This window comes from Methylobacterium sp. WL8 (assembly GCF_008040045.1).
Taxonomy (GTDB): Bacteria; Pseudomonadota; Alphaproteobacteria; order Rhizobiales; family Beijerinckiaceae; genus Methylobacterium; species Methylobacterium cerastii.
This window is the reverse complement of sequence record NZ_VRVF01000019.1, coordinates 1-56,445: the sequence shown is the minus strand read 5'-3', so window position 1 is coordinate 56,445 and position 56,445 is coordinate 1. Positions and strand designations below refer to the sequence as shown.

Sequence of the window (56,445 nt, the reverse complement as noted above, 5' to 3'; positions counted from 1 at the left end):
CCGCAGAGCCTCGCCGAGCAGGTCGTTTCGAACGCCGCGCGCTCGATGGCCCGCAGCGTCGGCACACAAGTCGGCAACGCCATCCTGCGCAACGTGCTCGGCGGGTTGATGAAGCGGTAGCGCCGGGGCCGGCCCCGCGCTGGCCGCGTCAAGTCAGAGGCAGGGATCGTCCGCCGCCTCGAGCCGGCCCGACGCGATGGCGGCGAGGAAGGCCTCGTAGTCGGCCGCGTTCTGGTCGCCGTAGGCGTGCGCCCAGTCGGCCAGGGCCTCGCGCAGGTCCGCGTGGCGGTCCTTGCCGCAATAGCCGGCGATGGCGGCCGCGTCGCCGGTGCGGGCATGCGCGCGGGCGAGCAGCGCGCCGTAGGCCCAGGAGAAGTACAGCAGCGGCTGCCCGGTCATGCACGAGACCGGGATCTCGCCCTTCATGTTCTTCATCTGCCGCACGTAGAACGGGCGGTCTTCGATCGTGGTCCAGCCGAGCAGCGGGTCTCCGACGCCCTGTAGCAGGCGCTGGCCGTAGATCACCCGCTCGCCCTCGTGGCTGGCATAGGGCTCGGGCATGCCGGGCAGGTAGGGGGCGTGGGCCGGGCGCACGGCCTCCTTCACCTGCAGGAAGAGCACGTCCTGGTCGGAGTTGCCGCAGAGCAGCGCCACGTAGGCGCGGGTCCCGACGCTGCCGACCCCGACGACGCGGTGGGCGACGTCGACGACGTGGTAGCGGCTCAGCATGAACCGGCGCTCGCGCGGCAGCGTCTCGGCGTAGTGCTCCAGCCCCGTGATCACCGCCTCGCGGGTCTCGTCGTCGACCCCGGTGAGGATCGGCGCGTCCTCGCGGAAGCGCCAGCCGCCGTCGACGCGGCGCTCGCCGACGCGGGCGAGCAGGCTCTGGTTGTTCTTCTTGCGCGCCTTCTCCACCGCCTTGCGCACCACCGCCTGCGACGCCTCGTCGATCCGGACGCCCGAGACGTCGAGCCGGTCGGCGCGGGTCGCCTGCTGCCAGACGTCCAGCGAGCCCTGGGGCGCGAGGTCCAGCATCGTGTGCTGGTAGCCGCCGACCGCCGCCATCACCGCCTGCCGCCGCGCCTCGGCCGGAACCGCATCCTCGCGGGCGGCGACCTCGATGCTGGCGACGAGCCGTTTCAGGTCCCACTCCCACGGGCCGATCGTCACCTCGTCGAAGTCGTTGAGGTCGAGCACGACGTCGCCCTGCGGCGTCCCGAACAGGCCGAAGTTCGAGATGTGCGCGTCGCCGTTCATCACCACGTTGATGTCGCTGCGCGGGCCGTGCGCGAGGTCCCAGGCCATGACGTGGGCGGCGCCGCGCAGGAACGCGAAGGGCGAGCTCGCCATGCGCGCCACCCGCAACGGGACGAGCCTCGGCTGGCGGCCTTCGTGCGCCCCCACGATCAGGTCGACGGGGTCCGGCCGGTCGGAGGGAAGGTCGAGGGCCGCGTGGGCTTCGTGCGGCACGGCCTCGCGCAGGCGCTTGCCGGCGGCGCGGCGCTTGTCCCAGGGCTCGCCGCCGGTCCGCAGATCGATGTGCGGATAGTCGGCCAGCGGCTCCAGCACGACCTCTTCGGCCGCCTCGTGCGCGTCGCGTCCGTCCTTGTCCTGACTTTGATCCTGCGCTGGTCCGGGCACGGTCTCGGCCTCGCCGAAGGCGTCGTCGCCGCTCATCTGATTCGGTCGTTCCATGCTCGGTCGTCCCAGGGCTGCCGGCGTCTCCCGGTGGCGCTGAACAACCTGAGCCGGATAACTTTGTTGCGGAGCCGGGGATTATGTCGCCGCGAAAGGCGTGGACAACGCCGGCGCGCCTACCCCGCCGCCAGCTCCACCGTCACGGGGACGTGGTCCGACGGCTTCTCCAGGCCGCGCAGGTGCTTCTGCACCGAGGCCGAGACCAGCCGGTCTGCGGCCTGCGGCGAGAGCAGGAGGTGGTCGATGCGAATGCCGAAGTTCCGCGACCAGGCGGCGGCCTGGTAGTCCCAGAAGCTGTAGAGGCAGGGGCGCGGGTCGCAGGCGCGAACCGCGTCGGTCAACCCTTCGGCCAGCAGCGCGCGGAACGCCGCCCGCGTGGTCGGCAGGTAGAGCGCGTCGTCTGCCCAGGCCGTGGGCTCGGCCGCATCCTCCGGCTCGGGGATGACGTTGTAGTCGCCCGCGAGCACCAGCGCGGTCTCCTCGCGCATCCGCGCGATCGCGTGAAGACGCAGCCGCTCCAGGAAGGCGAGCTTGTAGGGGTATTTCGGGCTCGCCACCGGGTTGCCGTTCGGCAGGTAGATCGAGGCCACCCGCACCGGCGCGACCCCGTCCCCGCTGACCAGCGCCTCGACGTAGCGGGCCTGCTCGTCCTCGGCGTCGCCCGGGAGCGCGCGCAGCACGGTGGCCGGATCGTAGGTCAGCGGCGCGCGGACCAGCAGCGCGACGCCGTTATAGGCCTTCTGCCCCACCGCCTCGACGGCATAGCCGGCCGCCTCGATCTCGGCGCGCGGGAACGCCTCCTCCTGGCACTTCAGCTCCTGCAGGCAGACCACGTCCGGCTTGGCCTCGTCGAGGAAGGCGAGCAGGTGCCCGACCCGCTGCTTGATCGAATTGACGTTCCACGTGGTGATGCGCATCGCTGGCGTCCTGGAGGGCGGAGCCCGTCGTCTGGCGTCCTGAAGGGCGAAGCCCGTCGTCTGGCGGCTTGTGAGGGCGGAGCCCGTCATCGGGCCTTCGCACCGGCCTGACAAGCGGAAGGCCGGGCGCGTCGCCGCCCGCTCACGCAACGAGGCCGCCGGTGGACTGGTTCGAACCGATCGGCGCCTATTGCGAGCGGGGCGGCGCGGCGTTCTGGGCGGAGCCGGTCAACGCCCTGTCCAACGCCGCCTTCCTCGTCGCCGCCGTCGCGGCCCATCGGCGCGCCCGCGCGGCGGACGACCGGGCCGGCGTCGCGCTGGCGCTCCTGACGGCGGTCGTCGGCATCGGGTCGTTCCTGTTCCACACGCTCGCCGTGCGTTGGGCCATGCTCGCCGACGTCGTGCCGATCGCCGTGTTCATCCACGCCTACTTCTACCTGGCGATGGTGCGGTTCCTGCGATTCGGGCAGTTCGCCGCATGGGCGGCGACGCTGGCCTTCGCGGGCTTCGGCTTCGGGCTCGTCCCGGCCCTCGACGCCGTCGCCGGCCGCTCGGTCGAGGTGCTCACCAACGGCTCGATCGACTACCTGCCGGCGGTGCTGGCGTTGGTGGGCGTCGCCCTCGGGCTCCGCGGCGTGGACGACCCGGCCGCGACCGGCCGGCGGCTCGTGGCGCTGGCGGCGCTGTTTTCCGTCTCGCTCGCCTTGCGCACCGCCGACCGGGGCGTCTGCGCGCTCGTGCCCGTCGGCACCCACTTCCTCTGGCACGTCCTCAACGCCGCGGTGCTCTACGGCTTGGTCGTCGCGGCCGTCCGGCATCGCGAGGCGGTTTCGCGGCGGTGACGGAGGAACCTCGGGATGCGCCCCGGCGCCCGGCCGATTTCTTGCGCCTCCCGGCAAATCGAGGCAGAAGGGCGGCGCCGCAGCCGATGGGGCGCGCGGCGTTCCCCGCGCTCGTCCACGCCGGCCGACAGGCCGCCGACGGCGCAGGGCAGAAGGCTTGCGAAAACCACCATGTCCCAGAGCCTCCGCCTCGGTGTCGCCGGTCTCGGCACGGTCGGCGCCGCCGTCGTCCGGATGGTCGCGCGCCGGGCCGCCGCGCTCGCCGCCGCGACCGGCCGCGACATCCGCGTCGTCGCCGTCTCCTCCCGCGACCGCACCCGCGACCGCGGGTTCGACGTCGCCGGGCTGCACTGGTTCGACGATCCGGTGGAGATGGCGCGCTCGGCCGAGGTCGACTGCGTGGTCGAGCTGATCGGCGGCTCGGAAGGGCCGGCCAAAGCCGTGGTCGAGGCCGCGCTCGCCGCCGGCAAGCCGGTCGTCACCGCGAACAAGGCGCTGCTGGCGCTCCACGGCGCGGCGCTGGCGAAGTCGGCCGAGACCGCGGGCGTCGCGCTCGCCTACGAGGCGGCGGTCGCGGGCGGCATCCCGGTGATCAAGGCGATCCGAGAGGGTCTGGCCGGCAACGCCGTGAGCCGCGTCTACGGAATCATGAACGGCACCTGCAACTACATCCTCACCCGGATGGAGCGCGAGGGCCTGACCTTCGAGGCCTGCCTCAAGGACGCGCAGGCCCTGGGCTATGCCGAGGCCGACCCGACCTTCGACGTCGAGGGTTTCGACACCGCCCACAAGCTCGCGATCCTCACGAGCCTCGCCTTCGGCACCTCGATCGACGCCGAGGGCGTCTCGGTGGAGGGCATCTCCGGGGTGAAGCCCCTCGACCTACGGATGGCCGAGGAGCTCGGCTACCGGATCAAGCTGCTCGGCGTCGCGCAGGCGACCGAGGCGGGGATCGAGCAGCGCGTGCACCCGACCATGGTGCCGAAATCCTCGAGCATCGCCCAGGTGATGGGCGTGACCAACGCGGTGACGATCGATGCCGACGCCGTCGGCGAGCTGACCCTGATCGGCCCGGGCGCCGGCGGCGAGGCGACCGCCTCCGCGGTGGTCGCCGACATCGCCGACCTCGCCGCCGGCCTGAGCCGCCCGACCTTCGGCTGCCCGACCGCGTCCCTGCGCCCGGCCGAGCGGGTCGAGATGCAGCGGCACGAGGGCGGCTATTACATCCGCCTCACGGTCCACAACCGGCCCGGCGTCGCGGCGGGCGTGGCCACCCGCATGGCCGAGCGCGAGATTTCGCTGGAGAGCATCCTGCAGCGCCGCACCAGCGAGATGGCGGAAAGCGATCCGAAGGGCCGCTCCGGCCAGCCGGTGCCGCTGGTGCTGATCACCTACGCGGCGACGGAGGGGAACATCCGCGCGGCCCTCGACGCCATCGCCGGCGACGGGCTGCTGGCCGAGGCGCCGCAGCTCATCCGGATCGAGCGCGAATAAGCCTGTTCGGCGCCCAACAGAACGGCACTATCGTTCCGATCCCGCCCAAAATCGAAAACCCAAGTTATTTTCGTGCATCCTAGCCGCGGTAGGCTGTAGGAGCAGGGGCACCGAAAACGTTCGGGCCGCGGGAAGGGCTTGGGAAACGATGGACGAGGCGCTCATGCAGGGCTCGCGGAGCGTCGTCGCGCGCACGCTCACCCTCGAACTCGCACGCGTGACCGAGCGCGCGGCCATCGCGGCGGCGGCCCTGCGCGGGCAGGGCAACGAGAAGGCCGCCGACCAGGCCGCCGTCGACGCGATGCGGGCCGAGCTCAACGCGCTGCCGATCGACGGGACCGTGGTGATCGGCGAGGGCGAGCGCGACCGGGCGCCGATGCTGTTCATCGGCGAGCGCCTCGGCAGCGGCGGCGGCCCCCGCGTCGACCTCGCGGTCGACCCGCTGGAGGGCACGACGCTCTGCGCCAAGGACATGCCCGGCGCGATCGCGATCATGGCGATGGCCGAGCGCGGCTCGCTGCTCGCCGCCCCCGACGTCTACATGCAGAAGATCGCGATCGGCCCCGGCTATCCGCCCGGCCTCGTCGACCTCGACGCCAGCCCCGCCGACAACATCGCCGCGCTCGCCCGCGCCAAGGGCGTGCCGACCTCGCAGATCGTCGCGATCGTCCTCGACCGGCCGCGGCACGGCGACCTCGTCGCCGCGATCCGCGCCACGGGGGCGGGCGTCCGCCTGATCTCCGACGGCGACATCGCCGGGATCATCTTCACCAACTCGCCCGACGAGACCGGCGTCGACATCTATCTCGGGATCGGCGCGGCGCCCGAGGGCGTGATCGCGGCCGGCGCGCTGCGCTGCATCGGCGGCCAGATGCAGGGCCGGCTAATCCTCGACACCCTGGAGAAGCGCCGGCGGGCGCAGGACATGGGCATCGGCGACCCGAACCGGAAATACGAGCTGACGGATCTGGCCCGCGGCGACGTCACCGTCGCGGCGACCGGCGTCACCGACGGGGCGCTTCTGCGCGGCGTGCGCTTCAAGCCCGGCGTCATCGAGACGGAGACCGTGGTCTACCGCTCGGCCACCGGCACGGTGCGGCGCATCCTCGGCGAGCACCGCCGCGCCGAGCGCAACGCGGACTGATCGAACGCGAACGCCGTCCGCCGGGGCTTCCCCCCGCGGACGGCGCGGTCGATTCCTGCTCAGTTCAGGACGACGACCTTGGTGCCGACGTTGACGCGGCTGAACAGGTCGATCGCATCCTGGTTGATCATGCGGATGCAGCCCGACGAGACGCTCTTGCCGATCGAGTTCGGATCCAGCGTGCCGTGGATGCGGAACAGCGTGTCCTTGTTGCCCTGCCACAGGTACATGGCGCGGGCGCCCAGCGGGTTGCGGTTGCCGCCGGGGACGCCGACGCCGCTCGGCAGCGTGTCGACCTCGCGCGCCAGGTGCGGCGTGCGGGCGATCATCTCCTTCGGCGGGTACCAATCCGGCCAGGCCTGCTTCAGGTTCACCGTCGCGGCGCCCGACCACGAGAAGCCCTGCTTGCCGACGCCGACGCCGTAGCGCCGCGCCCGGCCGTCCGCCTGGACCAGGGTGAGCTGGTGCGCCCGCGGGTCGACCACGATCGTGCCGGGCTCGTAGGGGCCGGTATAGGCGATCTCCTGGCGCAAGAACGCCGGGTTGGCCTTCTTCCAGTTGAAGGCCGCCACCGGGAACGCGTCGTCGGCGATCGCGCCGTAGGCCTTGTCGTAGTTGATCGGGCCGTTGTCGACCGGCCGGTTGATCGCCGCGGCCATCGCCGGGGAGAGCTGGTTGGCGCCGGGCTTCGGGCCGACGGTGAGCGGCGCGGCGGGCGCGTCGGCCGGGCTCTCCTGCAAGGTCTCGGGCGGGCGCCCGGCGAGCTGCTGGCGCTCGGGGATGGGGCGGCGCTCCGAGGCCGTGGCGCGGTCGGGCACGGCGCGGCCGAACTCGACGCGGCCGGCATAGGGCTCGTAGCGGCCGCCGCGGAGGCGGTAGAGCGCGCCGGACTGGTCCTGGAACAGGCGGTCGTCGTCGCCGACGCCGTCGATGGCGCTCGACGCGAGGGCGCCCCGTCCCTGGGCGTGCACGGGTGCGGTCGCGGACAGGCTCGCGAGGCCGGTCATCGCGCCGGCGAGCAGGAGGCTTCGCAAAGTATTCGGCATGGCGGTTCGAAACGTCCTTGATCCGAGGTCCCCGGGCCGGCGACGGGCCGGCACGGAACCTTGAGTCACGCGGTCGAGCGGCAGGCGGCCGCGATCCGGTGGTGACGGGCAAGGCTTAGCAAGTCACGGCCCGTCGCGTCATCCTTCGCCGCGTTGCGGAATCCGTTTCCTGGGGCGGCGTCGATTCCTTGCAACGGTGGCTGCCCTGTCGACCGAGGTCTTCAACGGGGCGCGGCCCGGCCGCGACACCTCAAGTGTCGCGCAACCGCCGGGCCGAAATCTGACCCGTGAAATCCGCCGGCGTCGCGGCGGCAAGCCTTTACCATGTGCCGTCCTCGTCGGCAGAGCGGGGACAAGTTGCGACGGGGCGATTGATTTGTCGCCCGACCTGACGGCAACAGTATCGCAGCCCTCTCGATCTTCGGACATCTCCCCGTGACATCCGCTTCGAACTTGCGCGCGCGCCTCGCGGCGTCGCTCCTGGCGCTCGCCTGCGTCGTCGCGACGCCCGCAGCCGCACGGGAGGCGGCGCGGCGTCCGGAGCGTCCGCGCCCGGTCCAGACCGTCGAGCCGCCGCCGCCGTCCGAGCCGACGGGCGCGTGGACCTCCGGGACCGCGCCGGCCGATTGCACCCGCGCCCGGCGCAAGCTGTGGCAGCCGGAGCAGGGCTGGATCGTGAAGACCATCACCACCTGCCACTGACGCAGCCGTCATCGACTCCTCTGTAATCGTTCGCTCGTCGAGCCTCGCGGGTTGCCTCCGGTTTGGGCGTCCGCGCCCGACCGCATGCCGCCTAGGCATCGTTGCCGCGAATCCCGGCATCCAGTGCCCGCGGCTTGGCCGTTTCCCTCAGTCTTCGTCGGCTGCGCCGCAGGCCTTCAACGGGGGGCTGCGCCTGGCCAGGCCGCCCCGCCACGTCTGGCACGTTTGCTGCTTTTCCGGAGATCGCCGCGCGGCGCGCGGCACGCTGGGCAACGAAGCCTCGCAAAGCGGACGGTGTGAGTCCGGTTCCTCCGGCATGAGCGGCGGCGCGAAGGCGCCCGCTCGATCAAGACGAGCACCCACGATGGCCTCCTTCAAGACCGTAATGAAGTCGGGACACCCCCCGACGCTGTTCGCCGCCTTCCTCTACTTCGACTTCTGCTTCGCGATCTGGGTCCTGAACGGCGCCATGGGGCCGTTCATCACCGAGACCTACAAGCTGTCCCCGGCCCAGACCGGGTTCATGATCTCGCTGCCGATCCTCGCGGGCGCGATCATGCGCTTCCCGCTCGGCGTCCTCGCCCAGTATATCGGCCGGAAGAACGCCGCCATCACCGAGATGGGCGTCATCATGCTCGCGATGGCCTACGGCTTCTTCTTCATCTCGACCTACAACGACGTGCTCGCCATGGGCGTGCTGCTCGGCATCGCGGGCGCCTCGTTCGGCGTCGCCCTGTCGCTCGGCTCGGGCTGGTTCCCGCCGGAGCACAAGGGCCTCGCCATGGGCATCGCCGGCGCCGGCAATTCCGGCACCGTGCTCGCGGTGCTGTTCGCGCCGCCGCTGGCCCAGGCCTACGGCTGGCAGGCGGTCTACGGCTTCGCCGGCTGCGTCATGGCCATCCCGCTGATCGTGATGATCGTGCTCGCCAAGGAACCGCCGGACCTCGAGCACCAGTCGTTCAAGGACCACATCTCCTGCCTGTTCACCAAGGACGGCTGGGCCTTCTCGCTGATCTACGTCATCACCTTCGGCGGCTTCATCGGCCTGTCGAACTTCCTGCCGACGTTCTTCTACGAGCAGTTCGCGGTCACGAAGGTCGAGGCCGGGCGCCTGACCATGCTTGCGGCCTTCATGGGCTCGGGCATCCGCATCCTCGGCGGCTACTTCGCCGACCGGATCGGCGGCATCGCCGTGCTGTCGGTGGTCCTGCTCGCCTCGATCGCCTCGTTCCTGGCGCTCACCGCCACCCCGTCGCTGGCCGCCACCACGATCCTGTTCATGCTGTGCTTCGCGGCGCTCGGCGCCGGCAACGGCGCCCTGTTCCAGCTCGTCCCGCTGCGCTACCCCACCAACACCGCGGTGTCGGGCTCGATGATCGGCGAGATCGGGGCGCTCGGCGGCGCGATTCTGCCGAACGTGATGGGCTTCTCGAAGCAGTACACCGGCGCCTTCGCCACCGGCTTCGTCGTCTACGCGGTCTTCGCCGCCGTGGTGCTCGGCTGCCTGTTCCTGTGGCAGCGCAAGTGGGTCGGCGCCTGGGTCGGCCCGCGCGGCAAGGTGCTCGATCCCTCAGCGACGCCCGCCCAGGCCAGCGGAATGCGTCCCGTCACGGCCTGACCGGCCTCTCATGATCGAACGGGAAACGGGGGCTTCGGCCCCCGTTTTCGTTCGTCCGGCGACCTGATGGGCCGGATGCGAACGAGGCTTGCCCGGCGTAGCCCGGCTTCCGACCCGCCACCCGTGCAGGCGGATCGTGCGGGCGGAAAACGCCTGATTCCTAACACCCGTGGTTGCACTCCGGCATAGGCCGAGCGTACTGAATACGTAATGCGAAACGCCGCACCCGGTCGCCGAGGCCAGGGTGACGGCGCGGACCGCCACAAGGCGGCTGCCAAGAACGCTGCGCAAGAACGCCGTGCCGGAGGATCGACGCCATGATCAAGCGCCTGAGCGCCACGAACAGCGTGCTGTTCCTGCTCTGCCTGATGTACTTCATCACCTATCTCGACCGGGTGAACATCGCCACCGCGGGCGCCGTGATCATCAAGGATCTCGGCATGTCGAACACGCAGTTCGGCCTGATCCTCTCGGCCTTCGCCTACCCCTACGCGATCTTCCAGGTGATCGGCGGCTCGGTCGGCGACAAGTTCGGCGCGCGGCGCACGCTCCTGGTCTGCGGATTGATCTGGGCCACGGCGACGATCCTCACCGGCTTCGTCGGCGGCCTCGTCAGCCTGTTCCTCGCCCGCGTGCTGCTGGGCTTCGGCGAGGGCGCGACCTTCCCGACCGCGACCCGCGCCATGCAGAACTGGACGGCGCCGGGCCGTCGCGGCTTCGCGCAGGGCATCACCCACGCCTTCGCGCGGCTCGGCAACGCCGTGGCGCCGCCGATCGTCGCCTTCCTGATCTACCATTTCGGCTGGCGTTCGAGCTTCGTCATCCTCGGCGCGATCAGCTTCGTCTGGGTCGTGATCTGGTACCTCTATTTCCGTGATGACCCGTCCGACCACAAGGCGATCACCCAAGCCGAGCTCGACCAGCTGCCGCCGCCGCGCAAGGTCGGCGCGAAGCAGTCGGTGCCGTGGGGCGCGCTGACCAAGCGCATCCTGCCCGTCACCATCACCTACTTCTGCTACGGCTGGACCCTGTGGCTGTTCCTCGGCTGGCTGCCGAGCTTCTTCAAGCAGAGCTACGGCCTCGACCTGAAGAACTCGGCGCTGTTCGCCTCGGGCGTGTTCTTCGCCGGCGTCGTCGGCGACACGCTCGGCGGCGTGCTCTCGGACCGCATCTTCGAGAAGACCGGCAACCTCAAGCTCGCGCGGCTGTCGATCATCGTCGTCGGCTTCCTCGGCGCCGCGGCGAGCCTGACGGGCGTGTTCTTCACCCGCGACCTCACCTATGTCGCCCTGCTGCTCTCCTCGGGCTTCTTCTTCGCCGAGCTGGTCATCGGCCCGATCTGGTCGGTGCCGATGGACATCGCGCCGAAATTCGCCGGCACCGCGAGCGGGCTGATGAACACCGGCTCGGCGATCGCCGCCATCGTCTCGCCGATCGTGTTCGGCCTGATCGTCGACATGACCGGCGATTGGACGCTGCCGTTCGCCGGCTCGATCGGCCTGTGCCTGCTGGGTGCCGCCACCGCCTTCACCATGCACCCCGAGCGCCCCTTCGTGGAGCCGGCCGAGGCCGGCGGTATCCCGCCCGTCGCGGTCGCGCCGGTGCGCTGAGGCGGATGGCGATGGTGGACGCACGACGCGAAGGCCCGCTTGCGGGCGTAAGAGTGATCGAGCTCGCCCACATCATGGCGGGCCCGGTCTGCGGCCTGATGCTCGGCGACATGGGTGCCGAGGTGATCAAGGTCGAGAAGATCCCCGGCGGCGACGACACCCGGCGCTCGGTGCCGCCGTCGCTTCACGGCGAGAGCGCCGCCTACATGATGATGAACCGCGGCAAGAGCGGGCTGGCCCTCGACCTCAAGAGCGAGGCCGGCAAGGCGGTGCTCCACCGGCTGCTGGCCGACGCCGACGTGCTGATCGAGAACTACCGCGCCGGCACGATGGAGAAGCTCGGCCTCGGCTACGAAGCCCTGCGCGCGCGCCATCCGGCGCTCGTCTACTGCTCGCTCTCGGGCTTCGGCCGCTCCGGCCCCTACGCGGAGCGGGCCGGGTTCGACCTCGTCGCGCAGGGCATGAGCGGGCTGATGAGCGTCACCGGCGCCGGGCCCGGCGAGCCGCCGATGAAGTGCGGGCCGCCGGTCACCGACATCACCGCCGGCATCCTCGCGGCGATGGGGGTGCTCGCCGCCTACACCCACCGCCTCAAGACCGGGCAGGGCCAGGTGGTCGACACCTCCCTGTTCGAGGCCGGCATCACCCTGACCTACTGGCAGTCGGCGATCGCCATGGCGACCGGCGTGGCGCCGGGGCCGATGGGCTCGGCCCACCCGCTGAACGCCCCCTACGAGGCCTTCGAGACGCAGGACGGTTGGATCACCATCGGCGCGGCCAACCAGACCAACTGGCTGCGCCTCCTCGACGTGCTCGGCGCCGACACGCTCGCCGCCGACCCGCGCTTTTCGCTCAACGCCGGACGCATGGAGCACCGCCTCGCGCTGGCCGAGGCGCTCGCGCCGTACTTCCGGGGCGACACCTCCGAGGCGTGGCTCGCGCGTCTGGAGGCCGGCGGCGTGCCGGCCGGCCCGGTGCTCGACGTGAACCAGATGCACCGCGATCCCCACACGCTGGCCCGCGAGATGGTGGTCTCGGTCGAGCACCCCCGGGCAGGGTCGATGACGACGCTCGGCCTGCCGGTGAAGTTCTCGGCGACGCCGGGCAAGGTCCACGGCCCGGCGCCGCTGTTCGGCGAGCACTCGCGCGCGATCCTGCGCGGGGCCGGCTACGACGACGCGGCGATCGACGGCTTGATCGCGGCGGGCGTCGTGGGCGAGACGACGGCGTGACGATTGGATGAGGACTTCGAGCATGAGCGACGCCGCCCCGACCGATGAACTGCTGGTCTCCCAGGACGGCGCCATCGCCCGCATCGTCCTCAACCGGCCGCACGCCCGCAACGCCCTGACCTTCGCGATGTACGAAGGCCTGGTGACCCAGTGCCTGCGGATCCAGGAGGACGTGTCGGTCAAGGCGCTGGTCATCACCGGGGCCGGCGAGAAGGCGTTCGCCGCCGGCACCGACATCGCCCAGTTCCGCAGCTTCGAGACCGCGGAGGATGCGCTGGGCTACGAGCGCTTCATGGACCGGGTGCTCGGCACGCTGGAGCGGATGCGGGTGCCGACCATCGCCGCCATCGCGGGCGCCTGCACGGGGGGAGGGGCGGCGATCGCCGCCGCCTGCGACCTGCGCGTCGCCACGCGCGACGCACGCTTCGGCTTCCCGATCGCCCGCACGCTCGGAAACTGCCTGTCTCAGGGCAACCTCAAGCGGCTGTCCGACCTGATCGGCCCGGCGCGGGTGAAGGACATCATCTTCACCGCCCGCCTCGTCGGCGCCGAGGAGGCGCTGACCATCGGCCTCGTCGGCGAGGTGGTGGCGGACGCCGCAGCGCTCGCCGCGCGCGCGACCGAGCTGGCGACGCTGGTCGCCGGCCACGCGCCCCTGACGATGCAGGCCACCAAGGAAGGCCTGCGCCGGCTCGCCGAAGAGGCCACCGCCCCCGAGGGCGAGCCGCAGCCCGGCGACGACCTGATCCTCAGCTGCTACATGAGCCGCGATTTTCGCGAGGGCATGGAAGCGTTCTTGGGCAAGCGCGCGCCGGATTGGCAGGGGCGGTAGCGGCGCGAAGGGGCGCCCTTTCCCTGCGCCACGCCTGACACCTTCCACCTCGCACGACCGCCCTCACCACCGCTTCGGCTACGCCGCCGCTCCCCCGGTTGCACGACGGGGTGCAGCCGGGCCTCTCCCCGCCCGCGGGGAGAGGGGAGGAGGGGCGCGCTACCGCGTGGACGGCAGCAGCAGGTCGGGCAGCCACAGGGCGATGCCCGGCACGAGGCACAGGATCAGGATCGCCACCGCCATCAGCACCACGAAGGGGAGCGTCCCCCAGATGATGTCCGAGAGCGGGATGTCGGGGGCGATGTTCTTGATGACGAAGATGTTGAGCCCGACCGGCGGGTGGATCAGGCCCATCTCCATGGTGATGGTCATCACCACGCCGAACCAGACCAGGTCGAAGCCCGCGGCCTTCAGCGGCGGCAGGATGATCGGCGCGGTCATCAGGATGATCGAGACCGGCGGCAGGAAGAAGCCGAGCCCGATCACCAGCCCGAGGATCGTCACCAGCAGCACCCAGGGGGAAAGCTGCATCGCCACGATCGCGGCGGCCGCCGACTGCGAGATGTGCAGGTAGCTCATCACGTAGGCGTAGAGCAGCGACATGCCGATGATCAGCATCAGCATGGTCGACTCGCGCAACGTCGCGGTGAGGATCGGGCTGACGTCCTTCGGGCGCCAGACGCCGTAGATCACCGCGATCAGGCCGAGCGCCAGCAGGCCGCCGAGGCCGGCCGTCTCGGAGGGCGTGGCGTAGCCGCCGTAGAGCGCGACCATCACGCCGGTGAGCAGCACCACGAAGGGCAGCACCCGCGGCAGCGTCTCGAAGCGCTGGCGCATGCTGTAGGTGTCGTCCGCCAGGATCGGCGACTGGACGCCGCCGCGCTCGTAGGCGGCCTTCGCGGTGGCGTACTCGGCGCGGAAGCGGAACACCGCCCAGGCCGCGAACAGCCCGACCAGCAGCAGCCCCGGCCCGATGCCGGCCAGGAACAGGCGCCCGAGCGACTGCTCGGCGGCCACCGCGTAGAGGATCATGGTGATCGAGGGCGGCAGCAGGATGCCGAGCGTCCCGCCGGCCGCGATGATGCCGGCGGCGAAGCCCGGCGAGTAGCCGCGCTTGCGCATCTCCGGGATGCCGGCCGAGCCGATGGCCGAGCAGGTGGCGGGCGAGGACCCCGCCATCGCGGCGAACAGCGCGCAGGCGAAGACGTTGGCGATGCCCAGCCCCCCCGGGATGCGGTGCATCCAGGCGTGCATGGCCGAGTAGAGGTCCTGGCCCGCCTTCGAGCGCCCGATCGCCGCGCCCTTCAGGATGAAGAGCGGGATCGAGAGCAGGGTGATCGAGGCCATCTCCTCGTAGACGTTCTGCGCCACGGTATCGAGCGAAGCCGCCGGCATGAAGACGAACATGAACGCCAGCGCGACGAAGCCGAGCGCGAAGGCGATGGGGATGCCGGCCAGCATCGCCGAGAGGGTCGCCCCGGCATAGAGGAAGCCGATCGCGGCGGTGCTCATCGGGTGATCCTCGCGGTGTCGACGGTGTCGCCCATCGGGTCCGTGCCCCGCGGGGTCACGTCCGGCCGTCCGTGCATGTCTGTGTTCAGGTCGGCGCCGAGGCCGACCTTCGGGGCGACCCAGCCGGCGGAGTTCGGACCGTAGGTGAGGGCCTGGACGATCTGCACGGCGAACTGGATGCCGAGCAGGCTCATGCCGACCGCCATCAGGGCGTAGGGGATCGCCAGCGGCGGGCCCCAGCTCGATTGCGAGACCTGGCCGTCGACGTAAGCCTCGTGGAACAGCGTCCAGCTCTTCCAGGCGAAGAACACCACGAAGACGAAGCTGATCACGTCCGCCATCAACAGGCGGGCGCGGTTGACCTTCGGCGACAGGAACCCGGTCAGCGCCTCGATCGCCACGTGGCCGCGCTTGGCCTGGACGGCGGCGGCCGAGAAGAAGGTCGCGCCGACGATCAGGAACACGGCCATCTCGTCCTGCCAGTCGGTCGGCTCGTGCAGGACGTAGCGGATCACCACGCTGTAGCTCAGCACGAGGCAGGCGCCGACGAGCGCGAGCCCGCCGAACACCATGATCACCCCGTTCAGGCGCTTCATCGCCCGGTCCATGACGCCGAGCGCGCCGGGGATCCGGGGCTCGGCGACCGCCTTCTCGGAGGCGGCCGAGGCCGCGTCGAAGGCGTGGCTCACGCGACCTGCTCCGCCAGCTTGAGGAGCTCGGCGCACTGCGCGTTCTTGGCCGCGTAGTCCTTCCACGCCGTGTCGCGGGCGATGTCGCGCCACTGCCCCATGGTCTTCTCGTCGAGGTTCTGCACCTTGGCGCCGGCCTTCGAGAAGACCTGCTCGACATGGGTGTCGTCGGCCTTGGCGCCGTCCTGTCCGAAGGATTCGAGCTCGGCGCCGACCGCCATGATCAGGTCCTGCTGGTCCTTCGGCAGCCCGCTGAAGATCGCCTTCGACATCATGATCGGCTCGAGCATGAACCAGTAGGAGCGCTCGCGCCCCGAGGTCAGCGCCTTCGACAGCTCCTCCAGGCGGAACGAGATCAGGCTGGTGGAGGAGGTGATGACCGCGTCGCACGCGCCGGTCTGCATCGCCGCGTAGGATTCGCTCGACGGGATCGAGAGGGTGGCCGCGCCCGCCTGCTTCATCATCAGGTCCATCTCACGCGAGCCGCCGCGGACCTTGAGGCCCTTGGCGTCGGCCGGCGCGTAGAGCGGGCGCTCGCGGCTGGCGACGCCGCCCGCCTGCCAGACCCAGGAGACCAGGACGATGCCCTTGGCGTCGAGGATCTCGGTGAGCTTGCGGCCGACCGGAGCCGCCTTCCAGGCGACGCCCTGCGCGTAGGAGGTCACGAGCCCCGGCATCAGGCCGATGTTCAACTCGGGGATCTCGCCGCCGGCGTAGGGCGAGGGGTAGAGCGACATGTCGAGCGCGCCTTTGCGCATCGCGCCGAACTGGGCGTTGGTCTTCATCAGCGACGAGCCGGGATAGACCTGCACCTCGAGCGCGCCCTTCGAGCGCTCGCCGACCGCCTTGGCGAGCTTGCGGCACATGCGATCGCGGAAGTCGCCTTCGTCGATGGTGCCGCCGGGGAACTGGTGGGAGAGCTTCAGCACCGTCGCGGCCTGGGCGGCGCCGAGGCCGAAGCGCAGGAGGGCGGGTGCGGCGAGGCCGCCGGCGAGGAGGGCGCGTCGGGTCGGCGTCATGCTGTTTCTCCCGCGTCGCACAATCGCGACTGTCTTGTTTTTGCGCTGCACAATATAGTGAATGCAACGCTTGGTATATATTGAACGGGCTCTTGTATATTTTGTCAACGCCCCTGCATAATGAGTTCTCGGGAATCGTCACGCTCGGGAATCGTCACGCTCGGGAGGCGTCCAGCGATGAGCCAGGCACAGCGCCTGCGGCAGACCATCGAGGATGAGATCGTTGCCGGCCATCTTGCCGTCGGCGCGCGCCTCGACGAGGTGATGCTCGCCGAGCGGTTCGGGGTGTCGCGCACGCCGATCCGCGAGGCGCTGCTGCAGCTGGCCGTCACCGGGCTCGTCGAGACCAAGCCGCGCAAGGGCACGATCGTCAGCGCGCCGGAGCCGCAGCACCTGCTGGCGATGTTCGAGACCATGGCGGAACTGGAGGCGGCCTGCGGGCGCTTCGCCGCGCGGCGCCTGACCCCCGACCACGAGGCGGCGCTGAAGGCGGCGCTCGCGGCCTGCGAGGCGTCGGCGGCGGCCGGCGACACCGAGGGCTACTACGCCGAGAACCAAGTGTTTCACGCCGTGGTCTACGGCGCCTGCCGCAACGCCTTCCTCGCCGAGCAGGCCCGCCTGCTGAGCCGGCGGCTGGCCCCCTATCGCCGCCTTCAGCTGCGGACGCGCCACCGCCTCGGCCAGTCGCTGGCGGAACATGCCGGCATCGTCGCAGCGATCCTCGCCGGCGACGACGCGGCCGCGGCCGAACGCCTGCGCACGCACGTGGTGGTGCAGGGCGACCGCTTCTCGGACCTCGTCGCCGGCCTGCGCTCGCTCGGCGACGCCCCCTGAGGCGGGAATCCCGTTCACCGCGTTTGCAATCGGTGCAGAGCGCTACGCAGAACAACTCAACCCAAGATTGTATTTGCTGCTACGATCCGCCTCGTCGGGATGGGCCGGTCGGAGGCGTCGATGCTCAAGCAGTTGGTTCAAAGCGCGGGTCGGAAGGCCGGCCTCGACATCTTCCGCGCGAGCACCGATCCGTTCCGGTGGAGCCACACCGTCCACGACTACTATCCGGTCATGCCGCAAGCGCGCTGGCAGCCGCAGACGCCGCCGCACAGCCGGCTGCGGGCGGTGCTCGACCAGGGGCGGCCGGACTACGCGCGCTTCGTATCCGCGCTCGAGGATCACGCTGCGCTGATCCACGACGTCGCCCACGCGCCCGACCCTGCGGACCCGACCGCGCCGTGCTGGAACAACACTTGGTTCACGGCGCTGGACGCCGCCGCGCTCATGACCTTCCTCGCCTGGAAGCGGCCGGCCCGCTACGTCGAGATCGGTTCGGGCACCTCGACCTGCTTCGCGCGCCGCACGGTGGAGCGGCTGTCGCTCCCGACCCGGATGACCTCGATCGATCCCAACCCGCGCCGGCACATCGACCGGATCTGCGACGCGGTGATCCGCCAGCCGCTCGAAGACTGCGACCTCACGGTGTTCGACACGCTGCAGGCGGGCGACGTCCTGTTCTTCGACGGGTCGCACCGGGCCTTCGCCAACTCGGACGTGGTGGTGTTCTTCTTCGAGATCCTTCCGCGCCTGGTGCCCGGCGTGATCGTGCAGATCCACGACATCTTCATTCCCGACGACTACCCGACCGCCTGGAACCACCGGCTCTACAACGAGCAATACCTGCTCGCCGCGATGCTGATGTGCGGAAGGCCGCCGTTTCGGGTCACGGCGCCGGTCACCTACCTGTGCCAGGATCCGGAATTCGCGGCGCGGGTGAAGCGCGTGTTCGCGGCGCCGGCCGGCGGCCTCGACATCCCGTTCACCTACCCGAACGACACCGGCCTGCCCGGCGCCTCGTTCTGGTTCGAGACGCGGCGCGTCGACTGATCGTCAGCCGGCGGCGTCCGCCGGCAGCTCGGCGGCGGCGTCGCCGAAGTTGGCTGCGATGACCGGCTTCTTGCCGCGGATATGCTCGCGCATCAGGTGCGAGAGCGCGGGGCCGTCGCGGCCGCGCAGCAGCTCCACCATCCGCTCGTGCTCCTCGATCGCCCGGGTCCACTGCTCGGGCGTCTGGTGGGCGGAGTAGCGCGAGCGCTGGATGCGGCCCGACAGGCTGCGGTAGATCCCCGACAGCGTCGCGTTGCGGCTCGCCGCCATGATCGCCTCGTGGATCTGGCGATTGAGGCGGAAGTACCCGGCCTCGTCGGACGCCTTCCACATCGCCACCATCGCGTCGTGGTCGGCCTGGATCGCGGCGACCTCGTCCTCCGTGACGGTGCGGCAGGCGAGGTCGGCGGCCGTCGCCTCGAGGCCGGCGATGACCTCCATCATCTCCTCGATCTCGACCTGCGAGAGGCTGGCGACGCGGGCGCCGCGGTTCGGCAGCAGTTCGAGGTGGCCTTCGGTGGCGAGGATCTTGATCGCCTCGCGCAAGGGGGTGCGCGAGATGCCGAAGCGTTCGGTCAGCTCGCCCTCGTTGACGCGGGCCTTCGGCTCCATCTCGCCGGATTGGATCAGCGCACGAATCCGGTCTGCCACCTCGTCGTGAAGATAACGTCGATTGATGCCGAGTCCGGGATCGATCTTGTTCATGCGGTCGATTTCATGCGTTCGATGCTCATCGCTGCCGAGCAGGAGGCCGACCCTGTTTAGGCGCCTCCCAAATCAGTGTCGAGGCGCCAGGGCCCGGTCGAGGACCCTGACCACATGTTCCGCCGTCATCCCGAGCCCGTCGTGGATCTGGTGGCGGCAGCTGGTGCCGTCGGCGACGACGAGGTCGTCGGGGCCGGCCTTGCGCAACGCCGGAAACAGCGACAGCTCGGCCATCGCCAGCGAGGTGTCGACCGTCTCAGGCCCGTAGCCGAAGGCGCCGGCCATGCCGCAACAGCTCGATTCGATCGGCCGGACGTCGAGCCCCGGCACGCTGCGCAGCACGCTCTCCACCGCGCCCATCGCGCCGAAGGATTTCTGGTGGCAATGGCCGTGCAGGTGCGCGACGCGGCCGCCCTGGTCGGCGAAGTCGGGCGCGATCAGCCCGGCCTTGAGGTCGGCGGCGAGCAGTTCCTCGATCAGCAGGCTCTGCTTGGCCAGCAGGTTCGCGTCCGCCCCGGGCAGCAGGGCGACGAACTCGTCGCGGAAGGTGAGGAGGCAGGACGGTTCGAGCCCGACCACGCGGGCGCCGGCCCGGACGAAGGGCAGGAGCGCGTCGAGCGTCCGGCGCGCCTCGGCGCGCGCCCGGTCGGTCTGGCCCGAGGCGAGCCACGTCCGCCCGCAGCAGAGCGGGCGCTTGCCCTTGGTCGGGAAGACGCGGTGCAGCCGGTAGCCGGCGGCGGCGAGCACCCGCTCGGCCGCCTCCAGGTTCTCGCGCTCGAAGGCGCGGTTGAAGGTGTCGCCGAACAGGATCACGTCGCGGTGCTCGCCCACCACGTCCTGCGGGTGGGCCGGCTCGCCGGCCTCCGTCCAGGGACGGCGCCAGCGCGGCAGCGTGCGCCGCGCCGAGAGGCCCGCGACGCGCTCGGACATCCGCGCCAGCGCCGGCACCCGGTCGCGCAGGTTCAGCAGCGGCGCCAGCCGCGCGGCGACGCCGGCGTAATGCGGCATCGCGCCGATCAGCCGGTCCTTCAGCGGCAGGCCGTGGCGGGCGTGGTAATGATGCAGGAACTCGACCTTCATCCGCGCCATGTCGACGCCGGTCGGGCATTCGCGGCGGCACGCCTTACACGAGACGCACAGGTCCATCGTGCGCTTCATCTCAGGCGACGTGAACGCGTCCTCGCCGAGCTGGCCCGAGATCGCCAGCCGCAGGGAGTTCGCCCGGCCCCGCGTCAGGTGCTGCTCTTCGCGGGTGACGCGGTAGGACGGGCACATCGCTCCGCCCGCGAGCTTCCGGCAGGTGCCGTTGTTGTTGCACATCTCCACGGCGCCGCCGAAGCCGCCGGCCTCGGGCCAGTCGAGCGCGGTCTCGCGCGGCGCGACCACCTGGTAGTCCGGCCCGAACCGCATCAGCGCGCGGTCGTCCATCGACAGCGGGCGCACGATCTTGCCCGGGTTCAGGCGGTTCTCGGGGTCGAACGCGTCCTTCACGGTCTCGAACGCGCGGGCGAGGCGCGGCCCGAACAGCGGCGCGATGTATTCCGAGCGCGAGATGCCGTCGCCGTGCTCGCCGGAATACGAGCCCTTGAACCGGCGCACCAGCTCGGAGGTCTCCTCCGCGATGGTGCGCATCTTGGCGACGTCGCCGCCGAGCTTCATGTCGAGGATCGGGCGGACGTGCAGGCAGCCGACGGAGGCGTGGGCGTACCAGGTTCCGCGCGTGCCGTGCTTCGTGAACACGTCGGTGACGGCGTCGGTGTAGTCGGCCAGATGCTCGAGGGGCACCGCGCAATCCTCGATGAACGAGACCGGCTTGGCGTCCCCCTTCATCGACATCATGATGTTGAGGCAGGCTTCGCGCACCTCCCAGACCGACTTCTGGCGCGACGGCTCGTGGATCTCGACCACCGCGTCGGGGAAGCCGTGGTCGGCCATGCAGGCGTCGAGGCGCTTGAGGTCGCGCTCGAGCGCGGCGAGGTCCTCGCCGGCGAACTCGGCGAGCAGCAGGCAGTTCGGCGTGCCGCGGGTGATGTCGGCCAGCGTCGCGCGAAACAGCGGGATGTCGGCGCCGAGCACCAGCACGTTGTTGTCGACGAGCTCCACCGCCACCGGGTCGAGGTCGACGATGTGGCGCGTGGTCTCCATCGCGGAGCGGAACGACGGGAAGTGGCACACCCCCATCACCCGGTGCGCCGGCAGCCGGGACAGCTGCAGCGTCACCGAGGTCGTCGCCGCCAGCGTCCCCTCCGAGCCGACCAGCAGGTGGGCGAGGTTCGGCCGCGCCTCGATCAGCGCGTCGAGGTTGTAGCCGCCGACCCGGCGCTGGACCTTCGGATACTTCGCCAGGATTTCCGCGCGCTCCGACTCGGCGAGCGCCATCATGCGGCGCGCGAGGTCTTCGGCGCGGGCCGAGCCGGTGACGCCGCCGGATTCGTTGCCCGTCAGCCCGAAGCCGAAGGCTTCCGCATCGTGGAACAGCGCCTCCAGGCCGAGCACGTTGTCGCTCATCTTGCCGAAGCGCAGCGAGCGGGCGCCGCAGGAATTGTTGCCGGCCATGCCGCCGACGGTGCAGCGGGTCGCCGTCGAGGGCTCCACCGGGAAGAACCAGCCGTCGGCCTTCACGCGGGTGTTCAGGCGCTCCAGCACCATGCCCGGCTCGACGGTGACGGTGCCGGCCTGCGCGTCGTAGGCGCGGAGACGATTGAAGTGGCGCGAGCAGTCGACCACCAGCCCCGAGCCGATCGGCTGCCCGTTCTGCGAGGTGCCGCCGCCCCGCATGATCACCGGCACCCCATGCTCGGCGGCGATCGTCAGGGTCGCGGCGATGTCGGCGGCGCTCTTCGGCAGCACCACGCCGGCCGGCACGATCTGGTAGATCGAGGCGTCCGTCGCGTAGCGCCCGCGCGTGAAGGCGTCGAACCGGGCCTCGCCCTGCAACGCCTCCGCCAGCCGCCGCGCCAGGCCGGCGCCGTTCCGCCCGGCGACGCGCGCGCCTTGCCGTGCGCCTTCCCGCGTCTCTTGCCATGCGCCTTGCCGCGTCTCTTGCCGCACGTCCTGTCTCGCACCCTGGGGCGCCGTCTCGACCGCCACCTGCTCAGCCCTCCCGACGCCCGATTCCGGTCGCCTCCGCTAAACGTATTCAAAATTCATTTTGATGGAAAGCGTGCCCGCCGCGCTTTCGCGGGACCGCGCGACCATGCACTATGGCGCCGCAACGCCGACCGGAGGCAAGCCTGCCCGTGACGATCGATCTCTACAGCGACACCCAGACGCGGCCGACGCCGGGCATGCGCGAGGCGATGGCGCGCGCGGTGGTCGGCGACGAGCAGTCGGATTCCGACCCGACGACGCGGGCGCTCTGCGACCGGGTCGCCGCCCTGCTCGGCCAGGAGGACGGGGTGTTCATGCCGTCCGGCACGATGTGCAACCTCGTCTCGATCCTGGTTCAGACCCGGGCCGGCGACGAGATCGTGGTCGACGACCAGTCCCACATCTACAACACCGAGGCCGCAGGCTCGGCCGCGATCGGCGGCGTGTCGGTGAAGGCGTTGCCGACGCCGGCGGGACTCTACACGCCCGAGGCGTTCGCGGCGGCGATCCGGCCGCCGGCCCGCACGGCGCCGCGCACCGCCCTCGTTTCCATCGAGCAGACCACCAGCTTCTCGGGCGGCTCGGTCTGGGCGCTGGCCGACATGCGGGCGATCCGCGACATCGCCCGCGCCCACGGCCTGAAGGCGCATATCGACGGCGCCCGCCTGCTCAACGCGGTGGCCGCCACCGGAATCGCGGCGAAGGACTACGCGCAAGGGTTCGACAGCGTCTGGCTCGACCTCAGCAAGGGCCTCGGCTGCCCGGTCGGCGCGGTTCTGTGCGGCTCCCGCGATTTCGTCGTCGAGGCCTGGCGCTGGAAGTACCGGCTCGGCGGCGCCATGCGCCAATCCGGCGTGATCGCCGCCGCCGGCCTCTACGCCCTCGACCACCACGTCGCGCAGTTGAGCACCGACAACGCGCACATCCGGCTGATCCACGACGCGATCGCCGACGCGCCGGGCCTGAGCTTCGACCCGAGCGCGGGGCAATCGAACATCCTGTGCTTCGGCGTCTCCGGCCTCGGCGTAACCGCCCCGGCCTTCGCCGAGGCCTGCCTCGCGCACGACGTCCGCATCCGCGCCATCGGCAGCCAGATCCGCGTCACCACCCACCTCGACGTAGATCGCGCCGGGGCGGAACGCGCGGCCGAGGTGATCCGCGCCACCGCCGAGGCCTTCGCCGAACGCCGGGCGGCGCCCGTTCGGTGAAGGTCACACTCTGACGGGGGGAGCGACACCGCGGGCTCGTCTTCGGCCCACTACAGAAGATCGGGAGGTCTGCCCCGAGCCCGTCTGGTGGATGAGGGCTTACGACAGAATTTGAGTGGGAAGCGGTAATTCAGAGACTAAGCATTGAACGCTTATTTCGCGATCCAGAGCGGGCTTTCTTCGAGAATGGACGGACAACTACGCAGGCAAGAGGCCGGCCGCGCGATAGTTGTCGATCAGGGTGTCGAACAGCGGGAGATCGGCGCGGCCCCGCGCCATGAGTTGAGCACCCGCGACGGCCGCGTAGATGGCGCGAGCCCGGCCTTCGCTGTCCGCCGCCTTCACGACACTCGCCGCCGTCAACAACTTGCTCAACCACGCGACGTTGACGTCGGCGAATGCGCGCACCTCGTGTTTCACGGTATCGGGTAGATCATCGTATTCCGCCGTCATGAAGCTGGACAAGCACATGCGGTTGTCGTTCTGCAAAGACACCCGGAAAATCTCAGGATACCGACGCAGTCCGTCCAGTGGGTCGGCCGCTTCGTCCGAGATGGCTTCGAGATCGGTGGCGATGTCTTCCCAATAACGCTTCGCGACCGCCGCTCCGAGTTCGGCCTTGCCGGGGAAGTGATAGTAGACGCTTGCGGCCTTGATCCCGACCTCGGCTGCCAAGTCGCGGAAATTCAATCCGCTGTAGCCGTGCGCCATGGCGGTTCGCTTCGCAGCGGCAAGGATCGCCTCCTTATACCCCGAACTCATCGCGCCCATCCTCCGCAAGAAAATTACCTGCCTGTTGGCAGATAGGCGTTGACCGCTCGGAAAGGAAGGCCTAACGCTCTGTCTGCCTACTGGCAGACAGAGAGAGTCAGATGACCAGCCAAACCGCCTCCAAGCTCCAGCTTTTCACCTCGCCCTCGGCGTTCCCCAACCCACAGCGCCTGCGCATCTTCCTGCACGAGAAGGGCATCGCGGATCGGTTCGACGAGCGCGTCTACGACATGTCGCCGGTCGGCGAGCAGCGGCAGTGGCGGCACCTGAAGATGAACCCGTGGGGCGAGACGCCGACGCTGAAACTCGAGGACGGAAGCGTCATCTCGGAGACGGCGGCCATCGTCCGGTACCTCGATCAGGCCTTCCCCGGTCGGCGGATCATGGGTGATAGCCCCCTGGAGCAGGGCCTCGACACCATGTGGGACAACCGCATCTGGGTCCACATCCTCTACCGGATCGTGACCGCGTTCCACGTCCTGCATCAGGGGCTGGGGCCAAAGCTCGAACTCACCAGCAACCCGGCCTGGGGCGAGCATTGCCGCAAGGAAGCGCTGGCCCATGCGAGCCTGGTGAACCAGCACCTGTCGGACGGGCGCGAATGGCTGCTCGGCGGTGAAGCGCCGACCTTCTCGGACATCACGATGGCGACCGCGATCGCCTTCTCGAAATTCCCCGTGAACGCCACGCCGCTGGACGAACGCTTCGAGCACATCGACGCATTCTGGAAGCGCTGGCAGCAGCGGCCGACCTTCCTCGCCGCCTATGCCGACCGTCAGAGCGGTGTGCCGGAGTTGGACGACCGGGCCTGATCGACCATCGCCATTCCAGGTTGGTGCGCTGGTCGAGCCCCCTCCGACCAGCGCTCTGCCGTCATCGGGACTTCGAACGACCGCTGTGTCGCCGAATGCGGTCGTCGATCGAAGGGGTCTGGAGGGCTGCTGAGGGTCGTTGTCGGACGTTTGGCTATGGGTACCAAGCGTCGGATTTCCGCCTATCGGGCGCCGGTCGGCAGAGCCGCACGGCGCCCGCTTCGTCCCTCCCGTTACTCGGCCTTGCGCTACTCGGCCTTGCGCTTGACGATGGCCATCGTCTTCGGATCGAGCTTGAGGTCGAACTGCTTGCCCGATCCGTCGACGGCGTCGTCGACCTCGATCATGCCGTCGTCGAGCTCGATCTCCTTCCACTTGGTGAAGCCTTCTTGGCGGAGCATGGCCTCGACCTTGGCCTGCTGGTCCGGCGGCAGCTTCTCGTCGGCCAGCGCGGCACCGGTCAGGCCGGCGGCGAAGACGAGGGCGAGGGCGGTGGATGTCAGGCGCATAGCGGTTTCCGTTTGTGGTTGTCGACCGGCAGAGAACAGCCGCGCCAGAAGCCGGTTCCTGAACCGGTTCCCGAGGTTGTCAGGCTAGGGATGGCCGCCTAGGCTTAGTTTCCGTCGAGCCGAAGGCCCCCTTCCGCATGGTCACCCGCGTCGCCACCGTCGCCTTCGAGGGCATCGAGGCGCGTGCCGTCGACGTCCAGGTGCAGATCATCCCCGGCGCGGTCCACTTCAACGTGGTCGGCCTGCCGGACAAGGCGGTGGGCGAGTCGCGCGAGCGGGTGCGCGGCGCGCTGATCGCCTCCGGGCTGGCGATGCCGGCCAAGCGCATCACCGTGAACCTCGCGCCTGCCGACCTGCCGAAGGAGGGCTCGCACTACGACCTGCCGATCGCGCTCGGCGTCATGGCGGCGATCGGTGCGCTGCCCGCCGACGCGCTCGCCGGGTACTGCGTGCTGGGCGAGCTGGCCCTCGACGGCACGATCACCCCGGTCAACGGCGTGCTGCCGGCGGCGATGGCGGCGAGTGCACGCGGCCTCGGGCTGATCTGCCCCGCCGCGACCGGGCCGGAGGCGGCCTGGGCCGGCGGCGACCTCGACGTTCTGGCGCCGCGCTCGCTCATCCAGCTCGCCAACCACTTCAAGGGCACGCAGGTGATGGCGCGGCCGGTCCCCGCGGTCGCCGCCCCGGGCCCGCCCCTGCCGGACCTCCGCGACATCAAGGGCCAGGAGGGCGCCAAGCGCGCGCTCGAGATCGCCGCGGCAGGCGGCCACAACGTCCTGTTCAATGGGCCGCCCGGCTCCGGCAAGTCGATGCTCGCTGCGCGACTCCCCTCGATCCTGTCGCCGCTGACGCCGCGGGAACTCCTCGCGGTCTCGATGATCCAGTCGGTGGCCGGCGAGCTGAAGGAGGGGCGGCTGTCCGACCGGCGGCCGTTCCGGCAGCCGCACCACTCGGCCTCGATGGCTGCTTTGGTCGGCGGCGGCATCAACGCCCGGCCCGGCGAGGCTTCGCTGGCGCATGGCGGCGTGCTGTTCCTCGACGAGCTGCCCGAGTTCACGCCGCAGGTGCTCGATTCGCTGCGCCAGCCGATGGAGACCGGCGAGATCATGATCGCGCGGGCCAACCACCGCATCACCTATCCGGCCCGCTTCCAGCTCGTCGCCGCGATGAACCCCTGCCGCTGCGGGCAAGCGCTGGAGCCGGGCTACGCCTGCCGGCGCGGGCCGAACGAGCGCTGCATGGCGCAGTACGGCGCCCGCATCTCGGGGCCGCTGCTCGATCGGATCGATCTGCGCATCGAGGTTGCCGCCGTCACCGCCGCCGACCTGATCCTACCGCCGCCGGCCGAAGGCTCGCGCGAGACCGCCCTTCGGGTGGCCGCCGCGCGCGGGCGCCAGACCGCCCGCTACGACGCCGAGGGCTTGGCCGCGGGCACCACCAACGCCACCTGCCCGGCCAGCCTGATCGAGCGGGTCGCCGCGCCGGACGCGGACGGCGCCGCGCTGATCCGCACGGCGGCCGAGAGCATGCGCCTCACCGCCCGCGGCTTCCACCGGACGCTCCGCGTCGCCCGCACCCTCGCCGACCTCGACGGCGAGCCGACGGTCCGCCGCCTGCACTTGCCGGAGGCGCTGTCCTATCGCGGGCGGGCGGAGAAGCCGGCGTCGTGAGGCCTAACCGTCGAGTTCGGCGTAGCGCCGGAAGATGCCCTGTTCGTTGAACGGGATGCGCCGCGGGCTGGCGAGATAGGCCGCGATCCGCCGGCGTCGGGCGACCGCTGCGTGGAGCGCGGCCACGCGCGGGTGGTCGGGGAGCTGCGCGGCCATGGCCTTCGGGAAGGCGTAGCGCAGGCCGTCGACGAGCTGGAACAGCGACAGGTCGGCGTAGCTCAAGCGCTCGCCGACGAGATGGGTGCCGCCGTTGCGCGACAGCACGTGCTCGAACCAGGCCAGGAACTCGGGGATGCGGTCGGCGCGAAAATGCGCGGCGCGGCGGGCGGCTTCCGCCTTCTGGTCCTCGTAGGCGAGGCCGACCGCGACCGGATGGTGGGTGTCGTGCGCCTCGGCCACCATGTCGGCGATGGTGAGCTGGATCTGGTGGGTCCAGATCCGCTCGTCCTCGCTCGCGCCGACGAGGTCGAGCCGGGGGCCGAGATAGAGCAGGATCGCCGCCGTCTGCCCGACGACCCGGTCGCCGTCGCGCAGGAAGGGCGGGGCGAAGGCCGGGCGCGGCTCGTCGAGATCCTCGAGGATCCGCGTCAGCGCCGGCAGGCCGAGTCCGTCGGTCTCGGGCTCGCGGGCGACGTCGACGTAAGCCGCGCCGGCCTCTTCGAGGGCGAGGCGCACGAATTCGCCGCGCCCCTGCAGCATCGGCCAGTAGTAGAGTTCGTAGGCCATCGCGGAAGCGCTACGCGAGACCAGTCACTCGCCCGGCGCCTCGTCCGCGGCGGCCGGGGGCTCGGCGCTGGCGACGGTCTTGCGCTCCAGCATCGGCTGGAGGCGAAGGGCGAGCTGCTGGTCGAGATGGCGCGCGTAGGCGCCCTTGAAGTACTTGGCGCCGGTGCCGCGGCCGAAGAGGCGGTCGTGCGTCGCGATCATCGCGTCGACCTCGGGGCGGCATAAGAAGCCGATCACCCCCGCGGCCTGGAACCAGCGGCCGGCGCGGGCGTGGTTCATCGCGCCGGGGTTGGCCATCACCGTCTCGGCGAAGCAATCGGTCGCGGCCTGCTGCAACGGCGCCATCGCCGTGTCGGCATCGGGCTTTTGGCGTTCGCGCGCCGTGGCCGGCGCGAGGGCGAGAACGAATGCGAGCGCACCGAGCAGCGGGGTCTTCATCGCGCGGGAAGCCTCGAACGAGGGATCGATCGAGCGGAGTATTCCCCAGGGATCGTGTCGGGAACAGGGCCATCCACGCTGCGACGCGAACGCGCGCAGCGATCATGGATCACCGTCGCTTCCGAGTCACAGACGGAGGTCGCCGGGACGAACCTGCGTTCGCGCCCGGGAGGAAACGCTATCCGCGCCGTTCGGCGTTCCAGCGGCCGCTGCAGCCGGGGGCGCCGTCGGTGGACCACGTGCCGGCGCCGGTGCCCTGGCGGCCGAGGCGGCCGACGACGTTGGCGGTCGCCGACCCGTTGGAGATCGCGGCGCGCACGGCGCCGTTGCTCGCCACGCGCCCGCTGATCGAGAAGTCGCCGCCGGGATAGCTCGCCTGCCCGCGCTCGATGCGCACGCCGTAGCGGTACGCCCGGTCGCAGATGCCGGATTCGGTGATGACCTCAATGCTCCAGTTGCCGTCGTAGCGGTTCGGGATCTGGACCTTCTTCCGCGCCGCGTCGGCGGGGCTGAGGCCGCCGGCTGCGAGGATGAGGAAGGCGGCGGCCAGCGTCAGTGCTTTCATTCGGATCCCGGTCGAGCGCGCGTGTCGCGAGGCCCGCACGCGCCGTTCGGGCGTGCGGGCCTGTCCGCATCGAAACACGCGACGGCCGGATCGGTTGCCGATTTCCAGGCTCAGGCGCGGGCGGCCCGCCGCAGGGCGTCGTTGAGCAGGGCCAGGAGGTCGCCGCCGGCATGCAGGAAGCCGTGGACGCCCGCCGCCTGCAGCGGCTCGGCCAGCTCCGCCGCCGGCTTGCCGGCGAGGTAGGTCGTCCCGGCGCCGGCCGCCTTGAGGGCGGTCGCCGCGGCGACCGCGCGCGCCTCGTAGACCTTGTCCGACGAGCACAGGCAGGCGAGCGCGGCTCCGGACGCCGTGAACGCTTCGGCGAGGCTCGCCTCGTCGGCGAACCCGTCGTTGCTCAGGGCCTCGATCCCGCCGGCGGCGAAGGCGTTGGCGGCGAAGGTCGAGCGCGCGTTGAACACCGCCACCGGGCCGAGGTTGGCCAGGAACACCTGCGGGCGCTTGCCGCCCTTGGCGAGGAGGCCGTCGGAGGCGTCGCGCAACGCCTCGTAGGGCTCGGCCAGCCGCTGCGAGGGAAGCGCGTCGCAGGCGACCGCGGCCCCGGTGCCGAAGCTCGCGGCCGGCGCGGGCGGCACGGGCGCCACGTCGAGCACCGCCACCGGCTTCTCGGCGAGGTACGGGAACTCGGTGGCGCCTGTCAGCGCCTCGCGCCGGGTCGCGACGTTCTTCGCGCGGGTCTCGCGGGTGGCCTCGATCCGGCGCTGGAGCTTGCCGACGCTGAGCGAGGCGACGATGCCGCCCTCGCGCTCGATCGCCTGGAATGCTTCCCAGCCGGCCTCGGCCAGCTGCGCGGTCAGGCTCTCGAAGCCGCCGGCGCCCGCCGCAGGGTCGGCGACGCGGGCGAGGTTCGATTCCTCGATCAGGACGATCTGGCTGTTGCGCGCCACCCGCCGGGCGAAGGCGTCGGGGAGGCCGAGCGCCTGGGTGTAGGGCAGGGCGGTGACGGCGTCCGCGCCGCCGAGGCCGGCGCCGGTCGCGGCCATCGCGGTCCGCAGGATATTCACGAAGGGGTCGCGCCGGGTCATCATCCGCCACGCGGTCTCGGCGTGGAGCCGCAGCGGCTTCGGGTCGAGGCCGCAGGCCTGCTCGATACGGGCCCAGAGCCGGCGCATCGCCCGGAACTTCGCGATGGTGAGGAACTCGTCGGCATCGGTCACGAGCAGGATGCCGACCGCGTCGCGGGCGCGTTCGAGCGTAATCCCTTCCGCCTCCAGCGCCCGGAGGTAGGCCACCGCCGTCGCGAGCACCGCGCCGAGCTCGGCCGCCTCGCCGGCGCCGGCCTCGTGGTAGGGTCGTCCGTCGGCCAGGAGCGCGCGCCCGGCAAAGCCGGCTGCATCGAAGTCCTTCATCGCTCGGCCCAGCTTGGGCGCGATCTCGGACCACACCGCCCCGAGGGTGCCGGAGGCGGCGAGCGTGCCGACGGGATCGATGCCGAGGTCGATGTCGCAGGCCGACAGGTCCTCGCCGCGCGCCTTGGCGAGGTCGAGGACGAGGCGGGCGGCTTCCAGCCCGAGCGGGCCGGCGTCGACCCGCAGCCCGATCAGCGGCAGCATGACGCCGGAGAGCGCCGCCTCCAACTCCTCCACGGTGCGGGCGGTGAGGCCGTAGCCGTGGGCGGCGGGCGCGCCGGAGAACACCAGGGTCAGCGCGTCGGCGCCGCCTTCGAGGTCGGCCAACACCTGCCGGTTCGCCTGCTCGATATCAGGGTGGTCGACGCGCTGGGCGATCCGCCACGGTCCGGGAGCGCGGACCGGCTGCGGCGCCGGCTCGGCCGCCTCGTAGAGCGGTTCGATGCGCAGGCCGTCCGCGGTCTTGGAGACGAGGCGCTTCTCGAAGTCGGCGCCCTTCAGAACGCTCTCGACGAGGCCGAGCCAGCGCGCGCGGGTCGCGGGCTCGAAGAGGTCGGCAAGCGGTCTGTCTTCCATCGCAGCGGGCCTTCAAACGGTGCCGGGATGCGGGTCTTTCGCCCGATCTCCCCATCCGTCTGCCCTCGCACGGCCCCGCTGGCGAGGCAATCGACCGGGATGCGCGTATTTTCTATCCAAAGATGATCAGGCCGGCGAACCCCGCCGAGCCGACGATGATGCGCCACCAGGCGAACAGCCAGAACCCGTGGCGGGAGACGTAGTCGAGCACCGTCCGCACGACGACCAGCGCCGAGACGAAGGCCACCACGAAGCCGATGGCGATCAGGCCGACGTCGTCGCTGCCGAGGTTCCTGTAGTTGTCGAGCAGGTCCTTGGCGAAGGCGCCGGCCATGGTCGGCATCGCGAGGTAGAACGAGAACTCGGTGGCCGAACGCTTGTCGGCGCCCATCAGCATCGCGCCGACGATGGTGGCGCCCGAGCGCGACACGCCCGGGATCATCGCCAGGCACTGGAAGATGCCGATCTTCAGGTCCATTGGCAGGGTGAAGTCGTAGACGTCGGTCTTCTTCACCTCGAGCTCGGTGTCGTCGAGGACGAGCAGCACGAGCCCGCCCGCGACCAGCGTCGCGCAGACGATCCACGGATTGAACAGGTAGGCCTTGATCACCTTCGAGAACAGGCCGCCGACGATCGCCGCCGGCAGGAAGGCGACGAGGATGCCGAGGACGAACCGGCGCGCCTTCGGGTCGTTCGGCAGGGCGAAGGCGATGCCCAGGAGCCGGCGGAAGTACACCGCCAGGATCGCCAGGATCGCGCCGAGCTGGATCAGCACCTCGAAGGTGTTGTTGGGCGAGTGGAACCCGATGAAGTGCCCGACCAGCAACTGGTGGCCGGTGGAGGAGACCGGGATGAACTCGGTCGCGCCCTCCACGACCGCGAGCACGACCGCCTTCGCGATGCTCATCGCATCCATCATCGCAGATCTCGCATCATCGCTCGCCTCGGCCGCGCGCGAAGGCGACCGGCCTGGTGGGTTGGAATCGCCGCCCGGTGCGGCGGCGCGCCCACGGTTCGCCGATCAGGGTGAACGGGCGGTTACCGCGACCGGTGCGGCGTGTTAATGAGGCGGCAACGATCGGGCAATAACGATGCATCCAAGCCCGGTCCCGCGGGGTATCCCGTGCGGCGCGTCCCGCCGGCAGCCCCCCTCGTCCGACAACGGCCTCGATGGCGACGCTCTATCACTTTCCCTTCTGCGCCAACTCCCGCTTCATCCGCCTCGTCCTGGCCGAGATGGGCCTGGAGCCGAGCCTCGTCGAGGAGCGGCCCTGGGACAGGCGCGACGCGTTCCTGCTGATCAATCCGGCCGGCACCACGCCGGTGCTGATGGAGCAGGGCGGCCTCGTCGTGCCCGGCGGCGGCATCATCGCGGAATACCTCGACGAGACCCGCGGCCTCGGGCTCACCGGCCGCCGGCTGATGCCGGACCATCCGGCCGAGCGCGTCGAGGTGCGCCGGCTGATGGACTGGTTCCTGGTCAAGTTCGACGCCGAGGTGACCGGCTACCTCGTGACCGAGAAGATCGCGAAGCGCTTCATGACGAGCGCCACCGGCGGCGGCCCGCCGGACATGAACGCGATCCGCGCCGCCCGCACCAACGTGCGCTACCACCTGAAATACATCGGCTACCTCATGGCCCGCCGCCGCTGGATCGCCGGCGACCACCTGACCTACGCCGACCTCGCGGCCGCCGCGCACCTGAGCTGCGTCGACTACCTCGGCGACGTGCCGTGGGACGAGGACGAGACGGCGCGGGACTGGTACGCGCGGGTCAAGTCGCGGCCCTCCTTCCGGGCGTTGCTGGCCGACCGGGTCGCGGGCATGCCGCCGGCCGGGCATTACGCGGATCTGGATTTCTGAGCGACCGCCGCACCTTCGCCGGCGCCGAGCTGCGCCGCCTCGTCGAGGCCCGCGCCCGCCACCTCGGCTTCTGCGACGTGCAGGTCACCCGCCCGGAGGCGGTGCCGGAGTTGCCCGGCCGCCTCGCCGCGTGGCTGGGCGAGGGCGCCCACGGCACGATGGACTGGATGCAGGACCGCGCCGACCAGCGCGCCTCACCCAGGACCTTGTGGCCGGGGGTGCGCAGCATCATCGTGCTGGCCACGAATTACGGCCCCGAAACCGATCCGCTCGACCTTCTGGCGAGGAAGGATCGCGGGGCGATCGCGGCCTACGCCCAGCGCCGCGACTATCACGACGTGGTGAAGGGGCGGCTGAAGGAGCTCGGCGGCTACCTCTCGGCGAAGGGCGACGTGCGGGTGAAGGTGTTCTGCGACACCGCACCCGTGATGGAGAAGCCGCTGGCCGCCGCCGCCGGCCTCGGCTGGCAGGGCAAGCACACGGTGCTGCTGTCGCGCCGCCACGGCAACTGGCTGCTGCTCGGCGCGATCTACACCTCCGCCGAGCTGGAGCCGGATGCGCCCGAGACCGACCGTTGCGGCTCCTGCCGCGCCTGCCTCGACGTCTGCCCGACGAACGCCTTCCCGGCCCCCTACCGCTTGGATGCACGGCGCTGCATCTCCTACCTGACGATCGAGCATGCCGGCCCGATCGCGCCGGAGTTCCGCAAGGCGATCGGCAACCGGGTGTTCGGCTGCGACGACTGCCTCGCGATCTGCCCCTGGAACAAGTTCGCCCACGCGGCGCGCGACGCGCGCATGGCGGCCGACCCCGCCTTCGACGCGCCGCCGCTTGCCGAACTCGCCGGCCTCGACGACGCCGCCTTCCGCACGCGGTTCGCGGGCACGCCGGTGAAGCGCACCGGCCGCGACCGCTTCCTGCGCAACGTCCTGATCGCGGTGGGCAACTCGGGCGATCCCGCGCTGGCCGCCTCCGCCGAGCGAAACTTGGGCGACGCGTCGGCGATCGTGCGCGGCATGGCGGTCTGGGCCTGCGGCGCGCTGCTCGGTCCCGCGGCCTGCCGCCCCCTTTACGAACGTCATGGGCTCGGCGAGACCGACCCGGACGTGCTGGCCGAATGGCGCGCTCTCTTGGACCCGCCGGAGGAGACCTGATCGATGACCCTCTTCGTGTTCGGCCTCGGCTTTTCCGCCCGGCGCTTCGCGGAGGCCGCCCGCGACCGCTTCCCGCAGATCTGCGCCACCGTTACCGACGCGGACAAGGCGCGGGCGCTCGAGGCCGAGACCGGGCTGTCGATGCGCGCCTTCGGCCCCGAGGCAGACGACCGGCGCATCCCCGCCGACCTCGCGGCGGCCGACGCGCTCCTCGTCTCCGTCCCGCCCGACCGCGACGGCGATCCGGTGCTGCGCCGTTTCCGCGACGACATCGCCCGGAGCCGGATCGGCTGGATCGGCTACCTCTCGACCATCGGCGTCTACGGCGACCACGACGGCGCCTGGATCGACGAGGCGACGCCGGCCACCCCGAAGAGCGCGCGCTCGCAGGGGCGGCTCGCCGTCGAGAACGCGTGGCTCTCGCTCGGGGCCGAGACCGGCAAGGCCGTGCAGGTGTTCCGGCTGTCGGGCATCTACGGCCCCGGCCGCAACCCGATCGTGAAGCTGCGGGACGGCCGGTCCCAGCGCATCGTGAAAGCGGGACAGGTCTTCAACCGCATCCACATCGACGACATCGCCGCGACGCTGCTGGCCTCCCTCGACCGCCCGCGCAACGGCGCGGTCTACAACGTCACTGACGACGAGCCGGCCGCGCCCCAGACCGTGACGGAATACGCAGCCAGGCTCACCGGCCTTCCCCTACCGCCTGAGGTCGACTTCGAGACCGCCGACCTCTCGCCGATGGCGCGTAGCTTCTACGGCGAGAACAAGCGCGTGCGGAACCGCCTGATCCGCGAGGAACTCGGCGTCGAACTCGCCTACCCCACCTACCGGGAGGGGCTGCAGGCGCTGAAGGACGAGGCGGCCGGCTGAGGGCGCCGCCCCGTCTTCACGGTTTCCGCGGCGGCACGTGCGCGTCGAGCCAGGCGGTCAGCCAGGCGGCGACGTCGAGGCTGTTCCGGTCCTGCATCAGCATGTGCGAGTTGCCCTTCAGGCCGACGTCGGCCAGCAGCACCAGCTCGGCCTTGCCGCCGGCCTTGTTGGCGGCCTCGACGAAGGCGCGGCAGAGCTTCAGCCGCGGCGCCCAGCGCGGCGCCAACTCGACGTAGTCGCCCCACAGCACGAGGATCGGCAGGTCCCTGTAGGGCGCCATGTCGTCCTTGGCCGGATCGGGGCAGGCCGCCGGCTCGATCGCCACGAGGCCGCGGATGCCGGCGCGGTCGAGCGCCGCGGTCTGGAACGGGTAGATACCAGATTGCGAGTGGCTGATCAGGATCGCGCCGTCCAACGTCTTCGCCAACTCGGACAGGGCGGGGACGGTCGGGTTCGGGGTCGGCAGGGTCGCGGCCCAGTCGGCGACCATCTGCTTCCAGAACTCGCCCTGCGCCTCCAGCGGGAACTGCATCCCGGGGAAGACCTCCGGGTATTTCGGGCCGAAGCGGAAGATCGCCCAGGCCGGTTCCTGGCCGGCCGAGACCACCGGCGGCAGCGTCTCCGGCGCGGCCTTGCCGGTCTTCACCGCATTGATCGCGGACGGGTCGACCGCAGAGCGGCCGCGGCCGGCCTGGTCGATCACGTAGGTGGGAAAGCCGGCGCGGACGAAGAACTCGTCCCAGCCCATGCGCCCGTCCGGCGTCGTCTCCCAGGTCTTGCCGGTGAGGCAGCAACCGTGGATCAGGACGACGGGGGGACGCTTGGCCTCCACCGGGACCTGGTAGCGCACGTAGACCTGGTCGACGGCGATCGTGCCCGAGGGCGCGTAGGCCGGCAGCGTCGAGAGCGTGTCCGAGGCGACGCTGCGGCCGCCGACGAAGAAGCTGCCCTGCCGGGCGATGGTCAACGGCCCCAAAGGCTCGGCGGCCGCCGCCCCGGTCATCAGGCCGCCCGCGAGGGCGACGGCGGCGAGCTGCCGGCGAAGCGGCTTTGAGGTTTCCTCGGACATGCGCTTCCCGGGCTTTTCCGCGACGCCGTCTTCCTGCGCCGCGACCCGGAGCCTAGCACCGTCGCACCCGCCGGCATCAACCGGAGGGTGCAACGGCGAGACGATCAGGCCGAGAGTTCACGCTCGACGCGGGCGGCGGCCTCGGGCGGCACGTCGAGGGCCTCCGCCAGCATCTTGAGGAACTGGCGCTCCTGCATCGTGTCGAGGTCGATTGCCAGCGCCGCCGCGGCATAGATCCGTGCGGCGGCTTCGGCATCGTCCACCGCGTCGGCGATCTCGTCGATCTCGGCCGGGTTGCCGAGCTCGCGCTCGAGCCAGGCGCGCCCGTCGCGGTCGATGCCGGCGGCCGCCACCGCCTCGTCGAGGCGGCGGCGCTCGGCCGCGTCGACCACGCCGTCGGCGACCGTCGCGGCCACCATCGCCCGCAGCATCAGGCGCGCCTCGTCCTCCGGCACGTCCTGGAAGGCCGCCGTCTCGGTCGCGTCCGCCTTGCCGCCGCGTAGCGACCGGTAGGCGAGGCCGCCGATCAGGGCGAGGCCGCCGAGCGCTGCGCCGGCGAGCGCGCCGCCGCGCGCCTTGACCAGGGCGTCGACGATCCCCTTGGCGTCGAGGGCTTTTTTCGGGGCGCCGGACGTCTTGGCATCCGGGGTTCTGTTCGAGTCGGGCATCGCGGGGTACCTTCGAAGGCGGGACAGGATCGGACCGGCAACCATCGGCCGGGGCCAAGGTTCATCCGCGTGTGTCGCCGCGCCGGTTGCCGGATGCGGGCGCGGCGGCGATATGGAGCGGCACCGGCGGTCTTCCGTCCCGAACCCGTCGCCGCATCCGAGAGGCCATGACGACAGTCGCCCGTTCCCGAGCCCCGAGCCTGCCCCTACGGGACGCCGAGCGCGCCAGGCGCATCGCGGCGGCCGCGGCCTCGGCCCTGCGGCGCGAGCTCGACACCTACCCGAAGCCCGGCCTCGTCAGCCGCATCGACAGCGGCAGCCATGCCGACATGGACGCCGCCACCTTCGCGGCGAGCACGGCGGCGATCGAGCCCTACCTCGCCGACCTCGCCGCCTCCGGCGCCCAGGGTGCGACGATGCCCGAGCTTCGGCGCATCGGGATCGCGGCGGAGGCGGCGATGCGCGCGGCGACCGGGGGCGTGAACACCCATCGCGGCGCGATCTTCGGCCTCGGCCTGCTCTGCGCGGCCGCGGGTTCGTTCTCCGGGGAGACCATCCCCGCCGGCGGGCTCGGCGACCGGGTCCGCCAGCGCTACGGCGCGGACATCCTCGACGGCCCGGTTCTGCTGCGCGCGCCCGGGGCCGAGGCCCGGCGCCGGCACGGGGTCGGCGGCGCGCCGCGCGAGGCGGCCTCCGGCTTCCCGAGCGTCTACGAGGTCGGCCTTCCGGCGCTGGCCCGCGGCCGGCGCCTGCGCCCGGACGACCCGGAGGCGGCGCACGTCGAGGCCTGCCTCGCGCTGATCGCGACGGTGGAGGACACAAACCTGCTCCATCGCGGCGGCGAGGCCGGCTACGCCTTCGCCCGCGACGCGGCCGCCGGCTTCATCGCGGCCGGCGGCGTCGGGCAGACGGCGTGGCGCGAGGCGGCCGAAGCCCTCCACCACGTTTTCGTCGCCCAGAACCTCAGCCCCGGCGGCGCGGCCGACCTGCTGGCGATGACGCTGTTCGTGGATGCGATCGAGGCGCCGCCTCCGTGACGCTGGCGATCCTCTGTTCGGGGCAGGGCGGCCAGCACCCGGGCATGTTCGACCTCACCGCCGGGCTGCCGGCGGCGCAGGCCGTGTTCGCGGCGGCCAAGCCGCTCCTCGGCGCCGACCCGCGCGACATCGCGCGGGCGGGCGGCGCGGCCCTCAACGAGAACCGCACCGGGCAGATCCTGTGCTGCGTCGCGGCGCTCGCCGGCTGGACCATCGTCGCCGCATCCGCCCCGGCGCGCCGCATCGTCGCCGGCTACAGCATCGGCGACCTCGCCGCCTGGGGCTGCGCGGGGCGCTTCTCGGTCGAGACCGTGCTGGCGCTCGCCGCCGCCCGCGCCGAGGCGATGGATGCGGCCTCGGGCGTGGGGCACGGCCTCGCCGGCATCCGCGGCCTGCCGCAGGCGCGGAGCGCGGACATGGCAAGCGCGCATGGCTGCCACCTTGCGATCCGCAACGCGCCCGACAGCGTCGTCGTCGGCGGGCCGGTCGATGCGTTGGAGGCCGTCTGCCGCGCGGCGCTCGCCGCCGGGGCGCAGCGCGCGGTGGTGCTGCCGGTGCGGACGCCGTCGCACACGCCGCTCCTCGCCGCCGCCGCCCTGCGCTTCGGCGAGATCCTGCGCGCGGCACCTCAGGAAAAGCCGCCGCGCCCCGGCCCGCGCCTCGTCGGCGGTCTCGACGGCACCGCGGTGTTCGACGCCGCCGCCGGGCTCGACAAACTCGCGCGCCAGATCGCGCAGACGATCGACTGGGCGGCCTGCCTCGACACCTGCCGGGAATACGGCACGACCACCGTACTCGAACTCGGCCCCGGCCACGCGCTGGCGACCATGGCCGGCTCGGCGATCCCCGACGCGCGGGTGCGGGCGCTGGAGGATTTTCGCACCGCGGCGGGCGTGACGGAGTGGCTCGCCGGTTGAGGCGTCGTCAGCCGCGACGTCGATCCGCCGGGCGCCAAGCTGTCGTATCCCGACGCTGCCGCGCATCCCCTCGCCCCGCGTGCGGGGAGAGGACTTGGCCGAGCGAGGCTGCAGCCGAAGGTGAGGGGCGCCGACGGAGGAGCCTCGTCCTGCACCTCACCGTCGCTTCGGCTTCGCCTTCGCTACCCGCAGGGACGACGAGGTCCCTGCAGGCCTCTCCCCGCGTGCGGGGAGAGGGGGCCCCCCTCATCCATTGCGCGAGGCGAAGAACGGATCTGATCCCGGAGCAGAGAAGGAAAGGGCGTCCCGTTCGATCGGGACGCCCGAAACCCTCACGAATCGAGGGCGTCGGCCTCGTCGATGTCCACGAGGAAGACGATGTCGGCTTCGTCCTCGTCCTCCTCGCCCTCTTCGGTGGTCGCGTCGTTGGCGGCGGCGGCGTGGCGCGGGTCGTCCTCGAAGTCGCCTTCGCCGTCGTCCTCGGCCAGCGCGTCCTCGAAGATCTCGATCTCGTCCTCGTTGGCGGCGCGGATCTTGAGCTCCGAGGTGCCGTTCCAGAGCGGCGCGCCGTCGCTCGTCATCTTCTGGATGTCTTCCTTGAAGCCGTCGCAGGTGAAGAGGTCGCGCGCGGTCTCCTCGTCGCCGTTGATGACCGCCACGGCTTTGCCCTCGATCTCGAGCGTGAACATCGCTGACTTCCCTCTGATTACCGTGTTGCGAAAGGCCCGCATCCGGGCCGTTCGCGCCTGCGCCGCAAGAAAGCTCTGGAACTTCCGCGCACCGCTCTCAATCCGGTCGCGGGGATGCTGTAGGGGGGAACGGTACACCCGCCAACCCCGAATTATCGCGCCGTCCGAGCCCTTCGCGGTCCGCCTCCTGCTTGGGTCCGGTCGCTCTGGCCCGGCGACGGCGCGCGTCAGACCATACGCCTTCCACCACAAGCCTTGGCCGGCCCCAGTTTCAGGAAAGAAGGAATCCCGGATGCGGATCAGGCTCGGCTGCGAGATGCGCTACGCCTTCCCCTATCCCGTGCCGATGGTGGTGATGCTCAACCTGCATCCCTCCTGCGCCGACGCCCTCGAGGCCTCGGATGCGATCGTCACCCAGCCCGCGGTGCCGGTCGAGACGTACCGCGACAGCTTCGGCAACCTCTGCGGCCGCCTGATCGCGCCGGCCGGCGCCTTCACCATCGGCACCGACGGGATCGTCGCCGACGACGGGCTGCCGGACCCGATGGCGCCGGACGCCGCGCAGCACCGCGTCGAGGACCTGCCGGCCGAGACCCTGCTGTTCCTGCTGCCGAGCCGCTACTGCGAATCCGACCTGCTCGCCGACGAGGCCTGGCGGCTGTTCGGCGACACCCCGCCGGGGTGGGAGCGGGTGCAGGCGGTGTGCGACTTCGTCCACGCCCACCTCGCCTTCGGCTACGAGTTCGCCCACCGCGACCGCACGGCGCTCGACGCCTACCAGGGCGGGCGCGGGGTCTGCCGCGACTTCACCCACCTCGCGGTGGCGCTCTGCCGGGCGCTGAACCTGCCGACCCGCTACTGCACCGGCTACATCAGCTTCATCGGCGAGCCGGAGCCGCACCCGGCCGGCGACTTCTGCGCCTGGATGGAGGTCTACCTCGGCGGGCGCTGGCACGTGTTCGACCCGCGCAACAACGCGCCGCGCATCGGCCGGGTCATGGTCGCCTACGGGCGCGACGCCGCCGACGTGCCGTTGACCCACACCTTCGGCCCGAACCCGCTGGTCGGCTTCCGGGTCTGGGCCGACGCCGTCGCGGTCATCGACCACCTCGACGCGGAGGCCGCCGAAGCCCCCGAGGAGCCGCTGCCGCCGCAGACGATGACGACGCGGATGGAGTGAGCGGGCTTAAGCCCCGCTGCCGCCGCGCGAGATCGCGCGCTTGACCACGGCCTGAACCTCCGGGTTCGACAGGAACAGGTCGTGGTTGATCAGGCCGCCGCCGTAATCCGAGGCGTCGGCGACGCGCACGCCGAGCGCCTCCAGGCGCTCGCGGTCGGCGGCGCCGGCGCGGACGACGCCGCCGGCGATGGCGCCGGAGAGTTCCAGGGCGCGGTCGTTGGTCGACGAGATCACCGTGATCTTGTGCACGTCCGACCCGAGCTTGGCGACGCTGCCGGTGAACAGGTCGATGTCGATGTCGGGGGCGGCCAGCACCACCGCGCCGATCCGGTTCATCGCCGCCTCGCCGGCCTCGGCGCGCAGCATCCGCAGGGTCTCAAGGGTCAGCAGCGTGCCCATGGAGTGGGCGACGATGTTGATCTTGCCGGCGCTCTGCGTGGAGGCGAGCGCCTTCAGCAGGTCCTCGAAGGCGTCGCGCGACCACAGCGCGCTCTCGCGGTCGTAGCCGTAATCGAAGGTCGCGGCGGCGGACGGCCAGGTGAACAGGCCGGACACGCCGCGGAAGCGGATGCCGTCGGAGAGCCGGGCCGCGCTGACGGCGGCGGATTCGAACGACTCGCGGTAGCCGTGGACGTAGATCAGCACGTCGCGCCCCAGCGCGGCCTCGGCGAAGGCGTTGGCGGCGCCGGGGCCGGTCTCGACCTTCGGCACCGCGCCGATGGTCCAGTCGCCGGAGATCACCGACGAGACCTTGCCCAGCAGCGACCGGTCGGGCGGGGACAGCCGCACCTCGGCGAAGCTGAGGCCGCGGCCGCGCTCGGCGTTGAAGTAGGGGGGCTTGGGCGGGCTGCCGACGGGCTTGCGCGTGGTGGCGACCAGGAGCACCGGCATCACGTCGAGGGCCGATTGCCGCTCGGGCAGCACGACCGTGCCCGTCGAGAGGCCGTCCGTGACGCAACCGCCGAGGGACGGCGCCAGCACGGCGGTTCCAGCGAGGGCACCGAGGCGGACGAAGGCGCGGCGGGTCGGAGGCTGGCGCAGCATGATCTCGGGTCTGTCCGGCGCGATGGGAGACGGCGATGTGTCCGGCTCCGAGACCTAGCCTGTGCCGCAGGATCATGACCATGGCAGGGCACAAGCGTGACCGTTCGCCCGGTGGATTGCGGGCATCGGACGTCTGGGGCCGGCGGAAACGCATTCTGAACGGAGGCGGCGTGCGGCGGTTAGAGGGCAGGGGAGACGCCGAAGGATCGGAAAGGACTTGCCGTGTTCAGATCGCGAAACCCCCTCGGCCGCCAAGTCGTCGTCATCACCGGCGCCTCGAGCGGCATCGGCCTGGCCACCGCCCGCATGGCGGCCGAGCGCGGCGCCAAGGTGGTGCTGGCGGCCCGCAGCGGCGACGCGCTCGCCAGGATCGAGAGCGAGATCGAGGCGGCCGGCGGCCAGGCCATCCACGTCGTGGCCGACGTCGGGGACCGGGCTGACGTCGACGCCATCGCCGAGGCCGCGATCGCCCGGTTCGGCCGGATCGACACCTGGGTCAACGATGCTGGCTTGTCGATCTTCGGGAAGCTCGAGGAGGTCGTCGAGGCGGACAACAAGCGCCTGTTCGCCACGAACTTCTGGGGCGTGGTCAACGGATCGCTCGCGGCCGTGCCGCACCTGAAGCGCACGGGCGGCGTCCTGATCAACCTCGGCAGCGTCGCGTCCGACGTCGCGTTTCCGCTGCAGGGCATGTATTGCGCCAGCAAGCACGCCATCAAGGGCTTCACCGACGCCCTGCGCATCGAGCTCGAGGAGGAGGGCGCGGGCGTCGCGGTCACGCTGATCAAGCCGGCCGCGATCGACACGCCGTTCCCGCAGAACGCGAAGAACTACGCCGACCGCGCGGTGAAGCTGCCGCCGCCGGTCTATCGCACCGAGGAGGTGGCCAACGCCATCGTCCACGCCGCCGTGCATCCGCAGCGCGACATCTATATCGGCGGCGGTGGCCGGCTGATGAGCGCGGCGCAACGGTTGGCACCGCGCGCCTTCGACCGGATCGGCCGCACCATGATCGCCCAGCAGCTGCGCGACGAGCCGGCGCGTGGCCGAGCGGGCGCCTTGCACCAAGCCGGGGGCGCCTCGCGCGAGGCCGGAAGCACCGGGCGGACATCCGGCGACCATCCGGGCTACGTGATGCGCCGGAGCTTCTACACGCGCAGCACCCTGCACCCGCTCGCCTCGTCGATCGTGGCGGTGGGGGCGGTGCTGGCCGCGACCTCGGTGCTGGCCGGCAACCGCCGGCGCTGATCCGGTGACGCGGGAGGGGCGCGGCGACACGGGCCCGCGCCTCTCGACGAACGCCCTCGGTCCCGGCATGAAGGGCGGATGACGCCCGCCTCCCTCGACATCGATGCTCTCCGAACCCGGCTGATCGCCGGCGACCGGGCCGCGCTCGCCCGCGCGATCACGCTCGCCGAATCGAAGCGGGCCGACCACCGGGCGCTCGCGCGGGACCTGATCGACGCGGTGCTGCCGCAGACCGGCCAAGCGATCCGCGTCGGCATCACCGGCGTACCCGGCGTCGGGAAGTCGACGACGATCGACGCGCTGGGCGCCAACCTCACGGCCGCCGGCCACAAGGTGGCAGTGCTGGCGGTCGACCCGTCCTCGACGCGCACCGGCGGCTCGATCCTCGGCGACAAGACCCGGATGGCGCGTCTCGCGCTGGATCCCAACGCCTTCATCCGGCCCTCGCCCTCGTCGGGCACGCTCGGCGGCGTCGCCGCCAAGACCCGCGAGACCATGCTGCTCTGCGAGGCGGCCGGCTTCGACGTGATCCTGGTGGAGACGGTGGGCGTCGGCCAGTCCGAGACCGCGGTGGCGGACCTGACCGACTTCTTCCTCGTTCTGATGCTGCCCGGCGCCGGCGACGAGCTTCAGGGCATCAAGAAGGGCATCCTCGAGCTCGCCGACATGATCGCGGTCAACAAGGCCGACGACGGCGAGGCCGAGCGGCGGGCGAACGCCGCAGCCGGCGAGTACCGCGCCGCGCTCCACATCCTCACCCCGGCCTCCGCCACCTGGACGCCGCCCGTGGTCACCATCTCGGGCTTCCACAACCTGCGCCTCGACGCGATGTGGGACCGGGTCGTCGATCATCGCCAGAAGCTCACCGCCACCGGCGAGATCGCGAAGAAGCGCCGGGAGCAGGATGTGAAGTGGATGTGGGCCCTCGTTCACGAACGCCTGCACCAGCGCCTCGTCGGCACGTCGGAGGTGCGCAAGGCGACCGCCGAGGCGGAAGGCCGCGTGGCGAAGGGCGAAGCCTCTCCGGCTGCGGGCGCCGCAATCATCGCCGAGCTGATCGGGCTTTGAGCCCAACAGCTTCGAGCGAAGCGCCGGTTCTCCTGATCACCGGGTTCGGCCCGTTTCCCGGCATGCCGCGCAACCCGAGCGCGGCGCTCGCCCGCCGTCTCGAACGATCGAGCCGCCTCAGGCTCGCCCTCGGCCGCGCCCTGCGGGTGCGGGTGCTGGACACCACCTACGACGCGGTCGGCACGCAGCTCGTGCCGGCGCTAGCGGAGGCACCCGCGGCGGTGCTGATGCTCGGCGTCGCCTCGCGGGCCAAGCGCATCCGCGTGGAGGCGCGGGCCTGCAACAGGGCGAGCCGGTTCTACCCGGATGCGTCGGGGCGCCCCTCCGCCAGCCTCACCCTCGATCCGGCCGAGCCGGCGGCGCGTCATGCCGTCGTCGCGCCCCAAGCCCTGGCGATCCTGCGCCGTCACGGGCTGGCGGTGGTCGGCTCGCGCGACGCCGGGCGTTACCTGTGCAACGCCAGCTACTTCCGCGCCCTGGCCGAGCCGTGCCCGGTGCTGTTCGTCCACATCCCCCCGGTGTCCTCGGCGAAGCGGCCCCGCGACGCGGTGCGCCCGCGGCGCGGCCGTCTCGATCCCGCGGCGCAGGCGCAGGCGTTGACCGAGGTGGCGCTGTTCCTCTGTGTTCGAGGACGGGCGGCCGCGCGGACGCGCTGATGCCGCCCGACACAGGCATATGCATCCACCGCGTCGCTTACCCCAGATCCTGCAGGTGGCGCGCGGCGATCACCGAGGCGGCGGTGCGGTTCTCGACGCCGAGCTTGGCGTAGATGCCTTCCAGATGCTTCGTCACCGTACGCGGGCTCAAGCCTAAGATCTCGCCGATGTCGCGGCTCGACTTGCCGCGCGAGAGCCAGAGCAGCACCTCCGCCTCGCGGCCGGTGACGCGGAGCCGGTCGCGCAGGCGTTCGAGGCCGGCGGCGGTGTCGTCGCGCGAGAGCCGGAGCAGGATTTCCTCGCCGGTCCGGCCGATGAAGCTGAGCACGTGGGCGCGGCCCTCGCGGTCGCGCAGGCTCAATGGGGCCGCCGCGCCGCCTTCCAGGGCGTCGCGCAGCCACGCGCGGCTCGTCGCGGGCAGGGCGAGCGCCGTGCCGGGGTCGGCCGCGAGGTCGCCGAGCAGGCGCGCGGCCTGCGGCGTGCACCACGCCACGGCGCCGGCCGCGTCCACGGCGAACAGCGTGCGGCCCGCGGTGTCGAGGGCCGCGCGCGCGCTCTGCGCCGCCCGCGCGCTCGCCAGATGCACGCGGATGCGCGCCAGGATCTCGTCGGGCGCGATCGGCTTGGTGACGTAGTCGACGCCGCCGGCGCCGAGCCCCTTCACGATGTGCTCTGTCTCGGTCAGCCCGGTCATGAAGATCACCGGCACGTGCGCGACGTGCGGCTTCGCCTTGAGGCGGCGGCAGGTCTCGAACCCGTCCATGCCGGGCATCATCGCGTCGAGCAGGATCACGTCGGGGGTGATCTCCTCGACGAGCGCCAGGGCGAGGTCGCCCGCCACCGCGACGAGGACGGTCGCCCCGGAGCGCTCAATCGCGTCGGTGAGGAAGTTCAAGGTGTCGGGGGAATCGTCGACGACCAGGACGATGTCGCGCTGCGCCTCAGCCATCGACGGCGGCTCCCTCCGACGCGACCGCGCGATCCGCCATGCCGTCCGCCATCGCCTGAAGCACGCTCAGGTAGCGCCGCATGTCGAAATCGGCCACGAGGCCGCGCATCCGCGCGACGAACGCATCCGGCACGCTCGCATCCTGCGCCATCTCGGCGAGCTTGGCCTCGATGCCGCGGATGTGCCCGATCCGCCCGAGCCGCAGCAGGTCGCCGACCTGCTGCGGCGACGGCCCCGAGGCTTCCGCGGAGGGCGTCGCCCTCGGTTCGGGCTCCGCCTCCGGGGCGCCCGCCCATTCGAGGCCGAGGAGCTGCGTGACCCGTTCGAGGAAGTCGCGCAGGTCGAAGGGCTTTGCGATGATCGCGTCGTGCGGGGCGTCGTCGCCGCGGATCGGGCTGATCTCGTGGACGTTGGCCGACATCATCGCGATCCGCCCGGCGAACCCCGCCTCCCGCAGGCGCTTGGCGACCGCCCAGCCGGACAGTCCCGGCATCGCGATGTCGAGGAGCAGCAGGTCCGGGCGTTCGGCCTCGGCTGCGGCGAGGCAGGCGGGACCGTCGATCGCCTCGACCACGACGAACCCCTCCGGCTCCAGGATCTCGCGCATCAGCGCACGGTGCCCGGCGTCGTCGTCGGCGACCAGCACCGTCCGCCGCGCGCCGACGTAGGCGCGGGTTGGGATCGCCGGCGGGGCCGGGATCGGCGCGGCGCGGGTGATCGCGGACAGCATCAGGCGGAAGCGGAAGGTCGTGCCGCGGCCAAGTTCGCTCGTCACCGAGATCTCGCCGCCCATCACCTGCGCCAGCAGGTTGGCGATGGTGAGCCCGAGCCCGGTCCCCGGCGTGCCGGCGGCGGCCGGGGTCGTCCCGCGCTCGAACGGCTCGAAGATCCGCTCCAGGTCGGACTCGGGGATGCCAGGCCCGGTGTCGCGGATCGTGAACACGGCCACCTGGCTGCGGTAGCTCAGGTCGAGGGCGACGTGGCCGGCCTGCGTGAACTTGATCGCGTTGGAGAGCAGGTTCAGCAGCACCTGCCGCAGGCGCTTCTCGTCGGTGGCGACCACCGCGGGCAGGATCTCGGGCCGGGTGAAGCGGAAGTCGAGGCCGGCGCTCTGCGCCTGCAGCCGCACCATGTCGACGATCTGGTCGAGCACCTCGGCGATGCGGATCTCGTCGCGATGGATCTGCAGGCGGCCCGCCTCCATCCGCGAGATGTCGAGGAGGCCGTCGATCAGGCCCGAGAGGTGCTGGGCGCTGCGCCGGATCACCCGGATGCCGTTCTGGCGCGCTGGCGGGATCGCCGCGTCGCCCTCCAACAGCTGGGCGTAGCCGAGCACGGCGCTCAAGGGCGTGCGCAGCTCGTGGCTGATGCCGACGACGTAGCGGCTCTTGGCGAGGTTGGCGGCCTCCGCCGTCTCCTTGGCGGTCTGGAGCTTGGCGTCGGTGACCTTGTGCGCCTCGATCTCGGCCTCGAGCAGGGCGGTCTGGCGCCGCGTTTCGGCCTGCGCGACGCGGCGGCTCTCGTGCGCCAGCACGAACAGCCACGCGACCACGCCGAGGATGACGACGAGGATGAAGAACACGCTGGTCAGCGCGGCGCGCAGCGCCACGCGGTGCTCGGGATGCTCCAGCGTCGCCCCGGCGTGGACGATGCCGAGGATCAGCCCGACCACGGCCACCAGCGTCAGCATCAGGGCGAGGTAGCGCCCGAGCGGCGCGCCGATCCAGGCGGCGGTGCGCGCCGGCACGATCCGGCCGAGCACGGCCTGCGCCTGCGCCTCCAGCTTGCCGTGCGGCTTGCACAGGTCGCCGCAGCGGGCGTCCAGGGAGCAGCACAGCGAGCAGATCGGCCCGTCATAGGCCGGGCAATGGGCCATGTCCTCGCCCTCGAACGGCAGCTCGCAGACCCGGCAGACGATCTCGGGCCGCCCCCAATCCGCCTTCGGCGTCCGCGCCAGGTAGTAGCGCCCGCCTGTCGCCCAGGCGATCAACGGCGCCGCCGCGAACGCGACGCCGAGCGTCAAGAGCGGCGCGAAGGGCTGCAGCGCGCGCCCGAGCAGCCCTGCATGGGCGAAGGTGCCGGCGAGCAGCGCCAGCGTCATCGCGCCGGTGCCCACCGGGTTGATCGCGTAGAGGTGTGCGCGCTTGAACTCGATGCCCGGCGGCGACAGGCCGAGCGGCTTGTTGATCGCGAGGTCCGAGGCCAGCGCCCCGACCCAGGCCGAGACCACGACCGCGTAGAGCGGCAGCGTGCTGGCGATGGTCTTGTCGATGCCGAGCTCCATCAGCAGCAGCGCGATGGCGACGTTGAAGACGAGCCAAACCACCCGCCCCGGATGGCTGTGCGTCAGGCGCGAGAAGAAGTTCGACCATGCGATCGAGCCGGCATAGGCGTTGGTGAGGTTGATCTTGAGCTGGGAGACCACGACGAACGCGGTCATCAAGAAAAGCGCCGCCTCCCGCGAGGGCGTGACGTAGCCGAAGGCGATCCAGTACATCCGGGTCGGCTCGGCGGCGTTCTCCGGCGCGACGCCGTGCTCCATCGCCAGCACCGCGAGGAACGCGCCGAGGAGGATCTTGAGCATGCCCGGCACGATCCAGCCGGCGCCGGCCGCCAGCACCGCCGCCCACCAGCGCCGGTCGCGCGGTCCCTCGGGCGCCGGCACGAACCGCAGGAAGTCGACCTGCTCGCCGACCTGCGCCAGGAGCGCCAGAAGCACGCCGGCGGCGAGCCCGAAGCGGGCCGCGTCGAATCCCGCACCCGATCCGGGGGCCAGGCCCGGAAAGGCGAAGAGCGCATCGAGCGGGGCGTCGCCCTTCCAGGCGATGCAGGCGAGCGGCAGCAGGTTGAGGCCGACCCAAAGCGGCTGCGTCCCGATCTGGAACCGGCTGATCAGGCGGATGCCGTAGGCCACGAGCGGGATCACAACCGCGGCGCAGGCCAGATACCCGATCCACAGCGGCAGGCCGAAGCAGAGCTGCAGCGCCAGCGCCATGATCGCGGCTTCGATGGCGAAGAACAGGAACGTGAAGCTCGCGTAGATCAGCGAGGTCACGGTCGAGCCGAGATAGCCGAAGCCGGCCCCGCGGGTGAGCAGGTCCATGTCGAGGCCGTAGCGGGCCGCGTAGATCGTGATCGGCGCAGCGGTGGCGAAGATCAGCACGCCGACGACGAGGACGGCGGCCAGCGTGTTCGAGAACCCGGTGGCCAGCACCAGGGTGCCGCCGATCGCCTCCAGCGCCAGGAACGAGAGCGAGCCGAGCGCCGTCTGCGCCACCTGGAACGCCGACCAGCGCCGCGCCTTCTTGGCGGTGAAGCGCAGGGCGTAGTCCTCCAGCGTCTCGTCGGCGACGAGGCGGTTGTAGGCCCGCCGGATCGGGATGATGTGCTGGCGCCCGCTCATGGGGTGGTGGTCGGTCCCGAAACGTCCCCGGACGGCATGGCCCGCGGCGCGTGCGCCATCGATAGGCCGGATCGGCGCGGGATTCGCAAGAATCGTGCGCCGGCCCTGTCGTGCAATCGCTCGAAAGCGCTTGCCCTGTTCGACTTCGGCCTCAGTCGCCGGCGCCCGCCTCCGCGGGCTCAGGCTTTCGCTCCGCTCGACGCCTTTCAGGACCGAGGTCCTGAAAAGCCCGCTGCGCGGGGCGCTCTTCGCGCCCTGAACCCGCTGAACGCGGCTTCGAGCGATCACCCTGGCCGGCTGTACAGGCCCTGCATGCGGCCAGCATTGAATTCGCGGGCCCGCGACGGCATATCGCCCCCGCATTCGCGGTGGCGCCCGGTCCGATCCGGCCGGGCGGCGCCGGATCGTGTCTTGACGCGCTTCCCGACGCCGCGCCGACATCCGCGTCGTCGGGCAGCGCTCCTTTGAAAGCGGAGCGACGACTGTGAGCGAGACGGTGGAACGGCACGAATTCGGTGCCGAAGTCGGGCGGCTGTTGGACCTCGTGGTCCACGCCCTCTACTCCGACCGCGAGATCTTCCTGCGGGAGCTGGTGGCCAACGCCGCCGACGCGATGGACCGCCGCCGGTTCGAGGCCCTGACCTCGGCGGCGAGCGCCCTGCCGGCCGACGCGAAGGTGCGGATCACCCCCGACAAGGCGGCCCGCACGCTCACCGTCTCGGATGCCGGCATCGGCATGAGCAAGGACGACCTGGCCTCGAACCTCGGCACGATCGCGCGCTCCGGCACGCGGGCGTTCTCGCAGACGCTGGCCGACGCCAAGCCCCAGGACGGCAAGGAAGACGAGAAGCCGAGCCTGATCGGCCAGTTCGGCGTCGGCTTCTATTCCGCCTTCATGGTGGCCGACCGCGTCACGGTCACCTCGCGGCGCGCGGGCACCGACGAGGCCTGGACCTGGGCCTCGGAGGGGCAGGGCAGCTACACCCTCGAGCCGGCGACCCGCGAGGAGCCCGGCACCACGATCGTGATGCACCTGAAGGAGGATGCCGACGAGTACCTCGAGAGCTACCGCCTCGACCACCTGGTCCGCAAATGGGCCGACTTCATCACCGTGCCGATCGCCATCGTCGAGGACGGCAAGGAGGAATCGGCCAACCAGGGCACGGCGCTCTGGCGCAAGGCGAAATCCGAGATCACGCCTGAGCAGTACGAGGAGTTCTACCGCTCGGTCGGCATGAACTTCGACAAGCCGTGGGCGACGCTGCATTGGCGCGCGGAAGGCGCGCTCGAGTTCTCGGCGTTGCTGTTCGTGCCCGGGATGAAGCCGTTCCAGGCGGTGGAGGGCGAGCGCGAGAGCAAGGTGCGCCTGCACGTCCGGCGCATGTTCATCACTGACGACGCCAAGCTGCTGCCGTCCTGGCTGCGCTTCGTGCAGGGCGTGGTCGACACCGAGGACCTGCCGCTCAACGTCTCGCGCGAGATGCTGCAGACGACGCCGGCGCTGGCCAAGATCCGCCGCGCGGTCACCGGCCGCGTGCTCTCCGAGCTGACGAGCCGGGCCAAGGACGCCGAGGGCTACCAGGCCTTCTGGGAGAACTTCGGGCCAGTGGTGAAGGAAGGCATCTACGAGGACCACGAGCGCCGCGCCGAGATCGCGCCGCTGCTGCGTTTCAAGTCCTCCGCGGTGGAAGGCTGGACCGGGCTCGCCGACTACGTCTCGCGGATGAAGGACGGCCAGGAGGCGATCTACTACCTCGTCGCCGACGACGCCGACGCGCTCGCCCGCTCGCCCCAGCTCGAAGGCTTCCGCGCCCGCGGCCTCGAGGTGCTGCTGCTCTCCGACCACGTCGACGCGTTCTGGCCCGAGCAGCTCGCGCGCTTCGAGGAGAAGCCGCTGCGCTCGGTGACCCAGGGCGCCCTCGACCTGTCGAAGTTCTCCGGCGACGCGGAGGCCGGCGAGGCCCCGGCCGGCGTCGACGACCTCGTCGCCAAGATCAAGGCGGCCTTGTCCGACGACGTCTCGGACGTGCGCGCCACCGACCGCCTCGTCGACAGCGCCGTGGTGCTGGCGGCCGGCGGCAACGGCCCCGACCTGCAGATGCAGCGCCTGCTGCGCCGCGCCGGCCGCGCGGCCGGCGGCGGCAAGCCGATCCTGGAGATCAACCCGCGCCACCCGCTGATCCGCGCGCTGGCCGATGGCCCGGAGGACGCGATCGCGCCGGCGGCCGGCACCCTCCTCGACCTCGCCCGCATTCAGGACGGCGACACCCCGCGCGACCCGGTCGCCTTCGCCCAGGTCGTCGCGGCGGCGCTGGCCGGGAAGGCCTGAGCCGACCGACGATCGCGATCGAAAAAGCGCGATCGCGCTTGTGATCCGGCGGTGCTTCATGCTAGGCACCGCCGGTCTCGACGAGGCACCTCGCGGAGAGGTGGCAGAGCGGTTGATTGTACCGCACTCGAAATGCGGCATGGGTGCAAGCCCATCGGGGGTTCGAATCCCCCCCTCTCCGCCACTTAGACCTAAAGCTCAATCATCACGGTAAGTTGCTGACCTGCAACGGTTTCGTGCGGCCCGCTTGGTACAAACGGGTGGTACAAATGCCTCTACCCATGGCTCGACCCTGGAAACATCACAACGGCGTCTACTACGCTCGCAAGGGCGTGCCGGAACACCTGCGCCCGCTTGTTGGAAAGTGGACGGAGATGGTCAGCCTCGGGACGAAGGATCCCGACGAGGCGCGGCTTCGCCACCCTGAGGCGATACGGGATATCGAGAAGCGATGGGCGGCGCTTGAAGCTGGACCTAGGGCACTGAGCGAGCGGGAAGCGCATGAACTCGCTTCGCCAGCCCACGACCGCTGGATCGCCCTGCATCGCGAGAACCCGAGCCTAAATTTCTGGCGCACGAACCTTTTCGAGCGCCTTTGGCAACAGCGCCGAAAGGGCCTTTGGCGCCGCCCTGATGTCGTCCATCAGGTCCTCCACGGTGAGTACGCCGACCACGGTGAGGACGAGATGGAGGAATGGTGCCTCAAGCAGGCCGACATCCTCATCGGGAAAAAAGGTTTGCAGGTCGATCCGGACGGCCGCCGCACTCTCGCCAAGGCTGTCGCGGCGGCCATTCAGCGGGCGAGCCTGGTCCTAGAGCGGCACGCGCTTGGTGATGTACCCGGAGATGACAGACCGCCGAAGACGCCCCTGGTCGCTCCCACCCCTGTAACGAGGCGGATGGATACGCAGGCGTCAGTCAAGTTCAATGACCTTGTGAACGGCTGGGCTGCCGAACGGAAGCCGGCAGAGAAGACGATCTATGACTGGACACGGGTTATGGCGCAGCTTTCAGCATTCCTGAAGCACGACGACGTAAGCCGCATCACCGCTGACGATCTCGTCGCCTGGAAGGATAGCTTGGTAGCGGCAGGTCTAGCCGCAAAGACGATCCGTGAGAGTCGTTTGGCGCCGGTTCGTGCGATACTGAGGTGGGGGGTCGACAACCGGCGTCTCGCTGAAAATCCCGCCGAACGCATCACCATCAGTGTGAAGCAGAAGCCGGGGCAGGGGAAAAGGGGTTTCACAGAAGCTGAAGCCAGGGTCATCCTTGATGCGGCAGCTGTCGAGAAAGACCCGGTGAGACGTTGGGTGCCCTGGGTCTGCGCCTTCACGGGCGGCCGACTTTCAGAGGTCTGCCAGTTGAGGGTCGAAGACATCGTCGAGATCGAGGGTACGCGCGCATTGCGGTTCGACGCCGATGCGGGGTCTCTCAAGAACATCGGCTCCGAACGAACGATCCCCCTGCACTCAGCTCTGATCGCGGCGGGCTTCCTCGAATTCGTCAGCAGCCGGAAGGCCGGCCCGCTGTTCCCGGAACTGCCGCCGGATAAATTCGGCAAACGGGGCGGCAATGGCACGAAGGTGCTGGGTCGCTGGGTTCGCGACTTGGGCCTAAAAGATCCTCGGCTGGCCCCCAACCACTCGTGGCGGCACCGTTTTAAGACCCTAGCGCGCAATCATGGGCTTGCGCCCGATATCGCGGACGCTATCACCGGTCACTCCCATCGTTCCGTGGGCGACCGATACGGCGAGTACGATCTATCTGCCATGAAGAGAGAACTGGAGAAATTACCAGGAATCCCAATTAGCTTGTCGCAGGCGTGATCGAATTCGAATCACCGCTGTCTGCAAAAGAAAATTATTTAAAAACCTGTAATTGGTATTTAAATTGAATTAAACGACAGCTTGAGCTATCGTTTTGGCTCACAATTCGTGATGAATTGTCGCGCATATTGCGAAAGTACGCTGGACGATATTGTCACGACGGCGAACTACAGTACCGCCGCCTCATGGCCCTAAGATAGACCGCCCGCGCGAGGCACGCCGTCCCCACCGGCCTACCTGAGCAACCTCAGCAAGTTTTTGCTTTTAGGACAGGCCCCCCGTTCGAAAGCAACAAGAGCCTCGACCATACAGGCCGGCAGCCATCCGACGTTATGCTCCTGTTGGCGGCGCAAGCCGCTTTGTGATGTGCTCCGTAAGCAAGGATTAACGCTGCGTGAGCATCGTCATGAAACTGATCGATCAACCGTTCGGACCAGCGGGGTCCGCACGGTTGCGCTAGGAGACAGCCGGTCCATGCCTCGCTTGCTCGAACTGCTGCGCCGGAACCTCCAGGTGATTTTTGCGTGGAAGCCGGCACCTGCTCAGTTGCTTCCTCTCATACTGGGGGTTTTCGCCTTTGCAGGTTGGGGAGCCTACGCGAACAAAGCGTCAGCCAACCGCAATCTCACGACTGAGGTCAGCCTACTTCAGACAGAAAGAAGCGGGTTTGTGAATCGTCAGAGAGAGTTGGAGCAGGCAAACATCGACCTTGTCCGTGAGTGGCAAGGCAAACTCGCCTCCGCACGCGAGGAGCTTGGTCAAGCTGTTGCCGCGCGCGACGCTGCCAAGGGTCAGCTTGGCAGTTCACAGCGCGAGCTTGTCGCCTCGAAGAAGCGCCTCGATCAGGCTCGTGAACGTGTCTCCGAGACAGGAAGCATCAAACCCGTTGAGCCCTCGAAAAAGGCCGCGAATAAGCCATAGAGCCGCCCGAGAGCTCGGCCCTCGATTGGATGAACCCAAGCTGCGCTAATTTCCTTGGGGACTCAGCTTTAGGAGGTCTGGCTGGGAGGCCGTGACCGTGTCCTGCTCCTGCGACGAGTCGCGGCTTCCAATGGCTGAGCGATGGCGAGGTTTGGAACTGGACACAACAGCAGTGATGGAAGCCCTCGACAGCATCGCAAGCGTGCTAGAGGGCACTGGCGACTACCGGGTGCTGCGGCGCGTCAGACCGTTTGTCGATCTCATGGATCCAGCCGACGAGCCGACGTTCATCGGGCTGATCCTCGACACAGAGACCACGGGCATCGATCACGCGCGCGACGAGGTGATCGAGCTTGGCATCGTCAAGTTCGAGTACGGCGCGAGCGGCCGCGTCTACCGGGTGCTCGAGACGCTCAACCAGCTTCATCAACCGAGCGAGCCGATTCCGCCCGAAGTCACGCGCTTGACCGGCATCACGGATGCGGACGTGGCTGGCCAGCGCATTGATGACGCGGCTGTGCGCGCGATGGCTGCCGATGCCGCCGTGGTGATCGCTCACAACGCCAGCTTCGACCGCCAAATGTGCGAGGGCCGCTGGCCAATCTTTGCCGAGAAGAACTGGGCTTGTTCCTGCCATCAGGTGCCATGGCGCGACGAAGGCCACGAGGGCATGAAGCTTGGCTATCTGCTCACCGACTACGGCTTCTTCCATGACGGGCATCGCGCCATCGATGACTGCCATGCCCTCATGGCACTGCTGGCAGCCCCATTGAGGGCCTCCGGCCGCCTCGCGCTGTCATGCCTGCTCGAAACCGCACGTAAGCCCACGGTGCGCATTTGGGCCGCAGGTTCACCCATTGCCACGAAGGATGTGCTGAAGGCGCGCAGCTATCGGTGGAGCGGCCGGCGGCGGTGCTGGTACATCGATGTCGAAGAGGAACGGCTCGAGATCGAGCGCACCTTCCTCAGCCAACAGATTTTCAAGCGTGAGGTCCAGGACCTACCAGCCGAGCGGATCACGGCGAGGGACCGGTTCTCCGTAAGAACGAACCCCGAAGCCTCAGGGTGAGACCCGAAGCTAAGCCAGCGCATTTTCGAGCGTCACAGAAGCCTCCTCAGCTACCGATACAAGATGGAACCGTTGGCGCGCTCCATCGCGTACCGACGGTGCCGGCGACCTAGGCTATCGATCTGCGTATCCTCATCGACCACCGCAAAGCCCCGCGCTTTATAAAACTCTATAGCTAAAGCATTTTCTTGGAAAACGTGAAGCCAGAGGCGTCGATGACGATCCTCTGTTGCTTGCAGTAGTGCTGATCCGGCGCCAATGCGGGTGCGACCGACGTACAACGCCGAGATGTAGCCCTCATCATCCACGGTGATAAAGCCAATCACTGAGCCATCAAGCTCAGCAATCAGAGTTTCAGAACACCCCAACAAAAGCTTCAAATGCTGACGGCGGTCATGCTCGACCGCGGGAGACCTCACCCATGCGCACTCTGCTGATCCGCGCCGCCTTCGCGGCTGTGGCCTTCTCCGCCTTGGCCGCCCAGGCCGCCGCGCCTGCCATGACGGCCGAGACCGCCAAGGGGCCGGCGCTCGTCGATGCCAAGAGCATGACCCTCTACACCTTCGACAAGGACATGGGCGGCAAGTCGATGTGCAACGGCCCCTGCGCCACCAACTGGCCGGCCCTGATGGCCGCCTCCGGCTCGGCCGCCAGCGGCGACTGGACGATGGTGACGCGGGACGACGGCACGATGCAGTGGGCCTACAAGGGCAAGCCGCTCTACACCTTTGCCAAGGACACCAAGCCCGGCGACATCACCGGCGACGGCTTCCTCAACGGCGCGTGGCACATCGCCAAGCCTTGATCGGGGAATGCCTTGATCGGCCCCCTCTGACCGGGAAACGTCGTTGGACGAGATCGCCGCCCTGATCGAACCGCAAATCCCGGCCCTGCGGCGCTACGCCGTCGCGCTGCTGCGGGACCGCGAGGCGGCGGACGACCTCGTCCAGGACACCCTGGAGCGGGCCTTGTCCGCTTGGTCCGGGCGCCGCCGCGACGGCGACCTCCGAGCGTGGCTGTTCACGATCGAGCGCAACCTGTTCCTCGGCGCCGTCCGGCGCCGGGGCCGGCGCGGCGTCGATTGTGGCGCGGAAGCGCTGGAGCAGGTGCCCGACCCAGGTATAGACCCGGAGGCCGCGATGGGGGCCCGCGACGTGCTTGCCGGCCTCGACGCCCTGCCCGAGGAACAGCGCTCGGTGCTGCTCCTCGTCTCGGTGGAGGATCTGTCCTATGCCGAGGCGGCCCAGGTGCTTGGCGTACCGCTCGGCACCGTGATGTCCCGGTTGAGCCGGGCGCGGACGCGGATGCGAAGTTTTCTGGAAACTGGCCGGACCGGCCTCTTGAGGAGGGTGAAATGAGCGGGCATCCACGCCCGGTCGGCGAGGACGACCTGCACGGCCTGATCGACGGCCACCTTGAACCGGAGCGGCAGGCGCTGGTCGAGGCATGGCTCAAAGGAAACCCCGCGCGTGCGGCCGAGGTCGCGGCGGATCGCGCCCTGCGCGAGCGCCTGCGTGCCCGCCTCGCGCCGATCGCCGAGGAGGCGATCCCGGCGCGGCTCCGGGTGGCCAACATTCGCCCGCGACGTCGGTTCGTCGGCGGGGGCTGGTTCCCCATGGCGGCTGCAGCCGTGCTCTGCCTTACGCTCGGCGGTGCCGGCGGCTGGGTCGGCCATGCCCTGCGCGGCGGACCCGCGACGGCGATGGTGGCGGAGGAACCGGCGACGCAGGACGCGGTCGCGGCCTTTCGCACCTTCGTGGTCGAGGTGGT

General features: G+C 70.5%; 51 protein-coding genes, 1 tRNA gene and 1 pseudogene (1 of these 53 only partly in view). 31 read left to right on the top strand and 22 right to left on the bottom strand.

Going from position 1 to position 56,445, the window contains the following annotated elements:
• Positions 1-120 carry the 3' end of a helicase HerA-like domain-containing protein gene (locus FV234_RS09520; protein ID WP_147762298.1) on the top strand. It extends 1,413 nt beyond the left edge of the window, so 120 of the gene's 1,533 nt are visible here — the last part of the coding sequence; its start codon lies off the left edge, out of view; the stop codon is at positions 118-120.
• A 33-nt stretch (positions 121-153) separates the two neighbouring features.
• Here FV234_RS09520 and FV234_RS09515 read toward each other — a convergent pair whose 3' ends face one another.
• Positions 154-1,695, bottom strand: a complete 1,542-nt coding sequence (locus FV234_RS09515) for a DUF2252 domain-containing protein (RefSeq protein ID WP_246686154.1) — start codon at positions 1,693-1,695, stop codon at positions 154-156.
• 119 nt (positions 1,696-1,814) lie between these two features.
• Positions 1,815-2,615, bottom strand: a complete 801-nt coding sequence (xth, locus tag FV234_RS09510; protein ID WP_147828927.1) for an exodeoxyribonuclease III — start codon at positions 2,613-2,615, stop codon at positions 1,815-1,817.
• Between the two features lie 161 nt (positions 2,616-2,776).
• On the opposite strand from xth, the gene FV234_RS09505 reads away from it, so the two are divergent.
• The 3 genes from FV234_RS09505 to glpX all read left to right on the top strand — a co-directional run bounded on the left by FV234_RS09505 (position 2,777) and on the right by glpX (position 6,095).
• Complete coding sequence (locus FV234_RS09505) at positions 2,777-3,457, top strand: ceramidase domain-containing protein (protein ID WP_147828926.1); 681 nt, start codon at positions 2,777-2,779, stop codon at positions 3,455-3,457.
• A gap of 171 nt (positions 3,458-3,628) precedes the next feature.
• Positions 3,629-4,951: a homoserine dehydrogenase gene (locus FV234_RS09500; protein ID WP_147828925.1), complete on the top strand. Its 1,323-nt coding sequence runs from the start codon at positions 3,629-3,631 to the stop codon at positions 4,949-4,951.
• 148 nt (positions 4,952-5,099) lie between these two features.
• Complete coding sequence (glpX, locus tag FV234_RS09495) at positions 5,100-6,095, top strand: class II fructose-bisphosphatase (protein WP_147828923.1); 996 nt, start codon at positions 5,100-5,102, stop codon at positions 6,093-6,095.
• Positions 6,096-6,154: 59 nt separating this feature from the next.
• Here the strand turns inward: glpX and FV234_RS09490 are convergent, their stop codons facing one another.
• Positions 6,155-7,141 carry a L,D-transpeptidase gene (locus tag FV234_RS09490; RefSeq protein ID WP_187273630.1) on the bottom strand — a complete coding sequence of 329 codons (987 nt, stop codon included), beginning with the start codon at positions 7,139-7,141 and terminating at the stop codon, positions 6,155-6,157.
• A 435-nt stretch (positions 7,142-7,576) separates the two neighbouring features.
• Here FV234_RS09490 and FV234_RS09485 point away from each other — a divergent pair, with 435 nt between their 5' ends.
• The 5 genes from FV234_RS09485 (at position 7,577) to FV234_RS09465 (ending at position 13,135) form a co-directional block, all read left to right on the top strand.
• On the top strand, positions 7,577-7,843 hold the full coding sequence (locus tag FV234_RS09485) for a hypothetical protein (RefSeq protein ID WP_147828921.1): 267 nt from the start codon (positions 7,577-7,579) through the stop codon (positions 7,841-7,843).
• Between the two features lie 364 nt (positions 7,844-8,207).
• Complete coding sequence (locus FV234_RS09480; protein ID WP_147828919.1) at positions 8,208-9,461, top strand: MFS transporter; 1,254 nt, start codon at positions 8,208-8,210, stop codon at positions 9,459-9,461.
• 317 nt (positions 9,462-9,778) lie between these two features.
• Complete coding sequence (locus FV234_RS09475) at positions 9,779-11,071, top strand: MFS transporter (RefSeq protein WP_147828917.1); 1,293 nt, start codon at positions 9,779-9,781, stop codon at positions 11,069-11,071.
• A gap of 11 nt (positions 11,072-11,082) precedes the next feature.
• Positions 11,083-12,303, top strand: a complete 1,221-nt coding sequence (locus FV234_RS09470) for a CoA transferase (protein ID WP_147828915.1) — start codon at positions 11,083-11,085, stop codon at positions 12,301-12,303.
• Positions 12,304-12,325: 22 nt separating this feature from the next.
• The gene (locus FV234_RS09465; protein WP_238273105.1) at positions 12,326-13,135 is read left to right on the top strand and encodes an enoyl-CoA hydratase/isomerase family protein; all 810 of its coding nucleotides are present in this window, start codon (positions 12,326-12,328) and stop codon (positions 13,133-13,135) included.
• A 159-nt stretch (positions 13,136-13,294) separates the two neighbouring features.
• Here FV234_RS09465 and FV234_RS09460 read toward each other — a convergent pair whose 3' ends face one another.
• The 3 genes from FV234_RS09460 to dctP are packed head-to-tail and all read right to left on the bottom strand — an operon-like array spanning position 13,295 to position 16,355.
• Positions 13,295-14,647, bottom strand: coding sequence for a TRAP transporter large permease (locus tag FV234_RS09460; protein WP_147750442.1), 1,353 nt, complete (start codon positions 14,645-14,647; stop codon positions 13,295-13,297).
• A complete protein-coding gene (locus FV234_RS09455; RefSeq protein ID WP_147828911.1) occupies positions 14,644-15,336 on the bottom strand; it encodes a TRAP transporter small permease in 693 nt (230 codons plus the stop codon). Before FV234_RS09455 ends, FV234_RS09460 begins: the two co-directional genes overlap by 4 nt.
• Positions 15,333-16,355, bottom strand: coding sequence for a TRAP transporter substrate-binding protein DctP (gene dctP, locus FV234_RS09450; RefSeq protein ID WP_147828909.1), 1,023 nt, complete (start codon positions 16,353-16,355; stop codon positions 15,333-15,335). Before dctP ends, FV234_RS09455 begins: the two co-directional genes overlap by 4 nt.
• 177 nt (positions 16,356-16,532) lie before the next feature.
• Between dctP and FV234_RS09445 the strand changes: the two genes are divergently transcribed.
• Positions 16,533-17,189, top strand: coding sequence for a GntR family transcriptional regulator (locus FV234_RS09445; protein WP_147828907.1), 657 nt, complete (start codon positions 16,533-16,535; stop codon positions 17,187-17,189).
• A 120-nt stretch (positions 17,190-17,309) separates the two neighbouring features.
• Positions 17,310-18,236, top strand: a complete 927-nt coding sequence (locus FV234_RS09440; RefSeq protein WP_147828905.1) for a class I SAM-dependent methyltransferase — start codon at positions 17,310-17,312, stop codon at positions 18,234-18,236.
• A gap of 3 nt (positions 18,237-18,239) precedes the next feature.
• Here the strand turns inward: FV234_RS09440 and FV234_RS09435 are convergent, their stop codons facing one another.
• Together FV234_RS09435 and FV234_RS09430 are read right to left on the bottom strand one after the other, a co-directional pair.
• Positions 18,240-18,941: a GntR family transcriptional regulator gene (locus tag FV234_RS09435; protein ID WP_147828903.1), complete on the bottom strand. Its 702-nt coding sequence runs from the start codon at positions 18,939-18,941 to the stop codon at positions 18,240-18,242.
• A gap of 72 nt (positions 18,942-19,013) precedes the next feature.
• Positions 19,014-21,902: an FAD-binding and (Fe-S)-binding domain-containing protein gene (locus FV234_RS09430; RefSeq protein WP_187273631.1), complete on the bottom strand. Its 2,889-nt coding sequence runs from the start codon at positions 21,900-21,902 to the stop codon at positions 19,014-19,016.
• A gap of 242 nt (positions 21,903-22,144) precedes the next feature.
• On the opposite strand from FV234_RS09430, the gene FV234_RS09425 reads away from it, so the two are divergent.
• Positions 22,145-23,239 carry a threonine aldolase family protein gene (locus FV234_RS09425; protein ID WP_147828899.1) on the top strand — a complete coding sequence of 365 codons (1,095 nt, stop codon included), beginning with the start codon at positions 22,145-22,147 and terminating at the stop codon, positions 23,237-23,239.
• 198 nt (positions 23,240-23,437) lie between these two features.
• Here the strand turns inward: FV234_RS09425 and FV234_RS09420 are convergent, their stop codons facing one another.
• Positions 23,438-24,001 carry a TetR/AcrR family transcriptional regulator gene (locus FV234_RS09420; RefSeq protein ID WP_147762285.1) on the bottom strand — a complete coding sequence of 188 codons (564 nt, stop codon included), beginning with the start codon at positions 23,999-24,001 and terminating at the stop codon, positions 23,438-23,440.
• A 110-nt stretch (positions 24,002-24,111) separates the two neighbouring features.
• Between FV234_RS09420 and FV234_RS09415 the strand changes: the two genes are divergently transcribed.
• The gene (locus FV234_RS09415; protein WP_147750433.1) at positions 24,112-24,822 is read left to right on the top strand and encodes a glutathione S-transferase N-terminal domain-containing protein; all 711 of its coding nucleotides are present in this window, start codon (positions 24,112-24,114) and stop codon (positions 24,820-24,822) included.
• Between the two features lie 248 nt (positions 24,823-25,070).
• Here the strand turns inward: FV234_RS09415 and FV234_RS09410 are convergent, their stop codons facing one another.
• Positions 25,071-25,331 (bottom strand): PepSY domain-containing protein, encoded by a 261-nt coding sequence (locus FV234_RS09410; protein ID WP_147828897.1) that lies wholly within the window; start codon positions 25,329-25,331, stop codon positions 25,071-25,073.
• A 137-nt stretch (positions 25,332-25,468) separates the two neighbouring features.
• Between FV234_RS09410 and FV234_RS09405 the strand changes: the two genes are divergently transcribed.
• The gene (locus tag FV234_RS09405) at positions 25,469-27,001 is read left to right on the top strand and encodes a YifB family Mg chelatase-like AAA ATPase (RefSeq protein ID WP_147828895.1); all 1,533 of its coding nucleotides are present in this window, start codon (positions 25,469-25,471) and stop codon (positions 26,999-27,001) included.
• 3 nt (positions 27,002-27,004) lie between these two features.
• On the opposite strand, the gene FV234_RS09400 is transcribed toward FV234_RS09405, so the two are convergent.
• The 5 genes from FV234_RS09400 to FV234_RS09380 form a co-directional block, all read right to left on the bottom strand.
• Entirely contained in the window at positions 27,005-27,727 is a 723-nt protein-coding gene (locus FV234_RS09400) for a glutathione S-transferase (RefSeq protein WP_147828893.1), read from the bottom strand.
• Positions 27,728-27,751: 24 nt separating this feature from the next.
• Positions 27,752-28,165, bottom strand: coding sequence for a hypothetical protein (locus FV234_RS09395; protein WP_147828891.1), 414 nt, complete (start codon positions 28,163-28,165; stop codon positions 27,752-27,754).
• A gap of 178 nt (positions 28,166-28,343) precedes the next feature.
• Positions 28,344-28,730: a hypothetical protein gene (locus tag FV234_RS09390; protein ID WP_147828889.1), complete on the bottom strand. Its 387-nt coding sequence runs from the start codon at positions 28,728-28,730 to the stop codon at positions 28,344-28,346.
• Between the two features lie 110 nt (positions 28,731-28,840).
• The gene (locus FV234_RS09385) at positions 28,841-30,712 is read right to left on the bottom strand and encodes a methylmalonyl-CoA mutase subunit beta (protein WP_147828887.1); all 1,872 of its coding nucleotides are present in this window, start codon (positions 30,710-30,712) and stop codon (positions 28,841-28,843) included.
• Between the two features lie 112 nt (positions 30,713-30,824).
• The gene (locus FV234_RS09380) at positions 30,825-31,628 is read right to left on the bottom strand and encodes an undecaprenyl-diphosphate phosphatase (RefSeq protein WP_147828951.1); all 804 of its coding nucleotides are present in this window, start codon (positions 31,626-31,628) and stop codon (positions 30,825-30,827) included.
• A gap of 254 nt (positions 31,629-31,882) precedes the next feature.
• Here FV234_RS09380 and FV234_RS09375 point away from each other — a divergent pair, with 254 nt between their 5' ends.
• Genes FV234_RS09375 through FV234_RS09365 form a run of 3 tightly spaced genes read left to right on the top strand, consistent with a single transcriptional unit; the run spans position 31,883 to position 34,602 of the window.
• The gene (locus tag FV234_RS09375; RefSeq protein WP_147750396.1) at positions 31,883-32,575 is read left to right on the top strand and encodes a glutathione S-transferase family protein; all 693 of its coding nucleotides are present in this window, start codon (positions 31,883-31,885) and stop codon (positions 32,573-32,575) included.
• Positions 32,576-32,604: 29 nt separating this feature from the next.
• Complete coding sequence (queG, locus tag FV234_RS09370) at positions 32,605-33,729, top strand: tRNA epoxyqueuosine(34) reductase QueG (protein ID WP_147828949.1); 1,125 nt, start codon at positions 32,605-32,607, stop codon at positions 33,727-33,729.
• 3 nt (positions 33,730-33,732) lie between these two features.
• Positions 33,733-34,602: an SDR family oxidoreductase gene (locus tag FV234_RS09365; RefSeq protein WP_147828885.1), complete on the top strand. Its 870-nt coding sequence runs from the start codon at positions 33,733-33,735 to the stop codon at positions 34,600-34,602.
• A gap of 16 nt (positions 34,603-34,618) precedes the next feature.
• On the opposite strand, the gene FV234_RS09360 is transcribed toward FV234_RS09365, so the two are convergent.
• Together FV234_RS09360 and FV234_RS09355 are read right to left on the bottom strand one after the other, a co-directional pair.
• Entirely contained in the window at positions 34,619-35,671 is a 1,053-nt protein-coding gene (locus tag FV234_RS09360; RefSeq protein WP_147828883.1) for an esterase, read from the bottom strand.
• 104 nt (positions 35,672-35,775) lie between these two features.
• Positions 35,776-36,339, bottom strand: a complete 564-nt coding sequence (locus FV234_RS09355) for a DUF533 domain-containing protein (protein WP_147828881.1) — start codon at positions 36,337-36,339, stop codon at positions 35,776-35,778.
• Positions 36,340-36,506: 167 nt separating this feature from the next.
• Between FV234_RS09355 and mdcB the strand changes: the two genes are divergently transcribed.
• The gene (gene mdcB / locus FV234_RS09350) at positions 36,507-37,376 is read left to right on the top strand and encodes a triphosphoribosyl-dephospho-CoA synthase MdcB (protein WP_147828879.1); all 870 of its coding nucleotides are present in this window, start codon (positions 36,507-36,509) and stop codon (positions 37,374-37,376) included.
• The gene (locus tag FV234_RS09345) at positions 37,373-38,293 is read left to right on the top strand and encodes an acyltransferase domain-containing protein (protein WP_147828877.1); all 921 of its coding nucleotides are present in this window, start codon (positions 37,373-37,375) and stop codon (positions 38,291-38,293) included. The genes mdcB and FV234_RS09345 overlap by 4 nt, the downstream gene beginning before the upstream one ends.
• Positions 38,294-38,625: 332 nt before the next feature.
• Here the strand turns inward: FV234_RS09345 and FV234_RS09340 are convergent, their stop codons facing one another.
• Positions 38,626-38,982 carry a hypothetical protein gene (locus FV234_RS09340; RefSeq protein WP_147763295.1) on the bottom strand — a complete coding sequence of 119 codons (357 nt, stop codon included), beginning with the start codon at positions 38,980-38,982 and terminating at the stop codon, positions 38,626-38,628.
• Between the two features lie 292 nt (positions 38,983-39,274).
• On the opposite strand from FV234_RS09340, the gene FV234_RS09335 reads away from it, so the two are divergent.
• Positions 39,275-40,162: a transglutaminase family protein gene (locus FV234_RS09335; RefSeq protein ID WP_147828875.1), complete on the top strand. Its 888-nt coding sequence runs from the start codon at positions 39,275-39,277 to the stop codon at positions 40,160-40,162.
• A 6-nt stretch (positions 40,163-40,168) separates the two neighbouring features.
• On the opposite strand, the gene FV234_RS09330 is transcribed toward FV234_RS09335, so the two are convergent.
• On the bottom strand, positions 40,169-41,206 hold the full coding sequence (locus FV234_RS09330) for an alpha/beta hydrolase (RefSeq protein WP_147828873.1): 1,038 nt from the start codon (positions 41,204-41,206) through the stop codon (positions 40,169-40,171).
• A gap of 222 nt (positions 41,207-41,428) precedes the next feature.
• On the opposite strand from FV234_RS09330, the gene FV234_RS09325 reads away from it, so the two are divergent.
• The 3 genes from FV234_RS09325 (at position 41,429) to FV234_RS09315 (ending at position 44,178) form a co-directional block, all read left to right on the top strand.
• Entirely contained in the window at positions 41,429-42,454 is a 1,026-nt protein-coding gene (locus FV234_RS09325) for an SDR family oxidoreductase (RefSeq protein WP_147828871.1), read from the top strand.
• 78 nt (positions 42,455-42,532) lie between these two features.
• The gene (meaB, locus tag FV234_RS09320) at positions 42,533-43,522 is read left to right on the top strand and encodes a methylmalonyl Co-A mutase-associated GTPase MeaB (protein ID WP_147828869.1); all 990 of its coding nucleotides are present in this window, start codon (positions 42,533-42,535) and stop codon (positions 43,520-43,522) included.
• Positions 43,519-44,178 carry a peptidase C15 gene (locus FV234_RS09315; protein WP_281407953.1) on the top strand — a complete coding sequence of 220 codons (660 nt, stop codon included), beginning with the start codon at positions 43,519-43,521 and terminating at the stop codon, positions 44,176-44,178. The genes meaB and FV234_RS09315 overlap by 4 nt, the downstream gene beginning before the upstream one ends.
• Before the next feature lie 37 nt (positions 44,179-44,215).
• Here the strand turns inward: FV234_RS09315 and FV234_RS09310 are convergent, their stop codons facing one another.
• The gene (locus FV234_RS09310; RefSeq protein ID WP_147828867.1) at positions 44,216-45,127 is read right to left on the bottom strand and encodes a response regulator transcription factor; all 912 of its coding nucleotides are present in this window, start codon (positions 45,125-45,127) and stop codon (positions 44,216-44,218) included.
• Complete coding sequence (locus FV234_RS09305; RefSeq protein ID WP_147828865.1) at positions 45,120-48,530, bottom strand: ATP-binding protein; 3,411 nt, start codon at positions 48,528-48,530, stop codon at positions 45,120-45,122. Before FV234_RS09305 ends, FV234_RS09310 begins: the two co-directional genes overlap by 8 nt.
• A 484-nt stretch (positions 48,531-49,014) precedes the next feature.
• Here FV234_RS09305 and htpG point away from each other — a divergent pair, with 484 nt between their 5' ends.
• The 5 genes from htpG (at position 49,015) to FV234_RS09280 (ending at position 54,675) form a co-directional block, all read left to right on the top strand.
• Positions 49,015-50,859 carry a molecular chaperone HtpG gene (htpG, locus tag FV234_RS09300; RefSeq protein ID WP_147828863.1) on the top strand — a complete coding sequence of 615 codons (1,845 nt, stop codon included), beginning with the start codon at positions 49,015-49,017 and terminating at the stop codon, positions 50,857-50,859.
• A gap of 94 nt (positions 50,860-50,953) precedes the next feature.
• A tRNA-Ser gene (locus FV234_RS09295) sits at positions 50,954-51,043 on the top strand.
• Positions 51,044-51,140: 97 nt separating this feature from the next.
• Positions 51,141-52,685, top strand: coding sequence for a site-specific integrase (locus FV234_RS09290; protein WP_246686153.1), 1,545 nt, complete (start codon positions 51,141-51,143; stop codon positions 52,683-52,685).
• A 474-nt stretch (positions 52,686-53,159) separates the two neighbouring features.
• The gene (locus tag FV234_RS09285; RefSeq protein ID WP_147828859.1) at positions 53,160-53,606 is read left to right on the top strand and encodes a hypothetical protein; all 447 of its coding nucleotides are present in this window, start codon (positions 53,160-53,162) and stop codon (positions 53,604-53,606) included.
• 172 nt (positions 53,607-53,778) lie between these two features.
• Positions 53,779-54,675 (top strand): 3'-5' exonuclease, encoded by an 897-nt coding sequence (locus FV234_RS09280; protein ID WP_147828857.1) that lies wholly within the window; start codon positions 53,779-53,781, stop codon positions 54,673-54,675.
• Positions 54,676-54,725: 50 nt separating this feature from the next.
• Here FV234_RS09280 and FV234_RS09275 read toward each other — a convergent pair whose 3' ends face one another.
• On the bottom strand, positions 54,726-55,094 hold the full coding sequence (locus FV234_RS09275; RefSeq protein WP_147828855.1) for a GNAT family N-acetyltransferase: 369 nt from the start codon (positions 55,092-55,094) through the stop codon (positions 54,726-54,728).
• A gap of 2 nt (positions 55,095-55,096) precedes the next feature.
• Between FV234_RS09275 and FV234_RS09270 the strand changes: the two genes are divergently transcribed.
• The 3 genes and pseudogenes from FV234_RS09270 to FV234_RS09260 form a co-directional block, all read left to right on the top strand.
• Positions 55,097-55,480, top strand: coding sequence for a hypothetical protein (locus tag FV234_RS09270; RefSeq protein WP_056250476.1), 384 nt, complete (start codon positions 55,097-55,099; stop codon positions 55,478-55,480).
• Positions 55,481-55,523: 43 nt separating this feature from the next.
• Positions 55,524-56,033 (top strand): sigma-70 family RNA polymerase sigma factor, encoded by a 510-nt coding sequence (locus FV234_RS09265; RefSeq protein ID WP_147828853.1) that lies wholly within the window; start codon positions 55,524-55,526, stop codon positions 56,031-56,033.
• Positions 56,030-56,445, top strand: a pseudogene (locus tag FV234_RS09260) (anti-sigma factor); the annotation flags it as partial. The gene FV234_RS09265 and the pseudogene FV234_RS09260, both read left to right, overlap by 4 nt.

Coding starts and splice junctions, on each gene's coding strand:
- FV234_RS09515 (WP_246686154.1), bottom strand. CDS start 1,695: ATGGAACGACCGAATCAGATGAGCGGCGACGACGCCTTCGGCGAGGCC.
- xth (WP_147828927.1), bottom strand. CDS start 2,615: ATGCGCATCACCACGTGGAACGTCAATTCGATCAAGCAGCGGGTCGGG.
- FV234_RS09500 (WP_147828925.1), top strand. CDS start 3,629: ATGTCCCAGAGCCTCCGCCTCGGTGTCGCCGGTCTCGGCACGGTCGGC.
- glpX (WP_147828923.1), top strand. CDS start 5,100: ATGGACGAGGCGCTCATGCAGGGCTCGCGGAGCGTCGTCGCGCGCACG.
- FV234_RS09490 (WP_187273630.1), bottom strand. CDS start 7,141: ATGCCGAATACTTTGCGAAGCCTCCTGCTCGCCGGCGCGATGACCGGC.
- FV234_RS09480 (WP_147828919.1), top strand. CDS start 8,208: ATGGCCTCCTTCAAGACCGTAATGAAGTCGGGACACCCCCCGACGCTG.
- FV234_RS09475 (WP_147828917.1), top strand. CDS start 9,779: ATGATCAAGCGCCTGAGCGCCACGAACAGCGTGCTGTTCCTGCTCTGC.
- FV234_RS09470 (WP_147828915.1), top strand. CDS start 11,083: ATGGTGGACGCACGACGCGAAGGCCCGCTTGCGGGCGTAAGAGTGATC.
- FV234_RS09465 (WP_238273105.1), top strand. CDS start 12,326: ATGAGCGACGCCGCCCCGACCGATGAACTGCTGGTCTCCCAGGACGGC.
- FV234_RS09460 (WP_147750442.1), bottom strand. CDS start 14,647: ATGAGCACCGCCGCGATCGGCTTCCTCTATGCCGGGGCGACCCTCTCG.
- dctP (WP_147828909.1), bottom strand. CDS start 16,355: ATGACGCCGACCCGACGCGCCCTCCTCGCCGGCGGCCTCGCCGCACCC.
- FV234_RS09445 (WP_147828907.1), top strand. CDS start 16,533: ATGAGCCAGGCACAGCGCCTGCGGCAGACCATCGAGGATGAGATCGTT.
- FV234_RS09440 (WP_147828905.1), top strand. CDS start 17,310: ATGCTCAAGCAGTTGGTTCAAAGCGCGGGTCGGAAGGCCGGCCTCGAC.
- FV234_RS09435 (WP_147828903.1), bottom strand. CDS start 18,941: ATGAACAAGATCGATCCCGGACTCGGCATCAATCGACGTTATCTTCAC.
- FV234_RS09425 (WP_147828899.1), top strand. CDS start 22,145: ATGGCGCCGCAACGCCGACCGGAGGCAAGCCTGCCCGTGACGATCGAT.
- FV234_RS09420 (WP_147762285.1), bottom strand. CDS start 24,001: ATGAGTTCGGGGTATAAGGAGGCGATCCTTGCCGCTGCGAAGCGAACC.
- FV234_RS09415 (WP_147750433.1), top strand. CDS start 24,112: ATGACCAGCCAAACCGCCTCCAAGCTCCAGCTTTTCACCTCGCCCTCG.
- FV234_RS09410 (WP_147828897.1), bottom strand. CDS start 25,331: ATGCGCCTGACATCCACCGCCCTCGCCCTCGTCTTCGCCGCCGGCCTG.
- FV234_RS09405 (WP_147828895.1), top strand. CDS start 25,469: ATGGTCACCCGCGTCGCCACCGTCGCCTTCGAGGGCATCGAGGCGCGT.
- FV234_RS09400 (WP_147828893.1), bottom strand. CDS start 27,727: ATGGCCTACGAACTCTACTACTGGCCGATGCTGCAGGGGCGCGGCGAA.
- FV234_RS09395 (WP_147828891.1), bottom strand. CDS start 28,165: ATGAAGACCCCGCTGCTCGGTGCGCTCGCATTCGTTCTCGCCCTCGCG.
- FV234_RS09390 (WP_147828889.1), bottom strand. CDS start 28,730: ATGAAAGCACTGACGCTGGCCGCCGCCTTCCTCATCCTCGCAGCCGGC.
- FV234_RS09385 (WP_147828887.1), bottom strand. CDS start 30,712: ATGGAAGACAGACCGCTTGCCGACCTCTTCGAGCCCGCGACCCGCGCG.
- FV234_RS09380 (WP_147828951.1), bottom strand. CDS start 31,628: ATGGATGCGATGAGCATCGCGAAGGCGGTCGTGCTCGCGGTCGTGGAG.
- FV234_RS09375 (WP_147750396.1), top strand. CDS start 31,883: ATGGCGACGCTCTATCACTTTCCCTTCTGCGCCAACTCCCGCTTCATC.
- FV234_RS09365 (WP_147828885.1), top strand. CDS start 33,733: ATGACCCTCTTCGTGTTCGGCCTCGGCTTTTCCGCCCGGCGCTTCGCG.
- FV234_RS09360 (WP_147828883.1), bottom strand. CDS start 35,671: ATGTCCGAGGAAACCTCAAAGCCGCTTCGCCGGCAGCTCGCCGCCGTC.
- FV234_RS09355 (WP_147828881.1), bottom strand. CDS start 36,339: ATGCCCGACTCGAACAGAACCCCGGATGCCAAGACGTCCGGCGCCCCG.
- mdcB (WP_147828879.1), top strand. CDS start 36,507: ATGACGACAGTCGCCCGTTCCCGAGCCCCGAGCCTGCCCCTACGGGAC.
- FV234_RS09340 (WP_147763295.1), bottom strand. CDS start 38,982: ATGTTCACGCTCGAGATCGAGGGCAAAGCCGTGGCGGTCATCAACGGC.
- FV234_RS09335 (WP_147828875.1), top strand. CDS start 39,275: ATGCGGATCAGGCTCGGCTGCGAGATGCGCTACGCCTTCCCCTATCCC.
- FV234_RS09330 (WP_147828873.1), bottom strand. CDS start 41,206: ATGCTGCGCCAGCCTCCGACCCGCCGCGCCTTCGTCCGCCTCGGTGCC.
- meaB (WP_147828869.1), top strand. CDS start 42,533: ATGACGCCCGCCTCCCTCGACATCGATGCTCTCCGAACCCGGCTGATC.
- FV234_RS09310 (WP_147828867.1), bottom strand. CDS start 45,127: ATGGCTGAGGCGCAGCGCGACATCGTCCTGGTCGTCGACGATTCCCCC.
- FV234_RS09305 (WP_147828865.1), bottom strand. CDS start 48,530: ATGAGCGGGCGCCAGCACATCATCCCGATCCGGCGGGCCTACAACCGC.
- FV234_RS09290 (WP_246686153.1), top strand. CDS start 51,141: ATGGCTCGACCCTGGAAACATCACAACGGCGTCTACTACGCTCGCAAG.
- FV234_RS09285 (WP_147828859.1), top strand. CDS start 53,160: ATGCCTCGCTTGCTCGAACTGCTGCGCCGGAACCTCCAGGTGATTTTT.
- FV234_RS09270 (WP_056250476.1), top strand. CDS start 55,097: ATGCGCACTCTGCTGATCCGCGCCGCCTTCGCGGCTGTGGCCTTCTCC.